Origin of the sequence: Dactylosporangium siamense (genome assembly GCF_016862795.1) — a bacterium.
Classification (GTDB): domain Bacteria; phylum Actinomycetota; class Actinomycetes; order Mycobacteriales; family Micromonosporaceae; genus Dactylosporangium; species Dactylosporangium siamense.
In genome coordinates this window covers 1-56,829 of record NZ_BONQ01000161.1, presented here as the reverse complement: position 1 = coordinate 56,829, position 56,829 = coordinate 1, and the positions used below count along the sequence as shown (strand labels likewise).

Genomic DNA, 56,829 nt, shown 5'->3' with positions numbered 1-56,829 from the left:
GCCTGGTTGACCAGGGCCGGGGCGACCACGCCGCCGCCGGCCGCGCCGGGACCGGCGGGCAGCCCGAGGGCGACCTGGTCGGGCCGCAGCCCGTTCTCCAGCTGAATGCAGGCCAGGGCGGTCATGAAGTTGACGGTGCCCTGCGAGTACGCGGCCATCTGGTCGCAGCCGAGCATGCTGCCGGAGTTGTAGAACTGGGTGTAGACGACGGTCAGGATGTCCTTGATGGACAGTGCCAGGGCGAAGTAGCTGCCGCCGGTGGACTGCATGTCGATCGTCTGCGGCGCCATCGTGATGATGAGGTTCGCGCCGGCCTTGGCCCGCAGTGAGCGCAGCGCCTGCGCCATGTAGGTCGGGTTGAGGCCGTTCTCCAGGTCGATGTCGATGCCGTCGAAGCCGTACTGCTGCATCAGCGACCAGGCGCTGTTGGCGAAGTTCGTCGCGGCGGTCGAGTCGCCGACGCTGACCCGGCCGGCCTCGCCGCCGACGGACAGGATGACCTTCTTGCCGCGGGCGTGCAGGGTGGCGATGTCGGACTTGAACTCCGCGTCGGTGTAGCCGCCCAGCGCCGAGGCGAGCTGCGGGTCGACCGCGAACGTGAGCTGGCCCGGCTGCGAGCCGGTCTCGGCGAACGCGACGTCGATCAGGTCGTACTCGCTGGGCGTGTCCCGCAGCTTCAGCTTCGCCGCGTTGTTGACGAAGTCCTGCCAGTAGCCGGTCAGGAAGTGCTTCGGCAGCGGGCTCGGCGGTGTCGACGTGGACGGCGACGGTGAGGTCGACGGCGACTTCGACGGGGAGGCGGAGGGAGACGCGGACGGCGACGTCGAGCGCGACGGGGATGCCGAAGGCGTGGTCGGTTCGAGCGTGGTCGGTGGGGTACCACCGGGCCCGCTCAGCGAGAAGTCGTCCGCGGTGTACGCCGGCTGGCCGTACCAACCGTGGACGTAGACGACCGCGGAGGTCTGCGCCGCCGCGGTCGTGAACGTGACCGACAGCTGCTGGTAGCCGCTGGTGCCGGGCGTCCAGGTGCTGGCGTCGACGCCGCCGGTGGCGCCGATGAAGACGTAGGAGCCGTTGACGTAGCCGGAGAACGTGTACTTCGTGTTCGGCTGGACCGACACCGTCTGCTGGCATCGGGCGGTGGCGCCGCCGGGGGTGCCGGTGAGCTTCCAGTTGCCGGACCGGGCCGCGCCGGACGTGACGGCGGCGGACGGCTCGCAGCTCCAGCTGTTGGCGTTGCCGGTCTCGAAGCCTGGGTTGGTGAGCAGCTCGGCGGCCGAGGCGGGCAGCGCGATGACGACCCCGGCGAGGGTCAGCGCGGCCGCTCCGGTGCCCGAGATCAGGGCGATAGTGCGTGGACGCATCGTGGCTCCAGGTGGGGGTGACGTCGATGGGCGTCGACGTTTGGTGTCACGAAACTCCAGCGGGGAATTAATGTCAAGGTTTCTTTACTATTCTTTATGGCAGCGGCGGAAACCCGGGTGACGGGAGCGGTATCCTGGGTGCACAGGCGTCGACCCGGCCATCACCGGCGAGCCTCCGGAAGAAAAGGCCGCGATCCGAGGAAAGCGGTCCGAGTAGAACCGGACGGGCACCGGCCCGTGACAGCCGGCCAACGAGCGGCCACCGAGAGGTGGCAAGCGGGGTGGTACCGCGGACCTGCGAGGGTTCGTCCCCGCGTGGAGTCGAGGAAACAGCGTGACCGCAGACCCGCGAAACAGCGGGACCGCAGACCCGCGAAACTGACAACACGCGAGGAGCGCGACCACCGATGGCCTACCCGATGCACAACGCCGCGCAGGGAGTGCCGGCCAGCCCGAACCTGCCCGAGGTCGAGCGGGGCGTCCTGGACCACTGGGCCACCGACAAGACCTTCGAGGCCTCCGTCGACCAGCGCGACGCCGGCGCCGACGGCACCGGCGAGTTCGTGTTCTACGACGGCCCACCGTTCGCCAACGGCCTGCCGCACTACGGCCACCTGCTGACCGGGTACGTGAAGGACGTCGTGCCGCGGTACAAGACGATGCGCGGCTTCCGGGTCGAGCGGCGGTTCGGGTGGGACTGTCACGGCCTGCCCGCCGAGGTGGAGGCGGAGAAGCAGCTCGGGATCACGACCAAGGCGGAGATCCTGCAGCTGGGCGTCGACAAGTTCAACGCGGCGACCAGGGAGTCGGTGCTGCGCTACACCAACGAGTGGGAGCGCTACGTCACCCGCCAGGCGCGCTGGGTCGACTTCGACAACGACTACAAGACGCTCGACCTGGACTACATGGAAAGCGTCATGTGGGCCTTCAGGACGCTGCACGACAAGGGCCTGGTCTACGAGGGGTTCCGGGTCCTCGCGTACTGCTGGCGCTGCGAGACGCCGCTGTCCAACACCGAGCTGCGGATGGACGACGACGTCTACCGGGACCGGCAGGACCCGGCGCTGACCGTGGCGTTCCAGCTGGAGACCGGGGAGAAGATCCTCGCCTGGACGACCACGCCGTGGACGCTGCCGTCGAACCTGGCCCTGGCGGTCGGCCCGGACATCGACTATGCCGTCTATCTCGAAAGTGGACAGGAGCTCATCCTCGCCGAGTCCCGGGTCGCGGCGTATGAGAAGGAGCTGGCGAACGCGACCTTCCAAAGGACGGTCAAGGGCGCCGCGCTGGTCGGTCGCCGGTACACGCCGCTGTTCGACTTCCTGGCCGAGACGCCGAACGCGTTCCAGGTCATCGGCGCGGACTTCGTCACCACCGAGGACGGCACCGGCGTCGTGCACATGGCGCCCGCCTTCGGCGAGGACGACCAGACCGCCTGCGCCTCCGTCGGCATCCCCACCGTCGTCACCGTCGACGAGCACACCCGGTTCACCTCGGTCGTCCCCACGTATCAGGGGCTGCAGGTCTTCGAGGCCAACAAGCCGGTCATCCGCGACCTGAAGGCCGCGGGCGTCGTCGTGCGCCACGACTCCTACACGCACTCCTACCCGCACTGCTGGCGCTGCGACACGCCGCTGGTCTACAAGGCGGTGTCCTCGTGGTTCGTGGCGGTGTCCACGTTCCGCGACCGGATGGTGCAGCTCAACCAGCAGATCACCTGGACGCCGGAGCACATCAAGGAGGGCTCGTTCGGCAAGTGGCTGGCCAACGCCCGCGACTGGTCGATCAGCCGGAACCGGTTCTGGGGTTCGCCGATCCCGGTGTGGAAGTCCGACGACCCGCAGTATCCGCGCGTCGACGTGTACGGCTCGCTCGACGAGCTCGAGCGCGACTTCGGGGTGCGCCCCGGCGACCTGCACCGCCCGGAGATCGACAGCCTGACCCGGCCCAACCCGGACGACCCGACCGGGCAGTCGGTGATGCGCCGGGTCCCGGAGGTCCTGGACTGCTGGTTCGAGTCGGGGTCGATGCCGTTCGCCCAGGTGCACTACCCGTTCGAGAACCGGGACTGGTTCGAGCACCACTACCCGGGCGACTTCATCGTCGAGTACATCGGCCAGACCCGCGGCTGGTTCTACACCATGCACGTGCTGGCCACGGCGTTGTTCGACCGGCCGGCGTTCACCAACTGCGTCAGTCACGGCATCCTGCTCGGCGAGGACGGCCGCAAGATGTCCAAGAGCCTGCGCAACTATCCCGACGTGTACCGGGTGTTCGACGAGTACGGCTCCGACGCGATGCGCTGGTTCCTGGTGGCCTCCCCGGTGCTGCGCGGCGGTGACATGCCGGTCACCGAGGTCGGTATCCGCGACGCGGTCCGGCAGGTGCTGCTGCCCCTGTGGAACGTGTGGTACTTCTTCTCGCTCTACGCCAACGCGGACGGGTACACCGCCCAGCGCCGGGTCGACAGCACGCACCTGCTCGACCGGTACGTCCTGGCGAAGACCGGCGAGCTGGTCGCGGGAGTGCAGCAGCAGCTGGACGCCTACGACCTGTCGGGCGCCTGCGCGACCGTGCGGTCCTTCCTCGACGCGCTGACCAACTGGTACGTGCGCCGCTCCCGCGACCGGTTCTGGTCCGGCGACCGCGACGCGTTCGACACGCTGTTCACCGTGCTGTCGACGCTCACGCAGGTCGTCGCGCCGCTGTTGCCGCTGACCGCGGAGGAGATCTACCGCGGCCTGACCGGCGAGCGGTCGGTGCACCTCACGGACTGGCCGTCGGCGGCGCAGTTCCCGTCCGACCACGCCCTGGTCGCGGACATGGACGCGGTCCGGGACGTGTGCTCGGCGGCGCTGTCGCTGCGCAAGGCCCGCGGCCTGCGGGTCCGGCTGCCGCTGCCGACGCTGACGGTGGCGACCCCGCGGGCGGAGGCGCTGCGCCCGTTCGCCGCGCTCGTCGCCGACGAGGTCAACGTCAAGGAGGTGGTGTTCACCGGCGACGTCGCCGCGCACTGCACGCCGGTGCTGACGCTGGTCCCGCGCGCGCTCGGCCCCCGCCTCGGCAAGGACGTGCAGCGGGTGATCAAGGCGGTCAAGGCCGGCGACTGGCGCTCGGCCGACGGTGAGGTGGTGGCCGGCGGGGTGGCGCTGCAGGACGGCGAGTACGACCTGAAGCTGGTCGCGGCGGACCCGACCCGGTCGGCGCCGCTGCCGGGCGGCGAGGGCGTGGTGGTGCTGGACAGCACGGTCACCCCCGAGCTGGCGGCGGAGGGGCTGGCCCGTGACCTGGTCCGGGTCGTGCAGCAGGCCCGCCGCGAGGCGGACCTGAACGTGTCGGACCGGATCGACCTGAGCGTGCAGGCGCCCGCCGAGGTGCTCGGCGCCGTCGAGCCGCACCGGGAGTTCATCGCCGGCGAGACCCTCGCGGACCGGCTGGCGACGGTCCCGGCGAGCGAGGCCAGCGGCCAGGGCTTCGCCGGTGAGGTCGGCGACGGCGTGCCCGTCCGGGTGATCGTGACGAAGATCTAGGACGAAGAGCTAGGGCGAAGATCCAACCGGGGTTCAGGCGCGCCGGTCACGCTCGCCCTGGGGCATCACGACCACCATCGTGAGGACCGCCTCCACGTCCGCCGCGTTGCGGTAGGTGTGGGGGCGGTCGGCCCGGAAGTCGATCGTCTCGCCGGCGCGGACCGCGTGCTCGGCGCCGTCCACCGTCACCACGATCGATCCCTGTTGCAGGTGGATGAGCTCCCGCGTACCGACGGCATGATCACCGGAATCGTGCGACTCGCCGGGTGGCATCCGCCACTGCCAGACCTCGACGAACGCCGGGTCGTTGACGCCGCGCAGCAGCCGGCCGGTCCCGCCCGCGCCGCCGCGCCACAGCACCGGCGGCTCGTCCGCGCCGACGATCTTCACGACCGGCTCCGGCTCGGACTCCAGGAGCCGGCCGATGTTCACCCCGAACGACTCCGCGATCCGGCAGAGCGTCCCGATGCTCGGGTTGGTCCTGGCGCCCTCGATCTGCACGAGCATGCCCTTGCTGACCCCGGACCGGCTGGCCAGCTCGTCGAGGGACCAGCGCCGGCCCTGCCGCAGCGACTTCACGTGCCTGGCGATCGCCGCCTGGGCGACCTGGGCCACATCGTCGGTCAAAATATTTTCCTTCACAGTCAATATTGTGATACGACATGGGGCATGTTCGCCATCGCCGATGAGGTGCTCGACCTGTGCCGGTCCGTGGGCCATGAGGCTACCGTCCTGGCCGTCCTCGCCGACGGGTTGCGCAACGGTCCGAGCGATGGCGCCGTGCTGCACCAGGCGATCCGCGACGCCGGCGGCGACCTCGGCCTGCCCCTGGAGCCGTGGCGCGCCGTGTACCGGGCGTTCGGTGCCAAGCCGCAGCGCACCCCGTGCTCGGCGGAGGCGCTGCGCAAGCGGGCCGCCCGCGGCGACGTGCCGGTGGTCGACCGGCTCGTCGACGCGTACAACGCCGTGAGCATCCGCTTCGCCGTGCCGATCGGCGGCGAGGACCGCCGGGCGCTCACCGGCACCGAGCGCCTGGTCCGGGCCGCCGGCGACGAGCCGTTCGACACGGTGAAGGAGGGCGTCCCGGTCGTGGAGACCCCGGAGCCCGGCGAGGTGATCTGGCGCGACGACCTCGGGGTGACCTGCCGTCGCTGGAACTGGCGCCAGGGTCGCCGCACCGCCATCACCGCCGCGACGACGTCGGCGGTGTTCCTGCTCGAGGGCCTGGACACCGACCTGGCCCCGGCCGCCGCGATGCTCGCCGAGCTGCTCGACGCCGACACCGTGACGATCGAGAAGCTCGCATGATCGGCATCGTGCTCGCCGCGCTGTCCGGACTGGTCTGGGGCGTGGGCGACTTCGCCGGTGGCAAGGCCAGCCAGCGGATCGACGCGGTGACCGTCGTGGTGCTGTCGAAGGCGGCGAGCATCCCGCTGCTGCTGGTGTACCTCGTGCTCATGCCCGCCTCGCCGCAGGCCGGCGTGGTCGGGTGGGGCGCCGCGGCCGGGGTGTTCGGGGTCCTCGGCATGATGGTGTTCTACAAGGCGATGGCCGGCGGCGCGATGACGATCGTGGCCCCCGTCAGTGCCGTCACCACCGCGCTGCTGCCGCTCGCCGCCGGCCTGCTGCAGGGCGAGCGCCCGGGCGCGCTCGCGCTGACCGGCGCCGGCTGCGCGATCGCGGCCATCGGCCTGGTGAGCCTCGCGCCCGGCGACGGCAGCGTCAGGGTCTCCGGTGGGCTCATCGGCCTCGCTCTCGCCGCCGGGGTCGCGTTCGGCCTGTTCTTCATCTGCCTGTCGGCCGCCGGCGACGCGGCCGGTGCCGCGGGCGGCGACGCCGGCATGTGGCCGATCCTCGGCGCACAGCTCGCCGCCGTCGGGCTCGGCGCGCCGCTGCTGCTGCGCCGCCGGGGCGCGCCGCGACCGTCCGGCACGCCGCTGCGCTGGCTGCTCGGCGCCGGGATGCTCGACATGAGCGCCAACGCGCTCTACATCGTGGCCGTCCAGAACGGCGACCTGAGCATCATCGCGCCGGTCGCCTCGCTGTATCCGGTGACCACGGTGCTGCTGGCGATGTTCGTCGACCGCGAGCGGCTGCGCCCCGTGCAACTGGCCGGCCTGGGGCTGGCCGCGACCGCCCTCGTGCTCGTCGCGTCCTGAACGATCGGTTGGGGCGGCGGGTGGTGTTGCCCACGGTGTGAGCTCTCCGGCTGACCGGACGACCCTTGCCGTCTACAGTGGGCGGCATCGTCTGTTGAGCCTGGTGGAGGGCATTTGTCCGCGCTGTATGCGGTCGGCAAGTTCGCGATCTCACCACTGTCCCGCCTGCTCTGGCGGCCCAAGGTCAGCGGACTGGACAACGTGCCGACCACCGGCCCGGCGATCCTCGCCAGCAACCACCAGTCCGTCATCGACTCGGTGCTGATGGGTGCGCTCATGCCGCGCAACGTCTACTTCCTCGCCAAGGACGAATACTTCGTCGGCCCCGGCGTCAAGGGCGCGGTCATGCGCAACGTCATGTTCGGGCTGAACCAGATCCCCGTCGACCGCTCCGGCGGCCGGGCCAGCCTGATGGCGCTCGACGCCGCGCTGCCGGTCCTGCGCGACGGTCACGTCCTGGGCATCTTCCCCGAGGGCACCCGCTCACCCGACGGCCGGCTCTACCGGGGCCGTCCCGGTGTGGCGAAGCTCGCCCTCGACGCGCCCGCCCCGATCATCCCGATCGGCATCCTCAACACCGAGAAGATCCAGCCGATCGGCGCCTCGGTGCCCCGGCTCGGTCCGACCGTCGAGGTCCGCGTCGGTGAGCCCCTCGACCTGAGCCAATGGCAGGGCGGCGAGATCGACAGCCGCGGCCTGCGCGAGCTGACACTCAAGCTGATGAACGCGATCCAGCAGCTCACCGGGCAGGAGTACGTCACCCGGTACGCGCCGAAGCGCCCCGATCAGATCGCCGCCACCAACGGCACCGCAACCCCGGCAGAATGAAAGCCGAACCCGCGGCAATTTGAAAGTGACTGGCACGGCAGTTTGAAAGCGAAGCGCTACGCTGATCGCATGCGCAGAGCCGCTGAACTGCTGCCCAGGCATGCTTCCGAGCTGATCGCGGCGGCGCTTGACGACACGCGTGTCGTGGTTGTCAACGGTGCCCGTCAGGTCGGCAAGAGCACCCTGGCGGAGGCCGTGCTCCGGCAGCATCCAGGGGGCGTGGCGAGATTCCTGGACAATCCCGGCACCCGCACCGCTGCGATCGAGGACCCGGTCCGCTTCGTGCAGCACGACGGGCTGATGCTGATCGACGAGGTGCAGCGGGTGCCGGACCTTTGGCTCGCGATCAAGCACGTCGTCGATCGGGACCCCCGTCCCGGACGGCTCCTGCTGACGGGCTCGGCGCGGCTGCTGGCCCTGCAGAGTCTGCCGGATACGCTGCCGGGACGGTCGGAGACCATCGAGTTGTGGCCGCTGTCGCAGGGCGAGATCGACGGTGCGCCGGACGGCTTCGTCGACGCGGCCTTCCGGCAGGGCGCTGACCTGCGCGCCGAGGCGGAGGGGTTCAGCCGCCGGGAGTGCCTGAGCCGGGCCACCCGCGGCGGCTTCCCTGAGGCGGTCCGCCGGGACTCGCCACGACGTCGGGAGCGGTTCTTCGACGGGTACCTCGACGACGTCATCACCCGCGACGTGCGGCAGGTCGCCGACATCGAGAAGGCGGCCGACATGCGGCGTCTCGTGTCACTCCTCGCTGCGCAGACGGCCGGCCTGCTCAACGTCAACCGGCTGGCGAGCGAGCTGGCGCTGTCCGCGCCGACCGTCCGGCGGTACATCGAGATCCTGGAGACCATCTACCTCGTCCGGACCGTCCCGGCCTGGTCGACCAACGCGACCACGCGGGCGGTCGGCACCCCGAAGATCATGTTCGTGGATTCCGGACTCGCCGGCTTTCTGGCCACCGGTGCGGTCGGTGGTATGCCCGAGGGCGGCCTCATCGAGAACTTCGTCCTCAGCGAGCTGGCCCGGCAGCTCACCTGGGCGGCGAGCTCGATCCGGCTGTATCACTACCGGGACCGGGACCAGCACGAGGTCGACGCGATCCTCGAGGACAACGCCGGCAACATCGTCGGCGTCGAGGTGAAGGCCGCCGAGACCGTCCGCACCGACGACTTCCGTGGGTTGCGGCTGTTGCAGCGGCGGCTCGGCGACCGGTTCCGTGCCGGGTTCGTCCTCTACTGCGGCACGGAGTCGCTGAGCTTCGGCGACGGGCTCACCTGCCTGCCCATCCCAGCACTGTGGACCGTCGGCGACTGATGGCGGGAGTCGGTCGCGGCGGACGGCCGAAACGCCCCCGACCTGCTCGCCGCCACCCACGACACCGCACCCACGGCCGGGCAGTAGACGGCCGCCGATGCCGTCTACCGTCACAGGGGTTACTTCACTGCGGCCTTGAGCTGGTCAAGGGTGACCTTGATCAGGGTGCTGCCCACCATGACCGGGGAGACGCTGCCGTCGCCGAACAGCAGTGTCCCGTCCGCGAGCACCTCGGCGATCCCGAGCGGGTGAGCCAGCGGGTACTCGCCGGTGGAGAGCTTCATGGAGCTCTTGTTCGCAGTCAGCATGACCACGAACGTCCGGCCGGCGAACTCGGACGGTGACCGCAGGCTCGAGTCGGGCCGCTGCAGCCGGCTGAGTCCGGCGTGCAGGTTGCCGATCCGCTTCTTCGGGTCGCTCGCGTCGCGTTTGCCGCTCTCGTACCAGACCTTCACGGTCGACGGCTTCGCCGGCGCCTTCACCACCGAGGTGACGGTGAAGGTGAGCGCGCCGTACAGGTCGGGGCCCTCGCCAGGGGCGACGCCCTCCTCCGACGGGTCGACGGCGACCTCCTTCGCCACGTCCTGCGCCGCGGTGAGCGTCCCGACCACGATCACCGACGCGATGGCCGCGAACTCCTCGACGGTGCTGTAGGCGCGGATGCTGGCGTTGACCGGAATCGCGTACACCGTCTCGTCGCCGATGTGCGCCGCCGGGTACGCCGGCCGGTGGTCCACGGGTGCCGCCGGGGTGGAGCATCCGGCCAGCAGCGCCGCGACGGCGCCGGTCGCCGCGAGCGCGGCGAGTTTGTGCTTGTGCATGGCAGATCCCCGTTCTCGGCGATGATCAGTAGTAGGCATTGATGTGGTCGATCATGTGTCCGCTGAGCGTGCCGTCCGCCGGCGGGGACTGCGGGTTGGCCGAGCCGGCCATGCAGTCGCCGTTGCCGTAGTCCTCGAATCCGTAGGCATGCCCGAACTCGTGGCAGACGAGGAACCAGCCCATCCGGTCCGGGACGGCGCGGGTCATCGTCTCGTCGAACCGGATCCGCGCCCGGTCGCAGACGCCCGAGGACAGGACCACCCGGCAGCTCTCGTCGCCGTTGATGCCGGGCAGCGAGGCGGCGAACCAGACGATGTCGGTGTTGTTGGTCCACGCGCCCGACGTCAGCTCCGAGACGCTGAGGTCGGTCCGGGCGCCGTACTGGTCGTACTGCTCGAAGTGCACGAAATGGTTCCAGTACAGCCGGTGGTCGAGGTTGTCCTCGTCGGAGGCGAACGTGACGTTCTGCCCGCCCTCGTCGACCTTCAGGAGGCCGAACCAGTCCGCTTCCGCCGGTTGCGCCGTGAACAGCAGCGCCACCATGGTCATCAGGGTTGCCCAAGCCGCGACGAGCCTGCCGCGGCGCCAGCCGTGCTGGTGTTTCGAGTCTGACACGTGTTTCTCCGCCTCCCGTGTTTGCCGACGCGATGGCGCGGGCGTCGGCTCCGGGACAGCAGCCATGGATCGATCGGCACCGAACCCCCGCGCGGTGTACGGGCATTCTGACGGTTCACGCGGCAGTCATGCCATCGATGCCATGAAATAGTTATGAACGTCGTGCTTCGATCGTGGGGTCAGTCGCGGCGGACGATGGAGCCGCGGATGTTGTGGGTCAGGATGCCGGCCTGTTCCAGGGACTTGCCGGGAAACACGGCCAGGGCGATGACGCCGTGGTCGGCCCAGCCGCAGACGGTGGCCGAGCGGTTGTCGTAGCGGGCCGCGGCACAGCGCTGCTCGCCGCCGAACGGGCCGGGGTCGATGTCGCGCACGTCGCTGACCTGCATCGCGGCGGGGAGCTTGTGGATGCTCGCCTCCAGGTCCCGGGCCGGGTCGGTGATGAACCTGGTCGCGCCGGCGACGAGGACCCGCAACTGCTTGTTCGCGGCGTCGGTGTAGGTCACCGTGAAGCCCGACTCGTCGAGGTGGTCCGAGGTCAGCGCCTTCTGGACGTCGGTGGCCGCCTTCTTGGCGTTGGTGTCGGTGGTGCGCGTCAGCCCCGGAACGGTCGCCTCCACCTGCACCGATGCCGGGTACTGCACCCAGTAGGGGCGCGCCCACGCGTAGGAGCCGCCGCAGCAGCCGGCGCACAGGGTGAACAGCAACAGCAGCACCCATGGCCAGCGCCGCTTCCGCCGGCGGTACTGCGGTGGCGGCGGGGCGTAGCCGGGCGGTGGCTGCCGGTATCCGGGCGGCGGGCGGTATCCGGGCGGCGGTGGGCCGTACTGGGGGACCGGCACGTAGCGGATCTCCGGCTCCGGTGGCAGCGGGACGGTCCGGGGCGCCGCGGGCAGGTCGAGCGTGTCCTCCCACTGCCGGCGCCGGCGTGACCCGCCCGGCGGCACCGACGCGGAACCCACCCACGTCGGCGCGGCGGGCTGTCGTTCGGTCGGCGATTCATCCGGGAGTGTCACACCTCGAAGGCTAGCCACCCCGCGCACGGACCGCCGTTCACCGCCGGCAGGTTTGGTGGATACCCGGCGCGGATACCGTTGCGGTGTGCTCGGGCTACCGGAACGTGTGACCGCCTGCCTGTTCGACCTCGACGGGGTGCTCACCCCGACCGCGGTCATCCACAACAAGGCCTGGACCGCGACGTTCGACGACTTCCTCAAGGGGCGTGACGGGCAGCGCCCGTTCGACCCGGTCGCCGACTACAACGACTACGTCGACGGCAAGCCGCGCGAGGCCGGGGTCCGCGACTTCCTCGCCTCCCGCGGCATCACCCTGCCGGAGGGGACCCCGGACGATCCGCCGTCCTCGCCGACCGTCAGCGGCCTGGGCAATCGCAAGAACGAGATGCTGCTCACCCTGATCAAGGAGGGCCTGGAGCCCTACCCGGGCAGCGTGCGCTACCTGAAGGCGGCGGCCGCGGCGGGGCTGCGCCGGGCGGTGGTCAGCTCCAGCGCCAACACCCTGCAGGTCATCACGTCGACGGGGCTCGACGCGTACCTCGAGGCGCGCGTCGACGGCACGACCATCCGGGAACGCGGGCTGCGCGGCAAGCCGGCCCCCGACACGTTCCTGGCGGCGGCGAAGGAGCTCGGCGTCGCGCCGGAGCAGGCCGCCGTGTTCGAGGACGCCCTGGCCGGAGTGGCCGCGGGGAAGGCCGGCGGGTTCGGCTGCGTCGTCGGGGTGGACCGGATCGGCGGCGAGCACGCCCAGGATCTCCGCGACGCCGGCGCCGATGTGGTCGTGACCGATCTCGACGCACTGCTGGAGGCCTGAATGGCGATGTTCCCGGTCGAGCCGTGGGTGGTCCGCGAGACCCGGCTCGACCTCGACGACCTGGGGCAGACGGAGTCGCTGTTCGCCCTGTCCAACGGGCACATGGGGCTGCGCGGCAACCTCGACGAGGGTGAGCCGTACGGACTGCCCGGCACCTACCTCAACTCGTTCTACGAGGAGCGCCCGCTGCCCTACGCGGAGGCCGGCTACGGCTTCCCGGAGGAGGGCCAGTCGATCCTCAACGTCACCAACGGCAAGGTGTTCCGCCTGCTGGTCGACGACGAGCCGTTCGACGTGCGGTACGGCAACCTGATCAGCCACGAGCGGGTCCTGGACCTGCGGGCCGGGACCCTCACCCGGGACGTCGAGTGGGTCTCGCCGGCGGAGCAGCGGATCAAGGTCCGCACAACCCGTCTGGTGTCGCTCGAGCAGCGGTCGATCGCGGCGTTCCTGTACGAGGTCGAGCCCGTCGACGGCCCGGCGCGGGTGATCGTGCAGTCGGAGCTGGTCGCCAACGAGGACACGCCGGATCCGAGCAAGGACCCCAGGGTCGCCGCGGCGCTCGGCCACGCCCTCCTGCCGGAGGAGCACTCGGGCCACGGGCTCAACGCCCAGCTGCTACACCGCACGAACGCCAGCTGGCTGCGGCTCGGCGCGGAGATGGACCACGAGGTCGAGGCGCCCGTGCCGGTGCGCTCGCACACCGAGGCGACGGAGGACTGGGCCAGGACCACGTTCGCCTGCGAGCTGCAGCCCGGCCAGCGGCTGCGGATCGTCAAGTACCTCGCCTACGGCTGGTCGAGCCAGCGCTCCCGCCAGGCGATCCGGGACCAGGTGCACGGCGCGATCGCCGGGGCCCGGCTGGGCGGCTGGGACGGGCTCGTCGCCGCGCAGCGGCGCTTCCTCGACGGCTTCTGGGCGCAGGCGGACGTCGAGGTCGACGGCGACGCGGAGATCCAGCAGGCGGTGCGCTTCGCGCTGTTCCACCTGATGCAGGCCGGCGCGCGGGCCGAGGCCCGGCCGATCGCGGCGAAGGGCCTGACCGGCCGAGGCTACGACGGGCACGTCTTCTGGGACACCGAGAGCTTCGTGCTGCCGGTGCTGACCTACACCCACCCGCAGGCGGCCCGCGACGGGCTGCGATGGCGCCACGACACGCTGCAGCTGGCCCGGGACCGCGCCGCGCAGCTGAACCTCGCCGGGGCGGCGTTCCCGTGGCGGACGATCCGCGGTCAGGAGTGCTCCGCGTACTGGCCGGCCGGCACCGCCGGCTTCCACGTCAACGCCGATATCGCCGCGGCCGTCGAACGGTACGTGCGGGCCACCGGCGACACCGAGTTCGAGCTGGAGTTCGGCCTGGAGCTGCTGGTCGAGACGGCCCGGCTGTGGCGGTCCCTGGGCCACCACGACCGGCACGGCGTCTTCCACATCGACGGCGTGACCGGGCCGGACGAGTACAGCGCGATCGCCGACGACAACATCTACACCAACCTCATGGCCCAGCAGAACCTGCTCGCCGCGGCGGGCGCCGTCGAACGGCACCCGGTCGCCGCGCACGGGCTCGGCGTCGACGACGAGGAGATCGCGTCGTGGCGGGACGCGGCCGCCCGGGTCCACCTGCCCTACAACGCCGAGCTCCGGGTGCACGAGCAGTCCGCCGGCTTCACCCGGCACCAGGACTGGGACTTCGCCCGGACACCGGAGGAGCAGTACCCGCTGCTGCTGCACTACCCGTACTTCGACCTGTACCGCAAGCAGGTCGTGAAGCAGGCCGACCTGGTCCTCGCCATGCACTGGCGGGGGGACGCCTTCACCGCGGAGGAGAAGGCCCGCAACTTCGCCTACTACGACGAGCGCACGGTCCGTGACTCCTCGCTGTCGGCGTGCACGCAGGCGGTGATGGCGGCCGAGGTCGGGCACACCGAGCTGGCGTACGACTACCTCGGCGAGGCGGCGTTCGTCGACCTGTACAACCTCCAGCGCAACGTCGGTGACGGGTTGCACATGGCCTCCCTCGCCGGGACCTGGCTGGCGCTGGTCGCGGGCCTCGGCGGCATGCGCGACCACGGCGGGAAGCTGGCGTTCATGCCGCGGCTGCCGGACCGGCTGGACCGGTTGTCGTTCGCGATCACCTGCCACGGCAGCATCCTGCGGGTCGACGTGAACCACCAGGAGGCCACGTACACGCTGGACTCCTCGGAGATGGTGCTGCATCACCACGGTGAGCGGTTCATCGTCAGCAAGGACAAGCCCGTCACGAAGCGCATCCCACCGCCGCGACCGGCGACTCCGGCGCCGCAGCAGCCCGCCGGGCGGGAGCCGCGGCGGCGCCACCGGGAGTCGTGACGGGCGGGCGCGTACCCTGGTAGCTCGTGAGCGTCACAAGCGTCTTCCCGCAACTCGAGCGTCTGCTGCCCAGGATCAGCAAGCCGATCCAATACGTGGGCGGTGAGCTCGGTGCGGTCATCAAGGACTGGGACTCCGTCACCGTGCGGTGGGCCCTGTCCTATCCCGACGCCTACGAGGTCGGGCTGCCCAACCAGGGCGTCCAGATCCTCTACGAGGTGCTCAACGAGCAGCCCGACGTGCTCGCCGAGCGCACCTACGCGGTGTGGCCCGACCTGGAGGCGCTCATGCGCGCCGAGGGTGTGCCGCAGTTCACCGTGGAGGCGCACCGCCCGGTGACCGCGTTCGACCTGTTCGGCATCTCGTTCGCCACCGAGCTCGGCTACACCAACATGCTCACGATGCTCGACCTGGCCGGCATCCCGCTGGAGTCCCGCGACCGGGACGACCGGCACCCGATCGTCGTGGCCGGCGGGCACGCCGCGTTCAACCCCGAGCCGATCGCCGACTTCATCGACGCCGCCGTCCTCGGCGACGGCGAGGAGGCGGTGCTCGAGATCACCGCGATCGTGCGCGAGTGGAAGGGCGAGGGCTCGCCCGGCGGCCGCGACGAGCTGCTGCTGCGCCTGGCCCGGACCGAGTCGGTCTACGTGCCGCGCTTCTACGACGTCGACTACCTGCCCGACGGGCGCATCCAGCGGGTCGTGCCGAACCGTGCGGACGTGCCGTTCCGGGTGCACAAGCGCACCACGATGGACCTGGACGCGTGGCCGTATCCGAAGCGCCCGCTGGTGCCCCTCGCCGAGACGGTGCACGAGCGCTACGCCGTGGAGATCTTCCGCGGCTGCACGCGGGGCTGCCGGTTCTGCCAGGCCGGGATGATCACCCGCCCGGTGCGGGAGCGTTCGATCACCACGGTCGGGCAGATGGTCAAGGAGGGGCTCGAGTTCTCCGGCTTCCACGAGGTCGGCCTGCTCTCGCTGTCCTCCGCGGACCACTCCGAGATCGGTGACATGTGCTCCGGGCTCGCCCAGCAGTACGAGGGGACCAACGTCTCCCTGTCGCTGCCCTCGACCCGGGTCGACGCGTTCAACGTGACGCTCGCCCAGGAGCTGGCCCGCAACGGGCGGCGCACCGGCCTGACGTTCGCGCCGGAGGGCGGCTCGGAGCGGATCCGCAAGGTGATCAACAAGATGGTCACCGAGGAGGACCTGATCCGCACGGTCGTCACGGCGTACAGCAACGGCTGGCGGGCGGTGAAGCTGTACTTCATGTGCGGGCTGCCGACCGAGACCGACGAGGACGTGCTGCAGATCGCCAAGCTGGCGCACGAGGTGATCCGGGCCGGCCGCGAGGCCACCGGCTCGCGCGACATCCGCTGCACGGTGTCGATCGGCGGGTTCGTCCCGAAGCCGCACACGCCGTTCCAGTGGGCGAAGATGGAGACCCCGGAGGTCATCGACCACCGCCTCCGGGCGCTGAAGAACGCGATCAACAGCGACCGCAACCTCGGCAAGGCGATCGGCTACCGGTATCACGACGGCCAGCCCTCGCTGATCGAGGGCCTGCTCAGCCGGGGTGACCGGCGGGTCGGCGCGGTCATCCGGCGGGTCTGGGAGCAGGGCGGCCGCTTCGACGGCTGGTCCGAGCACTTCTCCTACCAGCGCTGGGTCGACGCCGCCAGTGCGGTGCTGCCGGGCTACGGCGTGGACCTGGACTGGTTCACCGTCCGCGAGCGCGACCAGAACGAGGTCCTGCCGTGGGACCACCTCGACTCCGGCCTGGACAAGGACTGGCTCTGGCAGGACTGGCAGGACTCGGTGACCGGGTTCGAGCAGGACGACTGCCGGTGGACGCCGTGCTTCGACTGTGGCGTGTGCCCGAGCCAGGACACCGAGATCCAGATCGGGCCGACGGGCAAGAAGCTGCTCCCGCTGACCCCGGTCGGCTCAGGACTGCGGGTGCCTCAGACGGTGCATCAGCATGGCTAAGCGGCAGCCCGAGGGTGGGCAGGACCCTGTCGTCCAGCGGATCCGGCTGCGGTACGCCAAGCGGGGCCCGATGCGCTTCACCTCGCACCGCGACTTCGCCCGTGCGTTCGAGCGGGCGCTGTTGCGCGCCAACGTGCCGATCGCCTACTCGCAGGGCTTCACCCCGCACCCCAAGGTCTCCTACGCCTCGGCGGCGCCGACCGGTGTCGCCAGCGAGGCGGAGTACCTGGAGATCGGCCTGCGGGCCGTCGTGGACCCGGACGACCTGCGGGCCGCCCTCGACGCGGCGCTGTCACCCGGCCTCGACGTGATCGAGGCCGTCCAGTCGCCGCTCAACGGCGGCGGCAGCCTGGCCGACCGGATCGACGCGTCGGCCTGGCACCTCGAGCTGCCCGGCATCACCCCGGCCTCGGCGGAGGCGGCCGTCCGGGCCTTCCTGGCCGCCGGCGAGGTGCTGGTCGAGCGGCTCACCAAGCAGGGCAAGCGGGTCTTCGACACCCGGGCCGCCGTCGTCAGGCTGGAGCTGCTGGAGGCCTCTTCGGCCCTCGGTGACGTACCTTCCGGGGTCGCCGAGGCACCGTGTGCGATACTCGACCTTGTCGTGCGGCAGGGAACCCCGACCGTTCGACCCGATGATGTGCTGTCCGGTCTGCGTGTAGTAGCCGACCTGGAGCCTCCGGTCCCGCCTCGTGCGACCCGACTGGCTCAGGGCGTGCTGACCGCGCAGGGGGAGTTCGTCGATCCGCTCGCTGCGGATCGGCCGGCGGCTGTCGTCGGGGCTTCGTCACTGGTGTAGTCGGCGAGGTTGGCAGACTTTCGACGGATCGTCCGTGTGAGCGGATACCTCCGCCGGCACAACATATAGGTGCCCCCGTGTGGCTGCGTTTGTACGCGCCCGGGAGCGCCAGAACTGGAGAACGTCCGCATGTTCGACAACGAGTCGGCAAGCGGCGAGGCTACCGGCGATGAGCCGGTGGCAGACGCCGCAACCACCGAAGAGACCACTCCCGTCCGCCGCACGCGGCGCCGGGCAACCAAGGCGACCGCCGCGCCGGTAGAGCCGGCGGCCGCGGATGACGCGGCACCCGCCGCGGCCGAGGCGGATGCCGAGCCGGCACCCGTCCGCCGGACCCGCCGCAGGGCGGTGAAGGCGACAGCGAGCGACGAAACGGGCGAATTGGGAGAGTCCGGGCAGCAGGCGCTGCCATTGGACACCGAGGAGCCCGCCGTCACGCCGGTCAAGGCCACCCGGACCCGCCGCCGGGCCGTGAAGGCCGCGCCGGTGGAGGAGCCCGAGCCGCTGCCGGTCGCAGCCGCCGAACCCGAACCCGAACCTGAACCCGAGCCCGACGCCGTCGTCGTCGACGAAGCGGTTGAGGCCGTCGAAGAGGTCGTCGAGGTCGTCGAGGAGCCCCCGGCCCGTCGGGGGCGCCGGGCCGCGCCGATCCAGGTCCTCTTCATGCCGCCGAGCGAGGAGGTCGAGCCGGTCCGCCCGGCCCCCGCGGTCTCCGGTGCCGCGTCGGGCATCGACCCGTTCGCCGCGCCCGCGCCGGCCGTCGCCGCCGCGGGTGACTACGACGACCTGGGCGAGGACGTCGCCGAGGAGCCCGTCGGCCGAAGCCGCCGGCGCCGGGGCCGTCGCTCCGCCGAGGAGGCCCCCGCCGTCTCGGCGCACGCCGAGGTGCCGGTGGAGACCGACGAGGTCGACGCCGAGGCCGAGGACGACGAGGACGACGACGAGTTCGAGCCCGGCACCCGCCGCCGCCGGCGGCGCGGCCGCCGTGGCCGTGGCCGTGGCCGGGGCACGCTCGGCGAGGACGTCGACGACATCGACGGTGAGGGCGACGCCGAGGCCGAGGCCGAGGGCGAGGAGGCCGCGGCCGACGAGGACGCCGAGGCCGGCGACGACGGCGACGAGGACGGCGAGGGCCTGACCCGCCGGCGGCGCCGCCGGCGGCGCAAGGGCTCGGCCGACACCGAGCCCGCCGACGACCCGCACGTGGTCGTGAAGATCCGTGAGCCCCGCCCGGCCGCCCGTGAGCGCGACCGCGACGAGGTCCAGGGCATCTCCGGCTCGACCCGCCTGGAGGCCAAGCGCCAGCGCCGCCGGGACGGTCGCGAGCAGCGCCGCACCCGCCCGCCGATCCTGTCGGAGTCGGAGTTCCTGGCCCGCCGCGAGGCGGTCGACCGCACGATGGTCATCCGCCAGAAGAACGACCGCACCCAGATCGCGGTCCTGGAGGACAAGGTGCTCGTCGAGCACTACGTCACCCGGGCCTCGTCCAGCTCGATGGTGGGCAACGTCTACCTCGGCCGGGTGCAGAACGTGCTGCCCAGCATGGAGGCGGCGTTCGTCGACATCGGCCGGGGCCGCAACGCGGTGCTCTACGCCGGCGAGGTCAACTGGGACGCGACCGGCATGGAGGGCCGCTCCCGCTCCATCGAGCAGGCCCTCAAGTCGGGCGACTCGGTGCTGGTGCAGGTGACCAAGGACCCGATCGGCACCAAGGGCGCCCGGCTGACCAGCCACATCGCGCTGTCCGGCCGGCACCTGGTCTACGTGCCGCACGGCAACGCCTCCGGCATCAGCCGCAAGCTCTCCGACATCGAGCGCAAGCGCCTCCGCGACGTGCTGAAGAACCTGGTGCCCGACGGCGCCGGGGTCATCGTGCGGACCGCGGCCGAGGGGGCCAGCGAGGACGACCTGGCTCGCGACGTGAAGCGGCTGCAGGCGCAGTGGGAGGCGATCCAGGAGAAGTCCGGCAGCAGCAGTGCGCCGGCCCTGCTCTACGAGGAGCCCGAGCTGGTCGTGCGGGTCGTCCGGGACCTGTTCAACGAGGACTTCCACGAGCTGGTCATCCAGGGCAACGACGCCTACGAGTCGGTCGAGCCCTACCTGTCGCACGTGTCGCCGGACCTGGTCGACCGGGTGCGCCGGTACACCGGCATCAACGACGTCTTCGCCGACCTGCGCATCGACGAGCAGCTGATCAAGGCCCTCGACCGGCGGGTGTTCCTGCCCTCCGGCGGCAGCCTCGTCATCGACCGCACCGAGGCGATGACCGTCATCGACGTCAACACCGGCAAGTACACCGGTGCCGGCGGCAACCTCGAGGAGACGGTCACCCGCAACAACCTCGAGGCGGCCGAGGAGATCGTTCACCAGCTGCGCCTGCGTGACCTGGGCGGCATCATCGTCATCGACTTCATCGACATGGTCCTGGAGTCCAACCGCGACCTGGTGCTGCGCCGGCTGACCGAATGCCTGGGCCGGGACCGGACCAAGCACCAGGTCACCGAGATCACCTCGCTGGGCCTGGTCCAGATGACCCGCAAGCGGGTCGGTCAGGGCCTTCTCGAGGCGTTCAGCGAGACCTGTGAGGTGTGCAAGGGCCGCGGCCTGATCATCCACACCGAGCCGATCCCGGAGAAGCGTGGCGGCGGCAGCGGTGGCGGTGGCACCGCCGGCAGCAACGGGCACAACGCGCCCGCGAAGGCCGCGGCGACCGTCACCAGCGGCGTGGACGAGTCCGACGTGCAGCCCGCGCGCAGCAGCCGCCGGCGGGGCCGCCGGGGCGGCGCGGCGGTCGTCGAGGAGGAGACCACCTCCGAGGCCGAGACCGACACCGTGGACGTGCCGCACACCGTGGAGGACGTCGAGGAGGAGTCGGAGTTCACCCCGATCGCCTCCGAGGACGACCCCGACAACGTCGACGAGGACGAGGACGAGTCGGCCGGCAACGGTGCCCGCCGCCGGACCCGCCGGGGTGGTCTGCGCAGGCGGACCCGCCCCTGATTTGGGGGGTGCGCCACCGATGGCGTACCCTCTTAAAGGCGCACCTTCGTGCGTCGGGTCTTTGTGTGCTCTTCACAGCAGCGACGCAGATGACCAACCGCCAGTAGCTACGACAGGAGTCCGCGTCCGATGTACGCGATCGTCAAGACCGGCGGCAAGCAGTACAAGGTCGCCGAGGGCGATGTGATCGAGGTCGAGAAGCTCGCGGGCCAGCCTGGCGACTCCCTGTCGCTTGTCGCTCTGCTGCTTGTCGACGGCGAAGATCTCATCACCGACGCGGCGAAGCTTGCCAGTGCCGCGGTGACCGCTGAGGTCGTCGCGCACACCAAGGGTCCGAAGATCCGGATCCACAAGTTCAAGAACAAGACCGGTTACCACAAGCGTCAGGGTCACCGGCAGCCGCTGACCCAGGTGAAGGTCACCGGCATCTCCACCGGGAAGTAGAGGCAGCGCGATGGCACATAAAAAAGGTGCGTCCAGTTCGCGGAACGGGCGCGACTCCGCTGCCCAGCGGCTCGGCGTGAAGCGGTTCGGTGGCCAGCTGGTCAACTCCGGCGAGATCCTGATCCGGCAGCGCGGCACCAAGTTCCACCCGGGTGACCTGGTGGGTCGCGGTGGCGACGACACGCTGTTCGCGCTCGCCGCGGGCCACGTGCTCTTCGGCACCAAGCGTGGCCGCAAGACCGTCAGCATCACCCCGGTCGCGGGCTGAAGTTCTTTCTTTTCCGGACGGCGGGCCGGGGGCATATACGCTCCCTGCCCGCCGTTCGTGTGTTTGTGGGTTCGTGTTCGTAGTGAGGGGATCGGGTCGTGACCACGTTCGTTGACCGAGCCGTGCTGCACGTGAAGGCCGGCGACGGTGGCCATGGCTGCGTGTCCATCCACCGTGAGAAGTTCAAGCCGTTCGGTGGGCCCGACGGCGGTGACGGCGGCCACGGCGGCAGCGTCAAGCTCGTCGTCGACCCGGGCGTGCACACGCTGCTGGACTTCCACTTCCACCCGCACCAGAAGGGTGGCAACGGCGCCGGTGGCGCGGGCAACGACCGCGACGGCGCCAACGGCTCCACGCTGACCCTGCGGGTGCCGGACGGCACCGTGGTGCACAGCGTGGACGGGGAGGTCATCGCCGACCTGATCGGCGAGGGCACGGAGTTCGAGCTGGCCCGCGGCGGCCGGGGCGGCCGCGGCAACGCGGCCCTCGCCAACACCCGCCGCAAGGCGCCCGGCTTCGCCGAGCTCGGCGAGCCCGGCGAGGAGATCGACGTCGTCCTGGAGCTCAAGAGCGTCGCCGACGTGGGCCTGGTCGGCTTCCCGTCGGCCGGCAAGTCGTCGCTGATCTCGGTCATCTCCGCGGCCCGGCCGAAGATCGCCGACTACCCGTTCACCACCCTGGTGCCCAACCTGGGCGTCGTGCAGGCCGGCGACAACACCTTCACCGTCGCCGACGTGCCCGGACTCATCCCGGGCGCGGCCACCGGCAAGGGCTTGGGCATGCAGTTCCTGCGCCACATCGAGCGCACCGCGGTGCTGGTCCACGTGGTCGACACCGCCGCGCTGGAGACCGAGCGTGACCCCGTGTCCGACATCGACGCGATCGAGGCCGAGCTGTCCGCGTACGGCGGCCTCGAGGACCGGCCGCGCATCGTCGCGCTCAACAAGATCGACGTGCCCGACGGCCGCGACCTCGCCGACATCATGCGCGCCGAGCTGGAGGAGCGCGGCTACGCGGTCTACGCGGTGAGCGCGGCCACCCACGAGGGGCTGCGCGAGCTGATCTTCGCCATGTCCGAGTTGGTGCTGCAGCAGCGCAAGCTGGCGCCGCCGCCGGAGCGCACCCGCATCGTCATCCGCCCGGTCGCCGTCGACGACAGCGGCTTCAGGATCGCGCAGGACGCCGACGGCGTCTTCGTGGTCAGCGGCGGCGCGCCCGAGCGGTGGGTCCGGCAGACCAACTTCGACAACGACGAGGCCGTCGGCTATCTTGCCGACCGGCTCGCCCGGCTCGGCGTCGAGGACGCGCTCAAGAAGGCCGGCGCGGTGTCCGGCTCGCCGGTTCGCATTGGCGCCCGTGAATTCGATTGGCAGCCCAACACCTATACCGCGGACGACTACGTGCCCGGCAACCGGGGCACCGACCACCGCATCGAGGAGCCCAACAAGCGCGTCCGCGCCTCGGAGCGCAAGGCCATGCGCGGGGCGCGCCGCCAGCCCTACGAGACGCTGGAACTTTCACCCGCGGACGAGGACGACGCGGAGGACTTTTAACCCGCCGCGCAACGAAATTCGCTGGTCAGGTGAAACATCCGGGAAATCCGGGTTGCGTACCGTCGTTCCATGTTGATCGAGCAACGTCCATCGGACGACTCGGAAGTGATCGCGCTTGTGGTCGATCAGCAGGTCGAGCTGCGGGCGCGGGACGGTGGCCGCGACGGCCACGTCTACGCGGTCGACCCGGCGGCGAGGTATCTCGTCGCGGTCATGGGTGGTGACGCGGTCGCCTGCGGTGCCCTGCTGGCCACCGACATGGACGTCGCCGAGGTCACCCGGCTCTACGTGCGCCCGGCGTACCGCGGCCGGGGTCTGGCCCGGCGGATGCTCGCCGCGCTGGAGGACTTCGCCGCCTCGCGGGGGCACCGCGTGCTGCGGCTGGAGTCCGGCGTGACCTCATCCGACGCCATCGCCCTGTTCCTCGCCTCGGGCTACCGGCCGATCCCGCGGTTCGGGCCGTACGTGCGGCACGAGGGCAGCCGCTGCTTCGAGAAGCGGTTCGACGACGCCGACCGCGAGGTCCGGGTGACCCGCCGCACCGCCGGCGACCCCGCCGTGGTGGAGCTGCTCGCCGCCGCCGCCGACGAGATGGCCCACCGCTACAGCGGACCCGACGCGCGCCGCTTCCCGATCAACCCGGCGGCCCGCTTCGTGATCGCCACGGTCGACGGGGTCGGTGCCGGCTGCGGCGCGATCCAGCCGATCGACGACCAGACCGTGGAGCTCAAGCGGATGTACGTGCGACCCGCGCACCGCGGCACCGGCATCGCCAGGCGGGTCCTCGCCGCCCTCGAAGACCTCGCGGTCGGCTCGCACTACCCGCTGATCCGGCTGGAGACGGGTTCCCGACAGCCGGAAGCGATCCGTTTGTACGAATCGGCCGGTTACCGACCGATACCACCCTATGGGCCGTACGTACACAGTCCGCTCAGCCTGTGCTACGAAAAACTCGTTATTGCCACGGAGGCCATCGCGTCCGAGCTCGCGTGAGGCTAATGTTCGGTCGGTGGGCATCCTCGAACGGCTGACCCGACCGGCGCGTTCTCCTCGTGAGCGTTTCGCCGACCAGGTGCTGACAGAGTTGCGCAGACTCGGTGTCCGGGACGCCGAGTTCCGCCCGACCCAGTTCGCGATCGTGTGTGAGTGCGGCCAGGACGCGTACAGCTGGCTGTTCCTGGCCAAGGCATTCAGCCAGTACCAACGCCGGCCCGGTGACCGCAAGCGGTTCGTGCGTGACTTCGTCGCCAGCAGCCTGGCGCCGCCGGCCCAGCCGGAGACGTTCGCCGAGGCGCTGCCCAAGCTCCGCCTCGCGCTGCGACACGCCGCGCGCGGCACCCGCACGCTGCGCCGCCCCGCGCTGCCGCACCTCGACGAGGTGGTGCTGGTCGAGGACGTCCCGGTCGACCTGGACAGCCCGGCCCGCTGGGGCGTCAGCGTCGAGGAGATCTTCACGGCCGCGCACGACCACACCCTTGCCCGCGCCGAGCTGCCGGCCAGCGCCGCGCTCTTCGGGCCGTCGGTGCTGCACGTGCCCGACTACTCCGGCGAGCACCTGGTCTCGTGGGTGCTGCTGGACGGCTGGCTCGCCGAGCTCGACGAGCAGGTCGGCGGGCGGGCCGTCGCGTTCCTGCCGAGCACCCTCATGCTGCTGGTCTGTGCCGACGAGCCGCGCCTGGTGGAGCAGCTGTTCGACCTGGCCGCCGACGAGTACGCGCGCACCCCCAGGCCGCTGTCGCCGATGGCGTACACCACCGACGACGACGGGCACGTCGTGCCCTTCGACCCGGAGCCGGGTCACCCCGCCTTCCACGCCGCGGCCAAGGCCCGCCGCCGGCTCGCCACCGACGTGGCCGAGCACCAGCGGCGGACCCTCGCCGATCCCCGGCTCGTGGACTGCACCCTGACCGCGCGGCCCGACGGTTCCACGTTCACCGCCGCCATCTGGGCCGTCGGCTCGCCGGCGCTGCTGCCGGTCGTCGACTTCGTCGGGGTGTCGCTGCCGGGGGACCGGGTCTACTACGTGCCGTGGGCCCTGATGATCGAGGCTGACCTGCTGATCGAGGAGATCGACTTCCGGCCGGCCCGCTTCAGTGCGGTCGACCGGCCGTCGCCGGCGTCGCTGGGCTACCTGCGGGAGCGCGCCGTCCACCTGTGAGGCCGAGCGCGGTTCTCGCCCGGCGGACCGTCTGGTCGGCGTGCCCGGCGGCCCGCTCGGCACCTTCCGCCAGCACCGACTCGATGTCTTCGTCGGTCAGCGCCTGGTAGCGCCGCCGGATCGGCTCGAGCGTGTCGATCACGGCGTCGGCGACGGTTGCTTTCAGCTGGCCGTATCCGTCGAATCCGCCGGCAAGGACGTGCGGGTCGCGGTCGCTCAGCGCCCCCAGGATGTCGAGGAGATTCGCCACCCCGGGGTGCCGGTCCGGGTCGTAGACCACCTCCGTGCCGGCGTCGGTCACCGCCCGCATCACCTTGCGCCGTAGGACGTCCGGCGGGTCGAGCAGGAACAGCACACCGGCGGTCGACGCGTTGGTCTTGCCCATCTTGCGGGCCGGCTCGGCCAGGTCCGCGATCCGCGCGGCGACGGCCGGGTGGACCGCGCGCGGCACGGTGAACGTCGGGCCGTAACGCTCGTTGAACCGCTCCGCGAGGTCGCGGGTCAGCTCGACGTGCTGGCGCTGGTCGTGGCCCACCGGCACCTCCTCGATGTCGTGCAGCAGGATGTCGGCGGCCATCAGCACCGGGTAGGTCAGCAGGGACAGCCGGGAACCACCGCCGCCGCCCTTCTCCTTGAACTGGATCATGCGGTGCGCCTCGCCGTAGCTCGCCACGCATTCGAGCAGGTAGTGCAGCTCCAGGTGGGCGGCGACGTCCGACTGCCGGTACAGCACGGTCGTCCCGGGGTCGATGCCGGCGGCCAGCAGGAGCCCGGCCACCTCGCGGGAGCGGGCCTGGACGAGGGCCGGGTCGTGCTGCACGGTCAGGGCGTGCAGGTCGGCGATGAACGCGACGGTGGGCTGCTCGTGCTGGCCGCGGACGACGGGTCTGATCGCGCCGACGTAGTTGCCGAGCTGGAGCGGACCGGTGGGCTTGAAACCGGAGATGCGACGGGACATTTCGGATTCCTCCGTGCTTTTGCCCGCCCGGTTCCGCAAAAAGGCCGCCCGGAACGGGCGGCCTGAAAGGGGATGTGTCTGCGTGCAGGAAGTGGCCGCCCCTAGAGGGCGCGCCAGCTCAGCAGTCGTTGCAGCACGTATTCACCTTAGCAGGGTTCTTAGGGGTTCTTCAGGGTCGTAATGTCCAAAAATGTCGGTCGGCGAGTGGCCCCCTCTCTGGCCCCTCCCAAACGGCGGATCCAGGTGTTGGCTGGATGTGGAGATCCGATCGGGGAGGGCATGGCATGGACGAGATGGTGGGGGCCGGCGTCGACGTGGAGGGGGACCGGCACTGGTTGCGCCTGAGCTGCCCCGGCTGCCGGGGCTGGCTGGGGGTGCCGGGCGAGGTGCCGCCCGGGCCGGCGGCGCAGCTGGTCGCGCGGCGGATCGACGCGTTCACGCAGCGGCACCTGAGGTGCGGGCGATGACGATGCTCCGCCAATTCCGCTTGATCGTCGCCGGTCCGCTGGACGACGAGCGGGCCGACCTGTTGTTCGACCGGGCCGGCGATCTGAGCGTGGAGGCGGTGCCCGCCGAGGGGGTGGCCTGGGTGGCGTTCGACCGGGTCGCGCCGACGCTGGTCGACGCGGTGGTGTCCGGGGTGCGTGACCTGGACGCGGCGGGCGTCGGCATCGACCGGGCCGTCGACGACGACCCCCTGGTCACCCTCGAGGTGATCGCGGCGCGGATCGGGCGGCCGGTGGAGGTCGTGCGCGGATGGGCCGGGCTTCCCGTCCCGGTCCGGGAGCATCCACGGCGGCCGGTCTACCACTGGCCGGAGGTGTCGGCGTGGCTCGACCGGCACCGGTCACCCGTGTCGCCGGCCGGCGGGGCCGACGTTGCCCTGGAGGCGGTGACGCTCGCGCTGCGGCTGCGTGCGTTGGCGCCGCGGCTCGAGCGGATGCCGCCGATCCGGTCGTTGCTGTATCCGTGAGCCTTTTGTGGTGTGGCCGCCGCCTTCAGGTGGCGGCCACACCCGCTCACACGTCGAACTCGCCGTCCTTGGCGCCGGCGACGAAGGCGTCCCACTCGTCCTGGGTGAAGACGAGCACCGGACTGTGCGGGTCGGCGCCGTTGCGCAGCCCGATCAGGTCGTCGACGAACGCCACCTCGACCCGGCTGCCGTGGCTCTCGCCGGGCGCTGAGCGCCATACGGCGCGGGAGCTGTCAAAGGCACCCTTTGGGTGCGCAAACGTCATGAACCCTGAGGCTACACGTAGGGCCTCAGGGTCCGGCACCGGAGGCACCCGTCCGAGGGACGTTCTGATCATTACGATGCCAGGATGCGCGTGGGCATCATGGGTGGGACGTTCGACCCGATCCACCACGGCCACCTGGTCGCCGCGAGCGAGGTGGCCGACCGGTTCGGGCTCGACCAGGTGGTGTTCGTGCCCACCGGTGACCCGTGGCAGAAGACCGGGTCGGCGGTCAGCTCACCGGAGGACCGCTACCTGATGACGGTCATCGCGACCGCGTCGAACCCGCGGTTCATGGTCAGCCGGGTCGACGTCGACCGCGACGGCCCGACCTACACGGTCGACACGCTACGTGACCTGCGCGACATGTACGGGGCGTCGGCGGAGCTGTTCTTCATCACCGGCGCGGACGCGCTCAACAAGATCCTGTCCTGGAAGGACGCCCAGGACCTCTTCGACCTCGCGCATTTCGTCGGCGTCACCCGGCCGGGATTCGAGCTCGACGCCTCCCACCTGCCCGAGGACTCCGTCAGCCTGGTGCAGGTGCCGGCCATGGCGATCTCCTCCACCGACTGCCGGCGGCGGGTCGAGGACGGCAAGCCGGTCTGGTACCTCGTCCCCGACGGAGTGGTGCAATACATCGCTAAGAGGGGTTTGTACCGAAAAGTCGACAACATCTGAGAGGCAGACTGTCGTACGGGCGTGAGAGGCTAGAACCAGCCCGGCACAGCAGGCCGGGGCAGACCGACGAAGGGAGCCCGGTGCCCGCGACTGAGCGTGCCATCGAGCTGGCGCTCACCGCTGCGCAGGCGGCCGCCGACAAGAAGGCTGAAGACATCGTCATCCTGGACGTCGCCGACCAACTGGTCATCACCGACGCGTTCCTGGTCTCCTCGGCGCCCAACGAGCGGCAGGTCCTGTCGATCGTCGACGCCATCGAGGAGCGGCTGTCGCAGCTGCCCGAGAAGGCCAAGCCGGTGCGCCGCGAGGGCGAGCGGGGTGGACGCTGGGTCCTCCTGGACTACGTCGACATCGTCGTGCACGTCTTCCACACCGAGGAGCGCGAGTTCTACTCGCTCGACCGGCTCTGGAAGGACTGCCCGGTCATCGAGTTCGTCGACCGCGACCTGCCCGCTCCGGCGTGATCCGCACCGACGTGCGTGTGCTTCGCGGCATCGTGACCTGGGCGCCGGCGTGACGCGGCTGATGCTCTGGCGGCACGGGCAGACGGCCTGGAACGCCGGTGGGCGGGTGCAGGGACAGATCGACACGCCGCTGTCGGAGACCGGGCTGGCGCAGGCCGCCGCCGCGGCGCCGCGGCTGGCCGCCCTGGAGCCGGCCGTCCTCGTCGCCAGTGACCTGCGCCGCGCCAGCGTCACGATGGCCGCGCTCGCCGCGCTGGTCGACGTCCCGGTCACCTATGACCCGCGGCTGCGGGAGCGCAGCTTCGGCGAGTGGGAGGGCCTGACGCATCAGGAGATCCGCGCCACCTGGCCCGAGGCGTTCGAGCGCTGGCGGCGCGGAGAGCCGGTCGACGACGCCGACGTCGAGGCGATCGACGCGCTGAGCAAGCGCATGACCGACGCGCTGGAGGAGATCGTGTCCACGGCACCGCCCGGCGCGACGATCGTCGTCGCGACCCACGGCGCCGCCGCCCGGCACGCCACCTGCGCGCTGCTCGGCTGGCCGCAGTCGCTCTCCTCGACCCTCGGCGCGCTGTTCAACTGCCACTCCACCGACCTGCGGCTCGACGAGTCCCGCGGCTGGCAGCTGGCGGGCCACAACCTGCCATGAGCATCGGGAACCGGGCGTTCGGCGGTACCGTCGAAAAGGTCATGGCACTTCGCTCTTTCCTGGTCCTGGCCGTCGTCGCCACCGCGCTCGGCGGCTGTGCCGCGTCCTCCGACGAGTCGGCGGGCGCTCCGTCGGTCGCGCCGGCGTCGCCCTCGTTGCAGGCGACGCCCGCTCCTTCCCGGCCGGCGGCGGCGCCGAGCGGCACGAGCATCTCCGGTGAGGTCGTCGAAGGGGTCGAGGCCGGCTGCCTGTTGCTGCAGACCCCCGGCACGCTGTATCTGCTCATCGGTGGTGACCGGGCCGCGCTGCAGGTCGGCAAGCGGATCACCGTCGTCGGCACCCCGCAGCCCGGCCTGATGAGCACCTGCCAGCAGGGCACCCCGTTCCAGGTGGTATCGGTCCGGAGCGGCTGATCGGCTACGGTGCCGTCATGACCGGCCCACACCCCGCCGTCGCCGTAGTCACCGACTCGACCGCCTGCCTGCCGGCCGACCTGGCCGACGACCCGGTCCGGCGGCTCACCGTCGTGCCGCTCGCCGTCGTCGTCAACGGGGTCCCCGGCCTCGAGACCATCGACGTCGACTCCGCCACCGTCGCGGAGGCCCTCAACGCCCGCCGCGTCTCCGTCACCACCTCCAGACCGTCCCCTGAGGCCTTCGCCGAGGTGTACCGGCGACTGCTCGCCGCGGGCGCGCCCGCCGTCCTGTCGGTGCACCTGTCGGCGAAGCTGTCCGGCACGTACGACGCCGCCACCCTCGCCGCGGCCTCGTTTGACGGGGCCGTGTCCGTGGTCGACACCCAGTCGACCGGCATGGGCCTGGGCTTCCCCGCCCTGGCCGCCGCGGCCAGCGCGGCCGCCGGCGCCGAGCTGCCGCAGGTGCGACAGGCGGCACTGGACGCCGTCGACCGGACCTCGACGCTGTTCTACGTCGACACCCTCGAGTTCCTGCGCCGCGGTGGGCGGATCGGGGCGGCCGCGGCGCTGCTCGGCACCGCCCTGTCGGTGAAGCCGATCCTGCACACCACCGACCAGGGTGTCGTCGTGAGGGAGAAGGTCCGCACGGCGAGCCGGGCCCTCGCCCGTCTGGTCGACATGGCCGACGAGGCGGCGGGATCGTCGGTGGTGGACGTCGCCGTGCACCACCTGGCGGCGCCGGAGCGCGCGGACGCGCTGCTCACGACGTTGAAGGAGCGGCTCGGGGAGCGGTTGCGGGGGGCGTATCAGACGGAGGTCGGCGCGGTCGTCGGTGCCCACGTCGGGCCCGGGATGGTGGCCGTGGTGGTGCACCGGCCGTAGGGGTTTTCCACAAGCGCCCGGTTGTCCACAGGTTGGCGTTCGCGGGTGGGTGGGTGCCTCATGCCTGGTCTTAGCGTGACCGGGCATGAGGCGCAGCGCTGCAGACAGAGAGACCGAGCCTGCGGGGCGGCTGGCCAGAGTGGTCGGCCTGCCCCCTTCCCCTGACTCGTATCCGTGGGACGAGTCGTTTCGTGCTGATTCCGCTGGTGGCTCCGACTCGTCTGATGCGGGTCGTGAGCGGCCCTGGCTGGCGGCGGTCGACCCCGGGCGGCGGGGGGTCCGGGTCCTGGCGGTCGTCGCCGTGCTCGTGGTCTGCGTCGCGGCGTTCCTCGCCTGGCGGGCCCGGCCGCAGGTCACCCCGGCGCCGCCCACCGCCGCCGTCTCCGCCGTCCCGTCCGCGGCGCCGAGCGGCGCCGCCGCCCGGCTCGTCGTCTCGGTCAACGGCAAGGTCCACCGGCCCGGCCTGGTCGAGCTGCCGGCCGGCGCCCGGGTCGCCGACGCCATCACGGCGGCCGGAGGTGCGCTGCCCGGCACCGACCTGACCGGCCTCAACCTGGCCCGCAAGGTGGTCGACGGCGAGATGATCTCGGTCGGTGTCCCGGCGCCGCCGGGTGGCGCGCCGGCCGTCCCCGGCGGCGGTGGCGGCGGTGGGCCGGTCAACCTCAACACCGCCACGGTCACGGAGCTCCAGACGTTGCCGGGCATCGGCGAGGTCCTCGCCCAGCGCATCGTCGAATACCGCGACCGGCACGGCGGCTTCCGCGCCGTCACCGACCTGCGCCAGGTCGAAGGCATCGGCGACGCCAAGTTTCAGCAGCTCAAGGACAAGGTGACGGTGTGAGCACCGACCTGCGCCTGGCCGGGGCCGCGACCGGCTGCTGGCTGACGGCCCTGGCGTGCCTGTTCTGCCCCGCCCGCGCCGGCTGGGCGGTCGGCCTCGGCGCGCTCGTCCTCGCCGCGTGCTGGGCCCGGATTCCCGTGCGGGCACTGCGACCGACCCGGTGGGTGGTCGTCGCGGCGCTGATCGGCGTCGCCTGCGGTGCGGTCGCGACGGCCGCCCGGGTCGGTGAGCGCGACAGCGAGCCCCTCGCCGGCCTGGCCGCCGCGCACAGGACGGTGCGCCTCGGCCTGCAGATCGCCGACGACCCGCGGCTGGGCCGCCCGACGGCCGGGCGGTCACCCACGATCATCGTGCCGGCCCGGCTGACCTGGCTGCACGCACCCGACGGCACCCAGGTCGAGCTTGGCGCACGGGTGCTGATCCTCGCGAGCGACCGCGGGTGGCTGGGCCTGCTGCCCGGGCAGCGGGTCGAGACGACCGGCCGGCTGTCCCCGCCCGACGGCGGCGACCTGCGCGCCGCGATCGTCTCCGTCACCGACGCGCCCGCCCGGGTGGGCGCGGCGCCGCTGGTGCAGCGGGCGGCCGGGACGCTGCGGGCCGGCCTCCAGCGCGCCTGCCGGCCGCTGCCCGCCGAGCCGGGAGGGCTGCTGCCGGGGCTCGTCGTCGGCGACACCAGCCGGCTCGACCAGCAGCTCGCCGACGACTTCCGCGCCACCGGCCTCACACACCTCACCGCCGTCTCCGGCGCGAACCTGGCGATCGTGATCGGGCTGGTCCTGGTGCTCGCCCGATGGTGCCGGGCCACGCCGAAGGTCGCCGCGCTCGTCTGTGTGCTGGCGCTCATCGGGTTCGTGATCCTGGTCCGCCCGTCGCCGAGCGTGCTGCGGGCCGCCGCGATGGGTGGGCTCGCCCTCGTCGCGCTCGCCCTCGGCCGGCCCCGGGCCGTGCTGCCGTCGCTTGCCACCGGGGTGCTCGTCCTCGTCGTCACCGACCCCGAGCTGGCGGTCGATGCCGGGTTCGCCCTGTCCGTGCTCGCCACCGGCGGTCTGGTCCTGCTGGCGCCGCGCTGGTCCGAGGCGCTGCAGGCCCGGGGCTGGCCGGCGTTCGCGGCGGACGCCGTCTGCGTGCCCGCCGCCGCACAGGCGGCCTGCGCGCCGGTGATCGCCGCCATCTCCGGCGGCGTCAGCCTCACCACCGTGCCCGCCAACCTGCTCGCCGGCCCGGCCGTCGCACCAGCCACCGTCCTGGGCATCCTCGCCGCGGTGCTGTCGCCGCTGCTGCCGGGCGTCGCCGGGTTCACCGCCTGGGTGGCCGCGTGGCCGGCCCGATGGCTGGTCATGATCGCCCACCACGGCGCCGCCGTCCCCGACGGCGTCCTCCCGTGGCCGGGTGGCACGTTCGGCGGGCTGCTGCTCGGCGGGCTCCTCGCGGTGCTGGTCGTCGCGTTCCAGCGGCCGGTCGTGCGCCGGCTCGTCCTCGTCGGCGCCGTCGCCGGCGTGCTCGGCGCCGTCCCCGTCCGGCTGCTCGCCGGCGGCTGGCCGCCACCGGGATGGATCGTGGTGGCCTGCGACGTCGGGCAGGGCGACGCGCTCGTCGTGGCCGCCGGCGGGCACGACGCCGTGGTCGTGGACACCGGGCCGCAGGCCGACCCCGTCGACCGCTGCCTGCGGGACCTCGGCGTGCGGCGGGTGCCGCTGCTGATCATCAGCCACTTCCACGTCGACCACATCGGCGGCCTCGACGGCGTCCTGCGCCGGCGGCGCGTCGACCGGCTGCTCGCGCCACCGTTCGCCGAGCCGGCCGGCGGCCGCCGGGCCGTCCTCGACCGGGGGATCGCCACCCTCGACGCGCCGGCCGGGACGGCCCTGACCGTCGGCGCGGTCGGGTTGACCGTCCTCGGCCCGGCCCGGGCGGTGACCGGCACCCGGTCCGACGTCAACAACAACTCGCTGGTCGTGGCGGTCACCGTCGCCGGGGTCCGGCTGCTGCTCACCGGCGACGCCGAGACCGAGGAGCAGGAGAGCCTGCTCACCGCGCCCCTGCGCGCCGACGTGCTCAAGGTCGCCCACCACGGCTCCGCCTATCAGGACCCGGCGTTCCTGGACGCGGTCGCGCCGAGGATCGCGCTGGTCAGCGTCGGCGCCGGCAACGACTACGGTCATCCGAGCCCGGTTGTGCTGGCCCGCCTGGCCCGGGGCGGCGCGCGGGTCGTGCGCACCGACGAGCAGGGTGACGTCGCCGTCGTCCGCGACGCCGCCGGGCATCTCGCGGTGGTGGCCGCACGCTGAGTTCCCGGCCGGGTTTTGTCGGAGGGTCGTGACACGATGGCTCGTGTGTCTGGTTCTGGTCTGCCCCGCCTCCGCCTGGTGATCGGTGACGAGGAGCTGCTCGTCTCCCGCGCCGTCACCGACACCATCGCCGCCGCCCGCGCCGAGGACCCCGGCACCGAGGTGCATCGCCGCCCCGGTGGTGAGCTGCTCGCCGGTGAGCTCGCGGAGCTGCTGAGCCCTTCGCTGTTCGGCGGCCGGCGGGTGCTCGTCGTCGACAACGGCCAGGACGCGAAGAAGGACATCAGCGCCGCGCTGCTCGCCTATGCCGCCGACCCCGAGGACGACGTCGTGCTCGTCGTCACCCACCCCGGCGGCGCCAAGGGCAAGGCCCTCGCCGACGGGCTCAAGGCCGCCGGCGCCGACGTCGTGCCCGCCGCGAAGATCAGCAAGCACCGCGAGCGGGTCGACTTCGTGCGCAACGAGATCCGCCGCCAGGGCGGCAAGATCGGCGAGGACGCCGCCGAGGCCCTGCTCGGCGCGGTCGGCAACGACCTGCGTGAGCTGGTCGCCGCCTGCTCGCAGCTCGTCGCCGACACCGGCGGCCGGATCGATGTGGGCACCGTCGCGCAGTACTACCGCGGCCGTGCCGAGGTCTCCGGGTTCACCGTCGCCGACGCCGTCATGGTCGGCGACACGGCCGCCGCGCTGGAGGCCCTGCGGTGGGCGATGCACGTCGGCGTGGACCCCGTGCCGATCGCCGACGCCATCGCCGACGGGGTCCGGACCGTCGCCCGGGTGGCCGCCGCGGGCAAGGGCAACGCATATCAACTCGCCGGAAATTTGGGAATGCCTCCGTGGAAGGTTGAACGCGCGCAGCGCCAAGCCCGTGGCTGGACGGCCGAGGCGCTCGTTGATGCCATGCGAGTGGCGGCAGAGTGCAATGCCGCCGTCAAGGGTGGCTCGGACGACCGCGGCTATGCGCTCGAGCGGGCTGTGTTCGCAGTGGTCGCAGCGCGTGCTGGAGGAATAGGACGATGACGACGAGCAACGGGTTCGCCCCACAGGCGCCGCTGTATGTGCGTGCGCTGCGGCTTCGCCATCTGCACATCGGCGGATTCGTCAGTTTCATGCTGTTTGAGTGCATGATCGCGGCCGGCGTGCTGCTGGCACTCGCCGAGTTGGTCAGCTGGTGGGCGGTCCCCGTCCTGCCGGCGGTCGTCGCGGTCATGGTCAAGGTCAACGACATGGCCATCGGCGGTTCGAAGCGGGTCCGCGCCCAGGCGCGTTCCGCCGCCCGTGGTTCATCCGAACGGGCGTCATCCACCCGGGTGGATTCCCCCGACCACGACGACGACCCGACCTCCGCCACCCGGCGGACCACGACCGCGCTGGACCGGGCGGAGATGGCCCGAGGCTCGGGCACCTCCACCGGGACCGGTGCCGGCGCCGCGGCCCGTGCCGCCGGTGGCCGCGACTCGTCTGGGATCGGGATCTCGGTCGCCGGCTCGGGCCGTGCGGGTGTGGGCAGCGTCGCCAGGTCCGGCTTCGCGGGCGCCGCCGTCTCCGGTGGCCCCTCGGGCTCGTCCAGCGGCGCCGGGTCGTCCGGTGGGGCGGGCTCGTCCGGTGGCGTGGGTTCGTCCGGTGGTGCCGGCTTCTCCGGGGGTGCCGGCTCGTCCGGTGGTTCCGGTGACGCGGCTGCCACGGGCGGCGCCGGTGGCGGCGTGCGGCAGGCCAGCGGCACCGGGGCGGGGGCCACGCGCACCGCGACGCGGCAGGCGGCCAGCGAGCCGCCCGCGCAGCGCAAGAAGGTCGGCGTCATCCGGATCTCGGTCCCGGCCCGCGACGGCGGCCCGCGCGGCGCCAGCCGCCAGACCGAGGCCCCGCCGAGCAACGAATACGGGATCTCGCCCGCCAGCGACGTCCCACCCGCCCAGCCCACCGCGGACACCATGGGCCGCCGCGCCGTCCGCGACGGCGACACCGGCGCGCACGCGGCGTTCCCCGACGCCGAGACCGCCCCGGGCCGCGCCTACCGTGACGGTGATACGGGTTCGGGTCGGGCGTTCCGTGACGGTGACACGGGTTCGGGTCGGGCGTTCCGTGACGGTGACACGGGTTCCGGTCGGGCGTTCCGTGACGGTGACTCCGGTCAGCAGCCCGTGTTCCGTGACGGGGACACCGGGGTGCACCCGGCGTTCCGCGCGGGCGAGGCCGGTGCGCGGTCGGCGTTCCACGACGGCGGCGACGCCCACCGGTCGGACGTCTACGACGGGGACACCGGCGTCCACCCTGGGCACGGCGACGCGGACACCCGCGGGGTCCACTTCCGCGACCACGAGGCCGGCGCTGACGGCCGCCACGGCCGGACCGGCGAGCACGAGGGCTGGGACCGGCCGGCCGACGGCGGCACCTGGCCGACCCGCACCGGCTGGGACGAGTCGACCCGGTCCGCGCAGGCGGGGCAGCACTGGGACCACTCCGGCGAGATCAGCGAGGGCCGGGACCAGGCGACGGAGGCGTGGGACCGCGAGGCCCAGGCCGCAGGCGGCTGGGACCGCGACGCCCGGCCCGTGCAGGGGTGGGACCGCGACGGCCAGCCGGTGCACGGGTGGGATCAGAACGGTCAGCCGGTGCATGGCTGGGACGAAAACGGTCAGCCGGTGCACGGTTGGGACGAAAACGGCCAGCCGGTGCACGGTTGGGACCAGGACGGCCGGCCCGTGCACGGCTGGGATCAGGACGTTGCGGGTCGGCAGGGTGGTTCCGCCGGTCAGGGTGCGCAGGGCGGCGGTGGTCAGACCTGGCGCCAGGAGGACGAGGGGCAGAGCTGGGACCGTGCCATGCCCGCGGGCTGGGAGCAGGGTGCCGGGCAGGAGCCGGGCGTCGGGTACGAGCCGGGTGCCGGGCACGAGCCGGGTGCCGGTTACGTGCCGGGTGCCGGCCGGGGTGGCAACGTGCCGGACGGGCACGGCCGCAACCCCGAGGAGACCACCGACGGTCGTGGGCGGGGCATCCGCCAGAACGACGGATCGTGGAGCGGTCACCCGGCGCGGGTCGAGCACGGGCCGACCGGTGAGAGCCGGCAGGCGTGGGGCGAGGACACCGGGGCAGGCTGGGGCAACGAGACCGCTTGGGGCGGTCCGGGCGGCGCCGGCGACGGCCGGGCCAACTGGGGTGACGAGACCGTCTGGGGTGACCGCGCCGCATGGACCGGCCGCGGAAGCGGTCGCGCCGACGCGACGTCCACCGGCCAGCCGGGCGGCTACCCCGCCGCGGACGGGCAGACCGGTCAGCGCGGCTACTCCGGCGATGAGCAGACCGGCCAGCGTGGCTACTCCGGCGACGGACAGGGCGCCCAGCGTGGCTATTCCAGCGACGGGCAGAGCGCCCAGCCTGGCTACTCCGGTGGCGATGAGCAGGGCAGCCAGCGTGGCTACTCCGGTGGCGATGAGCAGACCGGTCAGCGTGGCTATTCCAGCGACGGGCAGGTCGGTCAGCGTGGGTACTCCGGCGAGGACGGACAGGCCGGGTATGGCACGGGGCACGGGCAGGCGCCGCACGGCGAGCCGGTCGACCCGTGGGCGGACTGGGACGACGAGACCGGTTGGGCTGACCAGGCGCAGTGGGGCGCAACGCCGAACCGGGGCGGTCAGACCGGCTGGGCTGCGGGGCAGGCGGCGTGGAGCGGATACGACGCCGCCGACGAACCCGACCCCAACGAGCCGACCCGCCCGGTCGACAACGGTCGCGCGGGCAACCGGGACACCAGCGGTGGCCGGCACGCACAGCGCCAGCCGGGCGGGCGGCGCAGGGCCGACGACACTGGGCACTTCTCGTCGGGGCAGCTCCAGTCGGGCCGGCACGCCGAGCGGCCGTGGCGCACCGACGAGGACCTGACCCGGCAGCGGACCGGCGGCTTCAACCAGGGCCGGTTCGCCTGAGGCGGCGGCACGGTGATCTCGGTGCCTGCGTCGAGCTCTTGGCAGGTGGGCGTGATCGCTGTGCCGACTCCGGGCGCATTCGTCGCGCTGGGGCTTGTTTGCCTGAGGGCGGCGCGGCGACCTTGGTGCCTGCGTCGAGCTTTTGGCAGGTGCGCGTGAGCGCTGTGCCGACCCGGCGTAATCGTCGCGCTGGGGCTTGTTAGCCCGAGGGGGCGGCGCGGCGACCTCGGTGCCTGCCGTCGAGCTTCCGGTAGGCGGGCGTGATCCGCAGTGCCGACCCGGGCGCATTCCTCGCGCTGTCGCTTGATCGAAGGACGGATCTGGTCACCACGACCGGATCCGCCCTTCGATCACCGCGATGGGCCGCGGCAGAGGCCGCGTGGCGAGGTTGAGGGATCGGACGGGCGGGCCTTCAGACAGACCGGTTTGGCCTTGTTGCCGCGGTCGAAGAGTGAGGTCTGGGTGCCCTGAGCGCCCCGTCACCGCCGTTCCGGGCGCTGCCGCGGTTCCGCTTAGTTCTCTTTGAGGGATTTGTCCCCGACGCGAACCCGATCACCAGGAAGATCCACTCCGGGAGCGGAGTAATCGCGCAAAGAGAATTCTCCGGACATCTGGGAGCGCTGAGTCGGCCCGGAACGCCGCGACGGAATGCCCCGACCTGACGGCCGGTGGGCATAAGCGGGCCGAGCGGGCCGAGCGGGCCGAGCGGGCCGAGCGGGCCGAGCGGGCCGAGCGGGCCGAGCGGGCGGAGTGGGCGGAGCGGTCCGGGAGCGGCTCGGAGCGTCCGGTTTCAGCAAACCCGGAAGCACAGCGAAAGCGCCGCCCGTCAGGGCGGCGCTTTCCGCGGAACGCAGTGCTGGTGGACCGCTCAGGCGGCCAGCGAGCCCAGCTTCTTGGTGATCGCCGACTTGCGGTTGGCGGCCTGGTTCTTGTGGATGACGCCCTTGCTGGCAGCCTGGTCCAGCTTGCGCGTGGCGGCACGGAGCAGCGTCGCAGCCGTCTCGTTGTCGCCGGCGGCGGTCGCCTCGTGGAACTTGCGGATCGCCGTCTTCAGCGAAGACTTGACCGACTTGTTGCGCAGGCGGCGCTTCTCGTTCTGCCGGTTGCGCTTGATCTGGGACTTGATGTTCGCCACGCGACAGACCTCGTCTTGTTAGCTCGGGTTGGAAACGTTGAGGCGCAAGCAACATGGACGCGTCACCGTGCGCGATGAATCAGGTTACCAGGTCCCCACCCGGCCAGCCAAAACGGCCGGCCGCGTCAGAGGGCGCTGCCCTTCTGGTACTCCTCCCAGGACAGCTCCCAGTCGGTCCAGCCGTCGCCGTACTTCACGCGCTCCTCGGTGCCCTTCACGATGACGGGGTCGCCGATGTGGGTCACGCCGTAGAGCCACTTCGCCAGCTCCAGGGAGATGTTGACGCAGCCGTGGGAGACGTTGCGTTTGCCCTGGTCCTTGACGGACCAGGGGGCGGCGTGGATGTACTGGCCGCTCCAGGTGATCCGCTGCGGGTACTCGACCTTGGTGCGGTAGCCGTCGGGGGAGTCGACCGGGACGCCGTAGGTGGAGGAGTCGAACCACTCCCACTCGTTCTTCACCATGACGATGAAGTTGCCGCTGTCGGAGGGGTTGCTGGGCTTGCCCAGGGAGACGGGCATCGTCTTCAGGACCGTGCCGTCCTCGGTGACGGTCATCTGCTTGGTGGCGTTGTCGACCTCCATGATGAGCTTCTTGCCCACGGTGGCGTCGACGGTGAGGTCCTTCTCGCCGTAGGACTTTCCGCCGTAGGAGACTCCGCCGACCGCGGCGCGCAGGGAGAGCTTGGTGCCGGCCTGCCAGTACTCCTTCGGGCGGTAGTGGATCTCCTTGGAGGTGTACCAGTTCCAGCTGCCCACCTGCGGCGGGTCGGAGGTCATGAAGAGGCGCTTCTCGATGCCGGCGCGCTTGTCCTTCGGGATCTCGGTGCCGAAGGACAGGATCATCATCATGCCGACGCCGACGACCTGGCCGTCGCCGATCTGGCTGCTGGTGCGGACGAGGCTGGACGGCTTCGCCATGGTGGTGAACTTCACGGTGGACTTAGCTTTGCCCGAGGTGACCGTCGCCGTGTATTCGGTGGCGTACTTCAGCTGCTTGGCGGGCATCCACTCGACGCCACCCGGAGCGGGCGAGGCGGGCGAGGCGGACGACGACGGCGGCACCACGGCGCCTTCGATGGGGGTACCAGACGCATCCTGGAGCGAAACGGAGGCGTCGGAAGATGCCGCGAAGGTGATGGACGTGGCCGTCGACACGTCCGCGGCACCGTCCGCGGGCGCGGTCACCTTGACGGTGTCCGTGGCGGCGCTGGAGCCACCTCCGGGGTCCTTCCAGGACGGGGCGGAGTCACCACAGCCGGCGAGCACCAGGGCGCTCGCCACGAACAGCAGAGTCAGTCGTCGTAGTTGCATCAGCAACCATTGTGCCTTGGTCTACAGGGACGGCAACCGTACGAGGAACGTCGTGCCGGGTTTCTCGCCGTGGTCGGTGACCGTGATCGTGCCGCCGTGGCGTTCGATGACGGTACGGCTGATGGCCAGGCCGAGGCCGGTGCCGGGCAGGCCGAGGCTGCGGATGTTGGAGCCGCGGAAGAAGCGTTCGAACAGCCGGGAGCGCTCCTCCTCGGGAATGCCGACGCCGGTGTCGGTGACGCGCAGGTCGACCCCGGCCGCGTCGCGGAGCAGTTCGATCTCGACCCGGCCGCCGGCGGGGGTGAACTTCACCGCGTTGGTGACGAGGTGGTCGACGACCTTGCGCAACCGTGGCTGATCGCCGGCCACGGGAGCCGGCCCGTCCGGCAGCGTGACCCGGAAGTCGATGTCCTTCTCCTCGGCGGCGCGGGTGCCCGCGAGAGCGGAGGCGTCGACCACGGCGGCGAAGTCGAGGGGCCGTTCGACGAGGGAGACGTAGCCGCTCTCCAGGCCGGCGAGGTCCAGCAGGTCGTCGATGATCGCCCGGAGGTTCTCGGCGTTGCGGGCGATGACGGACAGGAACTGGGACCGGGTCGTCTCGTCGTCGTTGTCGTGCAGGAGCAGCTCGGTGTACGACGAGATCGACGTCAACGGCGTGCGCAGCTCGTGGCCGACGAGGGAGATGAACTCGTCCTTCGTGCGGGCCAGCTGCCGGGCCAGGTCCTCGGCGCGGCGGCGCTCCAGGAACTGCCCGACGTGCGCGGCGATCCCGGACAGCAGCGCGATGAGGGACTGCTCCGGCTCCTCGGCGGCGTCGCCGAAGAAGCTCAGCGTGCCGGTGACCCCGCCGCCGTCGCGGATCGGCACGGCGAGACCGACCCGTAGGCCGTGCCGGGCCAGCGACGGCACGTTGAGCCGGCTCGCGACCGCGGAGATGTCGGGGATCCAGGTGGGCTGGCCGGTTTCCCAGGCGACGCCGGACACGCCGACGCCGGGGGCGAGCGGGCCGGGTTCGGGGATGACGTAGCCGGGTTCGGTCCACATCGCCGCGTTGCGCAGGACGTTGCCGACCTTGTCGACCAGCCACAGTTCGCTGTGCGGCCACTGCAGCGTGCGGGCGACCGCGCCGAGCAGCTCCGGGCCGCCCTCCTCGATGGTGGGCGCGTTCTCCAGGATGCGGGCGACCGCGAGCTCGCACTCGATGAGCCGCTCCGCCCGGCGCCGGTCGGTGACCTCGTGCAGGGCGGCGACGGCGCCGAGCCGGTTGCCGTCGGTGTCGCGGATCGCCTGCGCGTTGGCGGTGAAGCTGCGGCGGGGGCGACCCGGCCGGTGGATGACGACCTCGGCCTCGCGGACGTGCTGGCCGTGGAACGCGCGGACGAGGGGCAGCTCCTCGGAGGAGGTGCCCTGCGCGCGGAGGTGCTCGACCCAGGTCTCGGCGGTCGAGTGGTCGGCGTCGCTGCCGGCGATCTCCCGCATGGCGCGGTTGAACAGGATCAGCTTGCCCCGCTCGTCACAGGCGACCACGCCGGCGTCGAGGTTGTCGAGCAGGGCGCTGAGGAAGTGGCGCTCGCGGGCCAGCTGCCGTTCGGCGGCGACGCGTTCGCTGATGTCGTAGACGAAGGCGTGCGCGTGCCGGCCGGTCGGGCCGTCCACGACGTTGAGGGTGAGCTCGACCGGGAACTCGTCGCCGGCCCGGTTGATGGCGTAGAGCTGGAGCCGTTGCCCGATCAGCTTCGGTACGCCGCCGCGCGCCATCCGCGTCAGCCCGGCCCGGTGCGCGGCCCGGAAACGCTCCGGGATGATCAGCTCGTCGACCTGCTTGCCGAGCGCGTCCTGCGCGGACCAGCCGAAGGTGCGTTCGGCGGCCCGGTTCCAGCGGTTGATCTCCCCGCTGAGCTCGATGCCGACGAAGGCCTCGAGCGCGGTCTCCAGCACCGCGTCGGTCTCGGCCGCGGCGATCGCGATGTCCTGGCGGCTGGTCTCCGCGCCCAGCATGACCTCCAGCATCGCCGCGCACTCCGCCACCGCCGCGACGTCGTCGTCGGTCCAGTGCCGGGGCACGGAGTCGGTGACGCAGACCGCGCCCAGCGTGTGGCCGTGCAGGTCGTGGATCGGCTGGCCGAGGTACGCCGTGATCCCCTGGTCCTGCACCGCGCCGAGGTCCCGCAGCATGGGGTGGTCCCGGGCGTCGCTGACGACGAGCGGCGCGTTCTCGGTCACCACGTACTGGCAGAAGGAGCTGGTCGCCGGCAGGGCGTCGACGTGGTCGAGGTCCGGCGGCAGGCCGTGCCGGCCGACGATGTGCATCCGCTCGTCGTCGACGAGGGTCAGCAGGCCGACCGGCGCGACGACGGACCTGGCCGCGAGTCGCACCAGGCCGTCGACGGGCGCCGATGACGACGCGAGCAGCGTCCGGGCGCGCCGCAGTGCGGCGAGCCGTTCCGGCTGCGCGAGCACGCCAAGATCGAGTTGCGGCATGTCACACCCCCAACCCGCAAGCACGTCGCGTTGATCGTACCTGCGCAAAGGGGTTAAATCAGACTAAAGCCGTAGCTGCGTGGCGCGCGCGAGCGTCGAGGAGGGGTCCTCGCCGTCGGTCAGGTCGATGTCGTCGGTGAGCCGGCCGTCGGTCAGCCGGATCAGCCGGTCGCACCTGGCCGCGATGTGCTGCTCGTGCGTGGCGAGCAGCACCGTCATCCCGTGCTCCTCACGCAGGTCGAGCAGCAGGTCCAGGATCTGCGTGCCGTTGGCGGAGTCGAGGTTGCCGGTCGGCTCGTCGGCGAGCAGCAGCTTCGGCGACCCGATCAGGGCCCGGGCGATCGCGACCCGCTGCTGCTGGCCGCCGGACAGCTGCGCCGGCAGCGCCCGCTCCCGGCCGCCGAGGCCGACCGCCTCGAGGAGCCCGCGGGCGCGTTCCTGCTTGTCGAAGTCGACCCGGAACGGCAGCACCGGTGCGATCACGTTGTCCAGCGCGGTCAGGGCCGGCAGCAGGTGATACCGCTGGAACACGAAGCCGACCGTGCGCCGGTATTCGCTGAGCCGGCGCCGCCGCAGCGCGGTGACCTCGACGCCGTCGACCACGATCGTGCCGGCGTCGGCGGACTCGATCGCGCCGATCAGGTGCAGCAGCGTCGACTTGCCCGAGCCGCTCGGGCCGGTGACCGCGGTGAAGCTGCCCGCGCCGACCTGGAGGGTCAGCTCGTCGGCGGCGACGATGTCCTGTTCGCCGGTGTGGAACCGTTTCGTGAGCCCTTCGACCGACAGTGCGGCCCCCGTGGACGTAGCGGTCATGGCCCTACTCTGTCGCAATGCATTGCGACAATGCAAGAGGCAGGTAGTCTCTGAACATGCCGATCCATCACGCGGTGCTGTCGCTGCTGTCGCATGGACCCAGTTACGGGTACGAGCTGAAGGGCGCCTTCGAGACCGCGGTCGGCCCGCAGTGGGGCCCGCTGAACATCGGCCACCTGTATCAGATCCTGGACCGGCTCTCCCGCGACGGCATGGTCAGCTCCGAGCGGCACGCCCAGGCGGTGAAGCCGGACCGGGTGGTCTACGAGATCACCGACGCCGGTCGCGGCGAGCTGCGGCGCTGGCTGGACGAGGCGAGCCCGCGCAGCGGCGGCTTCCGCGACGACTTCTTCCTCAAGGTGACGGCCGCGGCCCGCTCCGGCGACCCGGAGGTCGTGCGGACCGTGCTCGGCCAGCAGCGCACGTACCTGATGCGCGAGCTGCGCAACCTCGACGGCCTGCGGCGCAAGGCGGCCGACCCGGTCGTCGGGCTGCTGCTGTCGGCGGCGACCCGGCACGTCGAGGCCGACCTGGCGTTCGTCGACGACGCGGAGCAGGCGCTGCTGCGCGACCCGGCGACGATCGCCGGCCTGGCCGGCGTCCAGCGCGCCGCGCCGCAGCCCGAAGGCCTGCAACGACCGGCCTGAAGGCGCTACACGCGCGGATGCAGGGCCCCGCGCCGCAACCCCGGGATCTCGAACGGCTCGCCGAGCAGCTCGGCCGCGCCCAGCCGGGCGAGCGCCGGCGCCGTCTGGATGCCGAAGCCACCCTGCCCCGCGAACCAGTAGAAGCCGTCCTGCGCCGGGTCGGGCCCGACGACCGGGTTGCGGTCCGGCGCGAACGTGCGCAGCCCCGCCCAGCTGGTGCGGACCCGGCGCAGCTCCAGGGTCGTCGCCGCGGCGACCCGCTCCACCGCCAGGGCCACGTCCTCGGGCGCGGCCACCGCGTCGACCGGCGGCGACGGCGTCTCGTCGCAGGGCGACACCAGCAGGCCGCCGCTCTCCGGCCGGAAGTAGAACTCGTCGCCCACGTCGAGCACGAGGGGCCAGTTCGGCGCCACGCCGTCGATGGACACGATCGCCACGGTACGGCGCATCGGCGTGAGCCCCGCCGTAGGAACTCCGAGCCGTCCGGCCACGGCGTCCGCCCACGCGCCGGCCGCGTTGACGACCCGCCCCGCCTCGAGGTCGCCGCGGTCCGTGGTGAGCCGCCAGCCGGTGCCGGTCCACTCGCCCGCCTCCAGGCCGATCGCGGTGCGCAGCACCACCCCCGCCGCGGCGGCGCGTTTGCGGTACAGCTGATGCAACGCGTCCACGTCGATGTCCTGCGCGGTCCGTTCGACCGCCGCCCGCGCGATCGCCGACGGGCGCAACGCCGGGCACAGCGTCTGCGCGCCCTCCACGTCCGTGCCCCGCAGCGACGGGTTGGCGGTCAGCAGCGCGTTCATCGCCGGTAGCTGGTCCTCGCGGGCCACCCAGACCAGCGGCCGGGCCCGCAGCAGCGGCGTGCCCGACTCGGCGCCGAGCGCGTCGAGGATCGTCCGTGACGCGCGGGTCAGCGCGCGCACCTCGGGCGAGCCGTAGCTCTCCAGGAACGCGGCCACGGACCGTCCGGTCGTGTGATACCCGAACTGGTTCTCGCGTTCGAGCACCACGATCCGCAACGGCTCACGGTGGCCGCCCGCGGCCTCCGCCTGTTCGACCAGCCGGCCATCAAGCTCGGCGAGCTCGGCGGCGAGGGACAGGCCGGCCATGCCCCCACCGATCATCGCCACGTCTGCGCGTTCGATGCTGTGATTGTCGCAGGCGATGTTGCCAAGTCGCAGAATGTTCCCCCTCGAGCCGGGTATCCACGGCGCGTGAAATTCGCCGAGCTCGCCGCCCGCTGGCAGGACCGTCCCGTGCTCGTCGTCGGAGACGCCGTGCTCGACTGCTGGTTGAGCGGCACCCCGACCCGGATGAGCCGGGAGGCCCCCGTCCCCGTCGTCACGCTCGACACGACCCGCGAGGTCGGCGGTGGCGCCGCCGCCATCGCCGCCGCCTTCACCGCCCTGGGCGCCCGGACCACCGTCGTCGGCGCGACCGGTGACGACGACGCCGGTGCCACGCTGCGGTCCAAGGTCTGGGACAGCGGCGCCGCGGACCGCATGGTCGTCGCGGTCGGCCGGCGTACGCTCACGAAGCGCCGCGTCGTCGCCGCCGGCCAGGTCGTGGCGCGGTTCGACGACGGTGACACCGCGCCCCTCGGCGGGGCGGCCGCCGACACGCTGCTGCAGCGGCTGGCGGAGTCCCTCGCCGAGGCCCCGGCCGCGGTCGTCATGTGCGACCTGGGCGCCGGCACGCTCGGGCGGGCCGTCCGCTCGATGCTCGCCGCCCGCCGGCTCGACGTGCCGCTGCTCGCCATCGACGCCCTCGACGTCTTCCCGTGGGCGCACCTGGGCCCCGACCTGCTCACCGTCGCCCTCGACACGGTGAGCGGCGTGGTCGAAGGCACCAACGGCGCCGCCGTCGCCGCGGCCCGCGGCATGCTGCTGCGCTCGACCGCGGCCGCGGTCGTGTCCGTCACGATCGACGCGGAGGGGGCGGTCGTGCTCAGCCAGGACGCCGACACCGTCCACACGTCCGCCGCGCCGGGGCCGCGCAACCAGCCCGCCTACGTCGCCGGCCTCGTCCTCGCCAAGCTCGCCGGCGCCACCGTCGCGGAGGCCGCGGCCACGGCGCAACGCTGCGCCGCCGCCCGGCCCAGCGACCTCGCCCCGGCCGTCGCGAAAATTGGTGTACTGGAAGCGACCCCGGCCTGATCCTGGTATGCATGTCTCCCGTCGATCCCTTCGCCGCGCTGCCGGTCGCGGCCGCCGTGGACGACGCGGACAGCGTCATCGACGTCCTCGACCTTCTGGCGTTGTCGGCGTTCGTCGCCGGCACCCAGCCGTTCGCCCGCACCCGCCACCTGTCGAACCTGCGCCGCGAGGCCACCCTGCTCCCCGACGGCGCCACCGTCCTGCGTGAGGCGCGTGACGACGACGACCTGTGCACCCTCGCCTCCGGCGACGGCTGGACCCTGCGCGCCACCCGCTGGAAGCAGGGCCGCCGGGCAAACGTCACGGTCACCGCCGTCTCCGCGGACCTCGCCGACAGCGTCCTCGCCGGCGCCGTCGACGGTGCCACCGAGCCGCCGCCGCCCGCCGACGAGTCGGTGGCGATCGGCTTCTGGCACAGCGGCAAGCACGGCCCGCAGCGCACCCCGCGCCGGATCACGGCCGAGCCGTGGGCGGACATCCGCACCAACTACGCCACGAAGACCGCCGAGGCCCTGGACCGCTTGATGGCCACGACCGCCGAGCAGGTCAGCGGCCGGATGATCCTGCTGCACGGGCCGCCCGGGACCGGCAAGACCACCCTGCTGCGCACCCTGGCCAAGCAGTGGCGGGACTGGTGCCAGGTCGACTGCGTGCTCGACCCCGAGCGGCTCTTCGCCGACCCCGCGTACCTCATGGACACCGCCCTCGGCGAGGACGACGGCGGCACGCCGAAGTGGCGCCTGCTGCTGCTCGAGGACTGCGACGAGCTGATCCGCGGCGAGGCCAAGCAGGCCACCGGGCAGGCCCTGTCCCGCCTGCTCAACCTCACCGACGGCCTGCTCGGCCAGGGGCGTGACGTGCTGGTCGCGATCACCACCAACGAGGACGTCGCCCAGCTGCACCCCGCCGTGGTGCGCCCGGGCCGCTGCCTGGCCCAGCTGCACGTGGCGCCGCTGCCGTTCGCCGAGGCCGCGACGTGGCTCGGCACCCCGGCCGGGATCGGCCCGGACGGCGCCACCCTCGCCGAGCTCTACGCCCTGCGCGACGGCGCCCCACGCCTGACCGTCACCGACGACCAGCCCCGCGTCGGCCTGTACCTCTGAGTCGGCCTGTACCTCTGAGTCGGCCGGTACCGCTGATCCGGCCGGCTTCTCTGGGCTGTCCCGGTCGCGGTCAGCCCAGGGTGATCTCGGCCTGCGGGGTGAGGTCGGTGCAGCGGATCACGACGCGGACCTCCTGGCCGTCGGTCTTGAAGGTCACCCGGTAGTCCTTGGCCGGGCCCTGCTGGGCGCCCTCGACATGGAAGCCGAGCGCGGGGCTCAGGGCGTCGGCCCAGGTGAGGCCAGCATCACAGCGGGCGACGATATTGCCGCCGGGGGTGCGCAGGACCCTCGGTGCGCCCGGCGAGGGCGACGGTGACGCGACGGGTGAGGCCGCGGGCGTGACCGGGGTCGTCGCGGCCAGCACCGCCGACCGCACCGCCTCGACCCTGCCGATGCCGAACGCGCTGATCGCCGCCGTGCACATGGTCCAGGCCCCGATCGCGAAAACCCACCGTCCACCTCGCATACCGGGCGCCCTGCCCAAAGCGGGGGAAAGCACACCGGGTGGCGGGGGAGGGCGGGGACGAGATCGCGGGCGAGCCGGGTTTGGGACGGCGACGACCTTGTTGGTGACTTCCTCGCCCGTGTGTCCGTATCATGCCCGAGACGCGCCACCCCCCTTGTCGACGCGACCCACGAGGATCACATGAAGTCCCGCACGTGGAGAATCCGCACGTGGTCGATCCGCGCCAAGATCGTCACCCTGCTGCTGCCGCCGTTGCTGTCGCTCGTCGTGCTGTGGGTCTTCGCGACCAGCCTGACGTCGGGTGCGGTGGTCGAGCTGTTCGACGCCCAGACCTACTACACCCTCGCGGCCGAGCCGGCCGAGTCGGTGATCGTCGAGCTGCAGCGCGAGCGGAAGCTGTCCCAGGTGTACCTCGGGGCCGGCCGGCCCGAGGGGAAGCCGGAGGCGGCGCTGCTGGCCGAGCAGCGGCGCAAGACCGACGCGGCGATCAGCAACTTCCGGACCCTCGCCGCGAAGGACGACCTCAAGGAAGCGATGCCGGCGGGGGCGACCGGGCGGCTCGCCGAGATCATGGTGGCGCTGGACGGGATCGTGTCGGGGCGGTCGGGGATCTCGCTCGGGCAGGTCGACCGGTCCGGCGCGATGGAGATCTACAACGGGCCGGTCGACGCGATCTACCGCTGGTACAACGCGCTGCCCGGGGTCAGTGACGCACAGCTGAGCAAGGACGCCAGCACGAACATCGCGATGAGCCGGGCGCGGGAGCTGCTCGCGCGGGAGGACGCGCTGGTCAACGGCGCCGCCGCGGCGGGCAAGTTCATCCGCACCGAGGCCGCCGACCTGATCGCGATGATCGGCGCGAAGCGCAACGCCTACGCGGAGCAGTCGGCGGAGCTGCCGGACGCGGTGCAGCAGACGTACCGGAACATCCAGGCCGGCGAGCCGCACAAGAAACTGACCGCCTTCGAGGACAAGATCCTCGCCGAGGCCAAGCCGAACGCCGCCATCCCGGTCGACATCACCGTGTGGCGGGACGCCTACGACAAGCTCGCCGACCAGCTGCGGCAGCTGGACCTGCAGTACGGCGACACGATCCTCGAGCGGGCCGAACCGGTCGGCGTCGACATCGTGGTGCGGCTGGTGCTCGCCGCCGTGCTGGGGCTGCTCGCCATCGCGGTCTCGGTCATCCTGTCGATCCGGATCGGCCGGTCGCTGATCAACCGGCTGACTGGCCTGCGGCAGGACGCGCAGTCCCTCGCCGACCAGCGGCTGCCGGAGCTGGTCGGCCGGCTGCGGCGCGGCGAGGAGCTCGACCTGGCCGAAGCGGCGCCACCACTGGAGTACGGCACCGACGAGATCGGCAAGGTGGGCAACGCGTTCAGCGCCGTGCAGCGCACCGCGATCGAGTCCGCGGCGCACGAGGCGCAGCTGCGGCGCGGGCTCAACGAGGTCTTCCTCAACATCGCCCGGCGCAGCCAGACGCTGCTGCACCGCCAGCTGGCGCTGCTGGACCGGATGGAGCGGCGCACCGGCGACCCCGAGGAGCTGGAGGACCTGTTCCGGGTCGACCACCTCGCGACCCGCATGCGCCGCCACGCCGAGGACCTGGTCATCCTGGCCGGCGCGACGCCCGGCCGGGGCTGGCGCAACCCGGTGCCGATGGTCGACGTGGTCCGCGGCGCGGTGTCCGAGGTCGAGGACTACGCCCGGGTGGGCTTCCTGACGCTGCCGGAGGCGGCGCTGGTCGGCCGGGCCGTCGCCGACGTCATCCACCTGCTCGCCGAGGTGATCGAGAACGCCACGTCCTACTCGCCGCCGCACACCCGGGTGCAGATCAGCGGGCAGCTGGTGCCGAACGGGTTCGCGGTCGAGATCGAGGACCGCGGCCTGGGCATGGCGCCGGAGGCGATCGAGGAGGCCAACCAGCGCCTCCTGCACCCGCCGGACTTCGACCCCGCCAACAGCGCCCGGCTGGGCCTGTTCGTGGTCGCGCTGCTCGCCGCCCGCCACGGGGTGCGGGTCACGCTGCGCTCCTCGCCGTACGGCGGGGTGACCGCGGTCGTGCTGATCCCGCCGCACCTGATCAGCGGCGCACCCCCGGAGCTGACCGCCTCGACCGCGGCCGAGCTGGCCGCGGAGCAGGCCGGGCCGGCCGCCGAACTGATCACCGAGTCGGCGCCGGACCTGACGACCGTCCCGGCGTCCGCGAAGGTCCCCACCGCCGGGATCTCCGCGTGGGCTCCCGAGCCGCTCGCCGGGCAGTCCGGACCCGCCGCCGACGGGCTGCCGGTGCGGCCGGCGGAGCTTGCCCGGCCGTCGCTCGTCGAGCTCGTCCCGCCGGCGGCCCGCCGCACGCACGACGTCGACGCCGAGGTGCTGCCGGAGCGGCCGGAGGTGCCACGGGCGGACGCTTCACCCGTGCCGACGCAGCGGCCGGAACCAGACCAGGCCATCGACCTGACCGACGACGGGCTGCCGAAGCGGCGCAGGCAGGCCAGCCTCGCTCCCCAGCTGCGGGAGCGACCCGAGGACGAGCACACGGTGGACGGGATCCCGGCGTCGCAGTTCGCGGCCGCCGCGGCCGGCAGGTCACCGGAGCAGACCCGCGCGATGATGACGTCGCTGCAGGCAGGGTTCACCCGGGGGCGCCGGGAGGCGGCGCTCACCGACGATCAGTCCACATCGGAAAGGGACGCATAGGTGGCACAATCGACGAGTCGCACCGGCAAGCTCGACTGGCTCCTCGACGATCTCGTCGAACGGGTCGAGTCGGCGCAGCACGCCGTGGTGCTCTCCGCCGACGGGCTGCTCATGGGGGCGTCCCAGGGGCTCGGGCGCGACGATGCTGAGCATCTGTCGGCGGTGGCGTCCGGGTTTCAGAGCCTGGCCCGCAGCGCCGGCCGGCACTTCAACGGCGGTGGCGTCCGCCAGACGATCGTGGAGATGGACGACGCCTTCCTGTTCGTCACCGCCGCTGGACAGGGCGCCTGCCTGGCCGTGCTGAGCGCCGCGGACTCCGACATCGGCGTGATCGCCTACGAGATGGCGATGCTGGTGACCCGGGTCGGGCAGTACCTCACCGCACCGTCACGAACGGGCGCTCCGTCCGATGCCGCCGGGTGATCACAGCTGGCTCGACTCCGACGCCGGGCCGGTGGTGCGCCCTTACGCGGTGACCGGTGGACGGGCCAGACCCGTCGTCGGCGGTTTCGACCTGGTGGCGTTCGTCGTGAACGCGGCCGACGGCAAGGGGCCCCGGCACCTGCAGCCGGAGCACTATGCGATCCTGGCCCGCACCCGCGAGCCGGTCACGGTCGCGGAGCTTGCCTCACACCTCGATCTCGCGCTCGGCGTGGTGCGCGTGCTGCTGGGCGACCTGCTCCAGCAGGGACTGATCGAGATGCACGAACCGGTGTATGACCAATCCGTCGGGCCGCAGCGGCCCGACGATCGCATCCTCAAGGCGGTTGTCAATGGTCTCCGATCGCTCTGACGGGCACATCCCGCTGGCGGTGAAGATCCTCATCGCCGGGGGATTCGGCGTCGGCAAGACCACGCTGGTCAGCGCGGTCAGCGAGATCCGCCCCCTGCAGACGGAGGAGGTGCTCACCAACGCGGGTGTCGGCATCGACGACGTCAACGGGGTCGAGGGCAAGACCACCACGACGGTGGCGATGGACTTCGGCCGGATCAGCATCAACGACGACATCGTGCTGTACCTCTTCGGCACCCCCGGACAGGACCGGTTCTGGTTCCTGTGGGACGAGCTCGCGCTGGGCGCGCTGGGCGCGGTCGTGCTCGCCGACACCCGGCGGCTCACCGACTGCTTCCCGTCGGTGGACTACTTCGAGGAGCGCAGCACGCCGTTCCTGGTCGCGGTCAACTGCTTCGACGGGGTGCAGAAGCACAGCGCCGAGGCGGTCCGCAAGGCCCTGGACCTCGACCCGGACGTGCCGGTGGTGCTCTGCGACGCCCGGGACCGGCGCTCGATCAAGGACGTGCTCATCGCCCTCGTCGAGCACGTGATGACGATCAAGCAGCCACCGGCACTCGAGCCAGCGCGGCGGCCTGGGTTCTGATCTCCGGCACGGCCGTCGTCTCCCACCAGGCGCCCCGCCGGGTCGGCCCGATCGCGACGACGCGGTCCGACGCCCCGCCGTCCCGGTCGACCAGCCGGCCGTGCCCGTCGACGTCGAGGCCGGTCCCGGTCGGGTCGCGGCGGGCCAGGCCGTCGTCGAGCAGCGCCCGGCCGAGGGTGCTGGTGGCCGCGCCGCCGGGGCCGGTGCAGTTGACGATCGCGCCGACCGGCCAGCTCTCGTCCTTGTTCCTGAACCTGAGTGTCACCACGAAGCCTCGCTCGCCGCGCCGGATCGAGTGGATCGCGGCCGCGTGCGTGAACAGCGCGCCGCTGTCGCGCAGGGCGGTCACCCGGTTGGCGACCGTCGGGGCCATCCGGTGCCGATGGACCTCCCAGTACGCCGCGACGTGCTGCAGGAACCGGCGCCGCGCGTCGACGGACAGCTGCCACCACAGCTGGTCGAGCTGGGGCCGCAGCGTGTCGACGGCGCAGCGCCAGTCGGGCTCGGTCGCCGCATAGCGCCGGACCGCCCGCAGCAGGCCGCCCGCGTCGGTGCCGTCGTGGGCGAAGCCCCCGGTCGCCTTCGGTTGGATCTCCAGATGCGGCTGGGGGAGCAGCCCGCGCCGGGACACCGCGTGCAGCGGCGCCCGCCGGCCCCGGTTGCTCAGCGACATCGCGACGTCCAGGGCGGTGAGCCCGGTGCCGATCAGCAGGACCGGCACGTCGCCCGGGACCCGGTCCAGCGCGCCCGGAGTCCACGGGTTTCCCACATAGTAGGGGTGGGTCCGCACGGCCGAGGTGATCGACAGGGGGCCGGCCGGGGCGCCGTGGCCGAGGGCGAGCACCACCCGGTCGCCCGCGACGGTCTGGCCGCCGCGCAGGATCACGCTCGGCCGTTCCTGGTTGTCCTCCAGGCGGATGGCGACACCACGGACATGCTCGAACCCGACCTCTGACAGCCGGTCGTGCAGGTAGTCGCCGAACACGGCGCGCGGGGCGAAGTCGGTCGGTCCGATGGGGAGTCCCTGGTCCCGGCACCAGTCGACGAAGTCGGTGGGCGCGTCGGCGAGGGCGCTCATCGCCGCGGCCCGCGAGTTGAGCAGGTGCGTGGGGTCGGTGGTCCGGTACGCCGCGCCCCGTCCGAGCGCGTCCGGCGCGGCCGGGTCGACGAGCACGATCCGCTCGCCGGCCTTGCTGAGGTGGATCGCCGTCAAGGCGCCGCTACAGCCTCCACCCACTACCACTGTGGTATTCATGCCCGCACCTAATTTCTATCTAACCGGTAGGTTTTAATGGTACTAGGTACGGCCGGTCGGGTGTAGAACCCAGATCCTCCGGGCATGTCGGGTTTGAACCCCTGGAGGTGTACCGATGTCGATCTTTCGGACCAAGTCGATCGAACAGTCCCTGCGCGACACGGACGAACCGGGCAGAGGACTGCGCAAAAACCTGTCGGCGTTCCACCTGACGGTCTTCGGCGTAGGTGTGATCATCGGCACGGGCATCTTCGTGCTGACCGGCCAGCAGGCCGCCCGCAACGCGGGACCGGCGATCGTGCTGTCCTTCGCCCTGGCCGGCGTCGTGTGCGCCCTCGCCGCCCTCTGCTACGCCGAGTTCGCGTCCAGCGTGCCGGTCGCGGGATCCGCGTACACCTTCTCCTACGCCACCCTCGGGCAGTTCGTCGCCTGGGTCATCGGCTGGGACCTGTGCCTGGAACTCGCCCTCGGCGCCGCCGTGGTGTCCCGCGGCTGGTCGGCCTACCTCCAGGAACTGCTCAACCTGCCCACCTGGCTGGCCGGCGACAAGGCGATCCCCGACTTCGGGGCCGCGTTCATCGTCGCCGCCCTGACCGTCGTGGCCGTCATGGGCGCGAAACTGTCCGGACGGGTCACCGGCGTGCTGGTCGTCGTCAAGGTCGCCGTCGTCGTGTTCGTCATCGGCCTCGGCCTGTTCTTCATCAAGGCCGCCAACTACACGCCGTTCATCCCCGCGGCCACCCCGTCGACGAAGGCCAGCGGCGGTGAGGCACCGTTGCTGCAGGTCCTCGCCGGGATCACACCGCAACACTTCGGCTGGTTCGGCATCGTCGCGGCCGCCTCCATCGTGTTCTTCGCCTACATCGGCTTCGACGTCGTCGCCACCACCGCCGAGGAGACCCGCAACCCGCAGCGGGACGTCCCATGGGGCATCATCGGCTCGCTCGTCATCTGCGGCGTGCTGTACATGGCGACCGCCTTCGTGGTCACCGGCATGGTCCCCTTCGACCAGCTCGACACCGCCGCGCCGCTCGCCAGGGCCTTCGACCTCGTCGGGCAGGGCTGGGCGGCCGACCTCATCTCCCTCGGCGCCGTGTGCGGCATCACGTCCGTGATCCTCGTCCTGCTGCTCGGGCAGGCCCGGGTCACGTTCGCGATGGCCCGCGACGGCATGCTGCCGCCGGTCCTGGCGCGCGTCCACCCGCGATACGGCACGCCGTGGGTCATGTCGACGATCACCGGCGTCGTGGTCGCCGTCCTCGCCGCGTTCGTGCCGCTGTCGGAACTGTCCGAGCTGACCAGCATCGGCACGCTGTTCGCGTTCGTGGTCGTGTCGATCGGCGTGATCATCCTGCGCCGCACCCGGCCCGACCTGCCCCGGGCCTTCCGGGTGCCGGGGGTGCCGTGGCTGCCGGCGTTGAGCGTCCTGGCCAGCCTGTACCTGATGCTCAACCTGCCGGTCGTCACCTGGGTGCGGTTCCTGATCTGGATGGCCGTGGGTCTCGTGCTGTTCTTCGCGTACGGGATGCGGCGCGCTGACGCGGCCATCTCGGCCGGCGCTGCTTCCGAGGGTGGCGCTGCTTCCGAGGGTGGCGCTGCTTCCGAGGGTGGCGCTGCTTCCGAAGGTGGCGCTGCTTCTGGGGGTGGCGGCCGCTCGGACGGCCGGTCAGGGTCGGTGGACCGGCCGTAGCCGGCCTCGGCCGGCGACCCGCGCTGTCGAGCAGGGGCCTGCCGCCGGCGCTCCCGGGATTCTCACACCCACGGGCACGTGTCCCGGGTGGCGCCGGGTTCGCCGGTGCTGGAAAGGTGACAGGCATGACTGACTTCGGCCTGCAGTCCGACGGGTTCGACTTCGACCCGGACGTGTTCGACTCGGACGACTTCGCCGATCCGCACGCCGTGTTCGGCACCGACGACGGACACGGTGTGGCGGCCGGGCTGAGCCCAGCCGCTTCCACCGATACCGCTGATCCCGTCACGGGCGCCGCCACCGACGGGCAGCCGCCGTCGACCGACGGGCTGCAGACCGTCGGCTACGACAGCGACGGCGACGGCACCGTCGACGTCCTGCTCGCCGACGAGAACCAGGACGGCGTCACCGACATCGCGATGTGGGACACCAACGACGACGGCCTCATCGACCAGGTCGCCTACGACCAGGACCACGACGGCAAAATCGACCTGATCTACCACGACGACAACTTCGACGGCACGACCGACCGCGTCGAGACCGCGGACGGCACCCAGGAGATCCCCGGCTACACCAGCAACTGAGGCCGGATCCGCGCCGGGTCGTCACGGGGTCAGGGCACCGCGGACCTTGCGCATCTGCTTGGCGTACTGGCGGCGGCCGACCGTGTGCCACAGCAGCCGGGCCGGCACGGGCAGGTTGGACAGGAACCGGGCGGACTCCTGCGGGGTGGCCTCCTCCAGCAGCGCACCGAGCATGAAGAGCAGCTTGTCCTTCGGCGTGTGCGAACGGGCCACCTCGCCGAGCTCGTTCCACTCCGCGACGGTGATGTGCTCCGAGATCAGCGGCAGCACCGAACGCTCCTCCTCGTCGAGGTGCACGAGCAGGTCGCGGCGGTGCTGGTCCATCGCCTCGGCGAGGCTGTCCCGGGCCTCGGCCGAAGCGTCCCGCTCCCAGGTGGCGAGGTGGCCCATCATCACGTGCAGGCCCTCGGCGACGACCTCGTGCTGCTGCTCCATCCGCAACACCAGATCGGCGTCGAGGTCGACCCGGGCGAGCAGCTTCGGCCACAGCAGGGCATCCTCGGATGTGTGGTGTGAGTGCAGGCCCTTGTCGTATTCGCGGACCAGCGCGGCCAGGGCGCGGGCGCGGTCGACGTCGCCGGGGCGCACCCCGCGGACCAGCTCGGCCATCAGCCGCGACTCGCGCCGGAACACTCGGTGCACGACGACCATCTCCTGGACCCACGGGCGTTCGACGGTGGTGGTCATATCGGTCTCCTCATACAGTTCGGTCTGGTCCCATCAAGGTGCGAGGACTGTCTTGTAGCGGTCTTGGAGACCGCTTGTGGGCGGCTACGATGGCGCGCGTCATGCTGATGCGGGTGCTCGGACCGTTCACGGTCGACGTCGACGGCGGTGCGGCCGACCTGGGCGGCCCCCGCCAGCGAGCCGTGCTCGCGTTGCTGCTGTCCGCCGGCGGTGAGGTCGTCTCCGTCGACCGGATGATCGACGACCTGTGGCGCGGCGAGGCGCCGCCGAGGGCGATCGCGTCCCTGCAGGCGTACGTGTCCAACCTCCGCCGCACCCTCGAACCCGGCCGGGAACGCCGCGCGCCGGCCCGGCTCCTGATCAGCGCCCCACCCGGCTACGCGATCCGGGTCGCACCCGACGCCGTCGACGCGTGGCGCTTCGAGTCGCTGCTCGCCGACGCCCGCGCGATCCACGCGGCCGAGCCCGGACGGGCGCGGCTGCTGCTGCGCGCGGCGCTGGAGCTGTGGCACGGCGGCGCCTACGCCGAGTTCGCCGGGGAGTCGTGGGCGCAGCCGGAGGCCGCCCGGCTCGAAGAGCTCCGCCTGGTCGCCCGGGAGCTGCTGCTCGACGTCGCGCTGCGCACCGGCGGCGCCGCGGAGGCGGTCCCGGAGGCCGAGCTGCTGACCCGGCACGCCCCGCTGCGTGAGGAGGGGTGGCGGCTGCTCGCCCTGGCCCTGTGGAGCACCGGCCGGCAGGCCGACGCGCTCGCCGCGCTGCGCCGGGCCCGCGGCATCCTCGCCGACGAACTGGGCCTGGACCCGGGACCGGCGCTGGTCGAGCTGGAGGGCGCGATCCTCGGGCAGCGGGTCGAGATCCTCGACCGCCTGCGCCGGCCCGCCGGCGGCGAGCTGGGCAACGACCTGCGCCAGCCGGTGGGCCGCGACGACCTGCGCCGGCCGGCTGATCCCAGCGGCCAGCGTCAGCCGGCGGACCTCGACGGCCAGCGCCAGCTCGACGACCAGCGCCAGCTCGACGACCAGCGCCAGCTCGACGACCAGCGCCAGCTCGACGACCAGCGCCAGCTCGA

Annotated in this window: 51 protein-coding genes (1 of these 51 only partly in view); 36 read left to right on the top strand and 15 right to left on the bottom strand. The window is 72.0% G+C overall.

Annotation, left to right across the window (positions count from 1 at the left end; all coding sequences use genetic code 11):
- On the bottom strand, positions 1–1,364 hold the 5' portion of the coding sequence (locus Dsi01nite_RS49030; RefSeq protein WP_203853368.1) for a chitinase. It extends 160 nt beyond the left edge of the window; the window shows 1,364 of its 1,524 coding nt (coding positions 1–1,364); its start codon is at positions 1,362–1,364; the stop codon falls past the left edge of the window.
- 407 nt (positions 1,365–1,771) lie between these two features.
- Here Dsi01nite_RS49030 and ileS point away from each other — a divergent pair, with 407 nt between their 5' ends.
- Positions 1,772–4,894, top strand: a complete 3,123-nt coding sequence (ileS, locus tag Dsi01nite_RS49025) for an isoleucine--tRNA ligase (protein ID WP_203853367.1) — start codon at positions 1,772–1,774, stop codon at positions 4,892–4,894.
- A 33-nt stretch (positions 4,895–4,927) separates the two neighbouring features.
- On the opposite strand, the gene Dsi01nite_RS49020 is transcribed toward ileS, so the two are convergent.
- Entirely contained in the window at positions 4,928–5,521 is a 594-nt protein-coding gene (locus tag Dsi01nite_RS49020; protein WP_239136898.1) for a helix-turn-helix domain-containing protein, read from the bottom strand.
- A gap of 42 nt (positions 5,522–5,563) precedes the next feature.
- Here Dsi01nite_RS49020 and Dsi01nite_RS49015 point away from each other — a divergent pair, with 42 nt between their 5' ends.
- The 4 genes from Dsi01nite_RS49015 (at position 5,564) to Dsi01nite_RS49000 (ending at position 9,195) form a co-directional block, all read left to right on the top strand.
- Positions 5,564–6,202: a B3/B4 domain-containing protein gene (locus Dsi01nite_RS49015; protein ID WP_203853365.1), complete on the top strand. Its 639-nt coding sequence runs from the start codon at positions 5,564–5,566 to the stop codon at positions 6,200–6,202.
- Positions 6,199–7,053, top strand: a complete 855-nt coding sequence (locus tag Dsi01nite_RS49010) for an EamA family transporter (RefSeq protein WP_203853364.1) — start codon at positions 6,199–6,201, stop codon at positions 7,051–7,053. Before Dsi01nite_RS49015 ends, Dsi01nite_RS49010 begins: the two co-directional genes overlap by 4 nt.
- A 114-nt stretch (positions 7,054–7,167) precedes the next feature.
- Positions 7,168–7,881, top strand: a complete 714-nt coding sequence (locus Dsi01nite_RS49005; RefSeq protein ID WP_203853363.1) for a lysophospholipid acyltransferase family protein — start codon at positions 7,168–7,170, stop codon at positions 7,879–7,881.
- A gap of 69 nt (positions 7,882–7,950) precedes the next feature.
- Positions 7,951–9,195, top strand: coding sequence for an ATP-binding protein (locus tag Dsi01nite_RS49000; protein ID WP_203853362.1), 1,245 nt, complete (start codon positions 7,951–7,953; stop codon positions 9,193–9,195).
- Between the two features lie 119 nt (positions 9,196–9,314).
- Here Dsi01nite_RS49000 and Dsi01nite_RS48995 read toward each other — a convergent pair whose 3' ends face one another.
- From Dsi01nite_RS48995 to Dsi01nite_RS48985, 3 genes are all read right to left on the bottom strand, one after another.
- On the bottom strand, positions 9,315–10,016 hold the full coding sequence (locus tag Dsi01nite_RS48995) for a hypothetical protein (protein WP_203853361.1): 702 nt from the start codon (positions 10,014–10,016) through the stop codon (positions 9,315–9,317).
- Between the two features lie 25 nt (positions 10,017–10,041).
- Entirely contained in the window at positions 10,042–10,632 is a 591-nt protein-coding gene (locus Dsi01nite_RS48990; protein WP_203853360.1) for a hypothetical protein, read from the bottom strand.
- Between the two features lie 179 nt (positions 10,633–10,811).
- The gene (locus Dsi01nite_RS48985; RefSeq protein WP_203853359.1) at positions 10,812–11,648 is read right to left on the bottom strand and encodes a hypothetical protein; all 837 of its coding nucleotides are present in this window, start codon (positions 11,646–11,648) and stop codon (positions 10,812–10,814) included.
- An 85-nt stretch (positions 11,649–11,733) separates the two neighbouring features.
- Here Dsi01nite_RS48985 and Dsi01nite_RS48980 point away from each other — a divergent pair, with 85 nt between their 5' ends.
- From Dsi01nite_RS48980 to Dsi01nite_RS48930, 10 genes are all read left to right on the top strand, one after another.
- Positions 11,734–12,462: a beta-phosphoglucomutase family hydrolase gene (locus Dsi01nite_RS48980; RefSeq protein WP_203853358.1), complete on the top strand. Its 729-nt coding sequence runs from the start codon at positions 11,734–11,736 to the stop codon at positions 12,460–12,462.
- Positions 12,463–14,808, top strand: coding sequence for a glycoside hydrolase family 65 protein (locus Dsi01nite_RS48975; RefSeq protein WP_203853357.1), 2,346 nt, complete (start codon positions 12,463–12,465; stop codon positions 14,806–14,808).
- A 26-nt stretch (positions 14,809–14,834) separates the two neighbouring features.
- Positions 14,835–16,799, top strand: coding sequence for a TIGR03960 family B12-binding radical SAM protein (locus tag Dsi01nite_RS48970; protein ID WP_203853356.1), 1,965 nt, complete (start codon positions 14,835–14,837; stop codon positions 16,797–16,799).
- Positions 16,792–17,595 carry a TIGR03936 family radical SAM-associated protein gene (locus Dsi01nite_RS48965; protein ID WP_203853355.1) on the top strand — a complete coding sequence of 268 codons (804 nt, stop codon included), beginning with the start codon at positions 16,792–16,794 and terminating at the stop codon, positions 17,593–17,595. The genes Dsi01nite_RS48970 and Dsi01nite_RS48965 overlap by 8 nt, the downstream gene beginning before the upstream one ends.
- Positions 17,596–17,724: 129 nt before the next feature.
- Positions 17,725–20,595: an Rne/Rng family ribonuclease gene (locus Dsi01nite_RS48960; protein ID WP_203853354.1), complete on the top strand. Its 2,871-nt coding sequence runs from the start codon at positions 17,725–17,727 to the stop codon at positions 20,593–20,595.
- Between the two features lie 129 nt (positions 20,596–20,724).
- On the top strand, positions 20,725–21,039 hold the full coding sequence (rplU, locus tag Dsi01nite_RS48955) for a 50S ribosomal protein L21 (protein WP_203853353.1): 315 nt from the start codon (positions 20,725–20,727) through the stop codon (positions 21,037–21,039).
- A gap of 10 nt (positions 21,040–21,049) precedes the next feature.
- A complete protein-coding gene (gene rpmA, locus Dsi01nite_RS48950) occupies positions 21,050–21,307 on the top strand; it encodes a 50S ribosomal protein L27 (RefSeq protein WP_203853352.1) in 258 nt (85 codons plus the stop codon).
- Between the two features lie 98 nt (positions 21,308–21,405).
- Complete coding sequence (gene obgE, locus Dsi01nite_RS48945) at positions 21,406–22,860, top strand: GTPase ObgE (RefSeq protein WP_203853351.1); 1,455 nt, start codon at positions 21,406–21,408, stop codon at positions 22,858–22,860.
- 69 nt (positions 22,861–22,929) lie between these two features.
- Complete coding sequence (locus tag Dsi01nite_RS57965; RefSeq protein ID WP_239136896.1) at positions 22,930–23,853, top strand: GNAT family N-acetyltransferase; 924 nt, start codon at positions 22,930–22,932, stop codon at positions 23,851–23,853.
- Between the two features lie 91 nt (positions 23,854–23,944).
- Positions 23,945–25,018, top strand: a complete 1,074-nt coding sequence (locus Dsi01nite_RS48930; protein ID WP_203853350.1) for a hypothetical protein — start codon at positions 23,945–23,947, stop codon at positions 25,016–25,018.
- Here the strand turns inward: Dsi01nite_RS48930 and trpS are convergent.
- Positions 24,951–25,976, bottom strand: a complete 1,026-nt coding sequence (gene trpS, locus Dsi01nite_RS48925; RefSeq protein WP_203853349.1) for a tryptophan--tRNA ligase — start codon at positions 25,974–25,976, stop codon at positions 24,951–24,953. The two genes, Dsi01nite_RS48930 and trpS, sit on opposite strands and share 68 nt — an antisense overlap.
- Positions 25,977–26,260: 284 nt before the next feature.
- On the opposite strand from trpS, the gene Dsi01nite_RS48920 reads away from it, so the two are divergent.
- Positions 26,261–26,443, top strand: coding sequence for a hypothetical protein (locus Dsi01nite_RS48920; RefSeq protein ID WP_203853348.1), 183 nt, complete (start codon positions 26,261–26,263; stop codon positions 26,441–26,443).
- Positions 26,440–26,949 (top strand): hypothetical protein, encoded by a 510-nt coding sequence (locus tag Dsi01nite_RS48915; protein ID WP_203853347.1) that lies wholly within the window; start codon positions 26,440–26,442, stop codon positions 26,947–26,949. Before Dsi01nite_RS48920 ends, Dsi01nite_RS48915 begins: the two co-directional genes overlap by 4 nt.
- 46 nt (positions 26,950–26,995) lie before the next feature.
- Here Dsi01nite_RS48915 and Dsi01nite_RS48910 read toward each other — a convergent pair whose 3' ends face one another.
- Complete coding sequence (locus Dsi01nite_RS48910) at positions 26,996–27,214, bottom strand: DUF397 domain-containing protein (RefSeq protein ID WP_203853346.1); 219 nt, start codon at positions 27,212–27,214, stop codon at positions 26,996–26,998.
- Positions 27,215–27,298: 84 nt separating this feature from the next.
- Between Dsi01nite_RS48910 and nadD the strand changes: the two genes are divergently transcribed.
- From nadD to Dsi01nite_RS48865, 9 genes are all read left to right on the top strand, one after another.
- Positions 27,299–27,892, top strand: a complete 594-nt coding sequence (nadD, locus tag Dsi01nite_RS48905; RefSeq protein ID WP_203853345.1) for a nicotinate-nucleotide adenylyltransferase — start codon at positions 27,299–27,301, stop codon at positions 27,890–27,892.
- An 80-nt stretch (positions 27,893–27,972) separates the two neighbouring features.
- Positions 27,973–28,356, top strand: coding sequence for a ribosome silencing factor (gene rsfS / locus Dsi01nite_RS48900; protein ID WP_203853344.1), 384 nt, complete (start codon positions 27,973–27,975; stop codon positions 28,354–28,356).
- 49 nt (positions 28,357–28,405) lie between these two features.
- On the top strand, positions 28,406–29,005 hold the full coding sequence (locus Dsi01nite_RS48895; protein ID WP_203853343.1) for a histidine phosphatase family protein: 600 nt from the start codon (positions 28,406–28,408) through the stop codon (positions 29,003–29,005).
- Positions 29,006–29,046: 41 nt separating this feature from the next.
- Positions 29,047–29,418 carry a hypothetical protein gene (locus Dsi01nite_RS48890; RefSeq protein ID WP_203853342.1) on the top strand — a complete coding sequence of 124 codons (372 nt, stop codon included), beginning with the start codon at positions 29,047–29,049 and terminating at the stop codon, positions 29,416–29,418.
- Between the two features lie 17 nt (positions 29,419–29,435).
- Positions 29,436–30,302, top strand: a complete 867-nt coding sequence (locus tag Dsi01nite_RS48885) for a DegV family protein (protein ID WP_203853341.1) — start codon at positions 29,436–29,438, stop codon at positions 30,300–30,302.
- A gap of 85 nt (positions 30,303–30,387) precedes the next feature.
- On the top strand, positions 30,388–31,143 hold the full coding sequence (locus Dsi01nite_RS48880; RefSeq protein ID WP_203853340.1) for a ComEA family DNA-binding protein: 756 nt from the start codon (positions 30,388–30,390) through the stop codon (positions 31,141–31,143).
- Positions 31,140–33,431, top strand: coding sequence for a ComEC/Rec2 family competence protein (locus tag Dsi01nite_RS48875; protein WP_203853339.1), 2,292 nt, complete (start codon positions 31,140–31,142; stop codon positions 33,429–33,431). Before Dsi01nite_RS48880 ends, Dsi01nite_RS48875 begins: the two co-directional genes overlap by 4 nt.
- A 36-nt stretch (positions 33,432–33,467) precedes the next feature.
- Complete coding sequence (holA, locus tag Dsi01nite_RS48870; protein ID WP_203853338.1) at positions 33,468–34,451, top strand: DNA polymerase III subunit delta; 984 nt, start codon at positions 33,468–33,470, stop codon at positions 34,449–34,451.
- Complete coding sequence (locus Dsi01nite_RS48865) at positions 34,448–37,354, top strand: hypothetical protein (RefSeq protein ID WP_203853337.1); 2,907 nt, start codon at positions 34,448–34,450, stop codon at positions 37,352–37,354. The genes holA and Dsi01nite_RS48865 overlap by 4 nt, the downstream gene beginning before the upstream one ends.
- Before the next feature lie 868 nt (positions 37,355–38,222).
- Here Dsi01nite_RS48865 and rpsT read toward each other — a convergent pair.
- From rpsT to Dsi01nite_RS48845, 4 genes are all read right to left on the bottom strand, one after another.
- The gene (gene rpsT, locus Dsi01nite_RS48860) at positions 38,223–38,489 is read right to left on the bottom strand and encodes a 30S ribosomal protein S20 (protein WP_203853336.1); all 267 of its coding nucleotides are present in this window, start codon (positions 38,487–38,489) and stop codon (positions 38,223–38,225) included.
- A gap of 125 nt (positions 38,490–38,614) precedes the next feature.
- Positions 38,615–39,802 carry a L,D-transpeptidase gene (locus Dsi01nite_RS48855; protein ID WP_203853335.1) on the bottom strand — a complete coding sequence of 396 codons (1,188 nt, stop codon included), beginning with the start codon at positions 39,800–39,802 and terminating at the stop codon, positions 38,615–38,617.
- A 21-nt stretch (positions 39,803–39,823) separates the two neighbouring features.
- Positions 39,824–42,283, bottom strand: coding sequence for a sensor histidine kinase (locus tag Dsi01nite_RS48850; protein WP_203853334.1), 2,460 nt, complete (start codon positions 42,281–42,283; stop codon positions 39,824–39,826).
- Positions 42,284–42,346: 63 nt separating this feature from the next.
- Entirely contained in the window at positions 42,347–43,096 is a 750-nt protein-coding gene (locus Dsi01nite_RS48845) for an ABC transporter ATP-binding protein (RefSeq protein WP_203853333.1), read from the bottom strand.
- A gap of 56 nt (positions 43,097–43,152) precedes the next feature.
- Here Dsi01nite_RS48845 and Dsi01nite_RS48840 point away from each other — a divergent pair, with 56 nt between their 5' ends.
- The gene (locus Dsi01nite_RS48840; protein ID WP_203853332.1) at positions 43,153–43,743 is read left to right on the top strand and encodes a PadR family transcriptional regulator; all 591 of its coding nucleotides are present in this window, start codon (positions 43,153–43,155) and stop codon (positions 43,741–43,743) included.
- Between the two features lie 5 nt (positions 43,744–43,748).
- Here the strand turns inward: Dsi01nite_RS48840 and Dsi01nite_RS48835 are convergent, their stop codons facing one another.
- The gene (locus Dsi01nite_RS48835; protein ID WP_275423483.1) at positions 43,749–44,864 is read right to left on the bottom strand and encodes an NAD(P)/FAD-dependent oxidoreductase; all 1,116 of its coding nucleotides are present in this window, start codon (positions 44,862–44,864) and stop codon (positions 43,749–43,751) included.
- 90 nt (positions 44,865–44,954) lie between these two features.
- On the opposite strand from Dsi01nite_RS48835, the gene Dsi01nite_RS48830 reads away from it, so the two are divergent.
- A complete protein-coding gene (locus Dsi01nite_RS48830; protein WP_203853330.1) occupies positions 44,955–45,896 on the top strand; it encodes a PfkB family carbohydrate kinase in 942 nt (313 codons plus the stop codon).
- Between the two features lie 11 nt (positions 45,897–45,907).
- The gene (locus tag Dsi01nite_RS48825) at positions 45,908–46,999 is read left to right on the top strand and encodes a DUF5925 domain-containing protein (RefSeq protein ID WP_203853329.1); all 1,092 of its coding nucleotides are present in this window, start codon (positions 45,908–45,910) and stop codon (positions 46,997–46,999) included.
- A gap of 70 nt (positions 47,000–47,069) precedes the next feature.
- Here the strand turns inward: Dsi01nite_RS48825 and Dsi01nite_RS48820 are convergent, their stop codons facing one another.
- Complete coding sequence (locus tag Dsi01nite_RS48820) at positions 47,070–47,465, bottom strand: hypothetical protein (protein ID WP_203853328.1); 396 nt, start codon at positions 47,463–47,465, stop codon at positions 47,070–47,072.
- A gap of 180 nt (positions 47,466–47,645) precedes the next feature.
- Here Dsi01nite_RS48820 and Dsi01nite_RS48815 point away from each other — a divergent pair, with 180 nt between their 5' ends.
- Genes Dsi01nite_RS48815 through Dsi01nite_RS48800 form a run of 4 tightly spaced genes read left to right on the top strand, consistent with a single transcriptional unit; the run spans position 47,646 to position 51,544 of the window.
- Positions 47,646–50,165 carry a sensor histidine kinase gene (locus Dsi01nite_RS48815; protein ID WP_203853327.1) on the top strand — a complete coding sequence of 840 codons (2,520 nt, stop codon included), beginning with the start codon at positions 47,646–47,648 and terminating at the stop codon, positions 50,163–50,165.
- A complete protein-coding gene (locus Dsi01nite_RS48810) occupies positions 50,166–50,588 on the top strand; it encodes a roadblock/LC7 domain-containing protein (protein WP_203853326.1) in 423 nt (140 codons plus the stop codon). It begins immediately after the preceding gene.
- Positions 50,575–50,958 (top strand): DUF742 domain-containing protein, encoded by a 384-nt coding sequence (locus Dsi01nite_RS48805; RefSeq protein WP_203853325.1) that lies wholly within the window; start codon positions 50,575–50,577, stop codon positions 50,956–50,958. Before Dsi01nite_RS48810 ends, Dsi01nite_RS48805 begins: the two co-directional genes overlap by 14 nt.
- Positions 50,939–51,544 (top strand): GTP-binding protein, encoded by a 606-nt coding sequence (locus tag Dsi01nite_RS48800; RefSeq protein ID WP_203853324.1) that lies wholly within the window; start codon positions 50,939–50,941, stop codon positions 51,542–51,544. The genes Dsi01nite_RS48805 and Dsi01nite_RS48800 overlap by 20 nt, the downstream gene beginning before the upstream one ends.
- Here the strand turns inward: Dsi01nite_RS48800 and Dsi01nite_RS48795 are convergent.
- Positions 51,498–52,799: an FAD/NAD(P)-binding protein gene (locus Dsi01nite_RS48795; protein WP_275423482.1), complete on the bottom strand. Its 1,302-nt coding sequence runs from the start codon at positions 52,797–52,799 to the stop codon at positions 51,498–51,500. The genes Dsi01nite_RS48800 and Dsi01nite_RS48795 overlap by 47 nt on opposite strands.
- A gap of 115 nt (positions 52,800–52,914) precedes the next feature.
- Here Dsi01nite_RS48795 and Dsi01nite_RS48790 point away from each other — a divergent pair, with 115 nt between their 5' ends.
- On the top strand, positions 52,915–54,489 hold the full coding sequence (locus Dsi01nite_RS48790; RefSeq protein WP_203853322.1) for an amino acid permease: 1,575 nt from the start codon (positions 52,915–52,917) through the stop codon (positions 54,487–54,489).
- A gap of 125 nt (positions 54,490–54,614) precedes the next feature.
- On the top strand, positions 54,615–55,073 hold the full coding sequence (locus Dsi01nite_RS48785; RefSeq protein WP_203853321.1) for a hypothetical protein: 459 nt from the start codon (positions 54,615–54,617) through the stop codon (positions 55,071–55,073).
- A 21-nt stretch (positions 55,074–55,094) separates the two neighbouring features.
- Here the strand turns inward: Dsi01nite_RS48785 and Dsi01nite_RS48780 are convergent, their stop codons facing one another.
- The gene (locus Dsi01nite_RS48780; RefSeq protein ID WP_239136894.1) at positions 55,095–55,760 is read right to left on the bottom strand and encodes a hemerythrin domain-containing protein; all 666 of its coding nucleotides are present in this window, start codon (positions 55,758–55,760) and stop codon (positions 55,095–55,097) included.
- A gap of 101 nt (positions 55,761–55,861) precedes the next feature.
- Here Dsi01nite_RS48780 and Dsi01nite_RS48775 point away from each other — a divergent pair.
- Positions 55,862–56,829: AfsR/SARP family transcriptional regulator (locus Dsi01nite_RS48775; RefSeq protein ID WP_203853320.1), on the top strand; the 968-nt coding region annotated here is incomplete at its 3' end.

Coding starts and splice junctions, on each gene's coding strand:
- ileS (WP_203853367.1), top strand. CDS start 1,772: ATGGCCTACCCGATGCACAACGCCGCGCAGGGAGTGCCGGCCAGCCCG.
- Dsi01nite_RS49015 (WP_203853365.1), top strand. CDS start 5,564: ATGTTCGCCATCGCCGATGAGGTGCTCGACCTGTGCCGGTCCGTGGGC.
- Dsi01nite_RS49010 (WP_203853364.1), top strand. CDS start 6,199: ATGATCGGCATCGTGCTCGCCGCGCTGTCCGGACTGGTCTGGGGCGTG.
- Dsi01nite_RS49000 (WP_203853362.1), top strand. CDS start 7,951: ATGCGCAGAGCCGCTGAACTGCTGCCCAGGCATGCTTCCGAGCTGATC.
- Dsi01nite_RS48995 (WP_203853361.1), bottom strand. CDS start 10,016: ATGCACAAGCACAAACTCGCCGCGCTCGCGGCGACCGGCGCCGTCGCG.
- Dsi01nite_RS48975 (WP_203853357.1), top strand. CDS start 12,463: ATGGCGATGTTCCCGGTCGAGCCGTGGGTGGTCCGCGAGACCCGGCTC.
- Dsi01nite_RS48965 (WP_203853355.1), top strand. CDS start 16,792: ATGGCTAAGCGGCAGCCCGAGGGTGGGCAGGACCCTGTCGTCCAGCGG.
- Dsi01nite_RS48960 (WP_203853354.1), top strand. CDS start 17,725: ATGTTCGACAACGAGTCGGCAAGCGGCGAGGCTACCGGCGATGAGCCG.
- rplU (WP_203853353.1), top strand. CDS start 20,725: ATGTACGCGATCGTCAAGACCGGCGGCAAGCAGTACAAGGTCGCCGAG.
- rpmA (WP_203853352.1), top strand. CDS start 21,050: ATGGCACATAAAAAAGGTGCGTCCAGTTCGCGGAACGGGCGCGACTCC.
- Dsi01nite_RS57965 (WP_239136896.1), top strand. CDS start 22,930: ATGTTGATCGAGCAACGTCCATCGGACGACTCGGAAGTGATCGCGCTT.
- trpS (WP_203853349.1), bottom strand. CDS start 25,976: ATGTCCCGTCGCATCTCCGGTTTCAAGCCCACCGGTCCGCTCCAGCTC.
- Dsi01nite_RS48920 (WP_203853348.1), top strand. CDS start 26,261: ATGGACGAGATGGTGGGGGCCGGCGTCGACGTGGAGGGGGACCGGCAC.
- Dsi01nite_RS48915 (WP_203853347.1), top strand. CDS start 26,440: ATGACGATGCTCCGCCAATTCCGCTTGATCGTCGCCGGTCCGCTGGAC.
- Dsi01nite_RS48910 (WP_203853346.1), bottom strand. CDS start 27,214: ATGACGTTTGCGCACCCAAAGGGTGCCTTTGACAGCTCCCGCGCCGTA.
- nadD (WP_203853345.1), top strand. CDS start 27,299: ATGCGCGTGGGCATCATGGGTGGGACGTTCGACCCGATCCACCACGGC.
- Dsi01nite_RS48890 (WP_203853342.1), top strand. CDS start 29,047: ATGGCACTTCGCTCTTTCCTGGTCCTGGCCGTCGTCGCCACCGCGCTC.
- Dsi01nite_RS48885 (WP_203853341.1), top strand. CDS start 29,436: ATGACCGGCCCACACCCCGCCGTCGCCGTAGTCACCGACTCGACCGCC.
- Dsi01nite_RS48880 (WP_203853340.1), top strand. CDS start 30,388: ATGAGGCGCAGCGCTGCAGACAGAGAGACCGAGCCTGCGGGGCGGCTG.
- holA (WP_203853338.1), top strand. CDS start 33,468: ATGGCTCGTGTGTCTGGTTCTGGTCTGCCCCGCCTCCGCCTGGTGATC.
- Dsi01nite_RS48865 (WP_203853337.1), top strand. CDS start 34,448: ATGACGACGAGCAACGGGTTCGCCCCACAGGCGCCGCTGTATGTGCGT.
- Dsi01nite_RS48855 (WP_203853335.1), bottom strand. CDS start 39,802: ATGCAACTACGACGACTGACTCTGCTGTTCGTGGCGAGCGCCCTGGTG.
- Dsi01nite_RS48850 (WP_203853334.1), bottom strand. CDS start 42,283: ATGCCGCAACTCGATCTTGGCGTGCTCGCGCAGCCGGAACGGCTCGCC.
- Dsi01nite_RS48845 (WP_203853333.1), bottom strand. CDS start 43,096: ATGACCGCTACGTCCACGGGGGCCGCACTGTCGGTCGAAGGGCTCACG.
- Dsi01nite_RS48840 (WP_203853332.1), top strand. CDS start 43,153: ATGCCGATCCATCACGCGGTGCTGTCGCTGCTGTCGCATGGACCCAGT.
- Dsi01nite_RS48835 (WP_275423483.1), bottom strand. CDS start 44,864: ATGATCGGTGGGGGCATGGCCGGCCTGTCCCTCGCCGCCGAGCTCGCC.
- Dsi01nite_RS48825 (WP_203853329.1), top strand. CDS start 45,908: ATGTCTCCCGTCGATCCCTTCGCCGCGCTGCCGGTCGCGGCCGCCGTG.
- Dsi01nite_RS48820 (WP_203853328.1), bottom strand. CDS start 47,465: ATGCGAGGTGGACGGTGGGTTTTCGCGATCGGGGCCTGGACCATGTGC.
- Dsi01nite_RS48815 (WP_203853327.1), top strand. CDS start 47,646: ATGAAGTCCCGCACGTGGAGAATCCGCACGTGGTCGATCCGCGCCAAG.
- Dsi01nite_RS48805 (WP_203853325.1), top strand. CDS start 50,575: ATGCCGCCGGGTGATCACAGCTGGCTCGACTCCGACGCCGGGCCGGTG.
- Dsi01nite_RS48800 (WP_203853324.1), top strand. CDS start 50,939: ATGGTCTCCGATCGCTCTGACGGGCACATCCCGCTGGCGGTGAAGATC.
- Dsi01nite_RS48795 (WP_275423482.1), bottom strand. CDS start 52,799: ATGAATACCACAGTGGTAGTGGGTGGAGGCTGTAGCGGCGCCTTGACG.
- Dsi01nite_RS48790 (WP_203853322.1), top strand. CDS start 52,915: ATGTCGATCTTTCGGACCAAGTCGATCGAACAGTCCCTGCGCGACACG.
- Dsi01nite_RS48785 (WP_203853321.1), top strand. CDS start 54,615: ATGACTGACTTCGGCCTGCAGTCCGACGGGTTCGACTTCGACCCGGAC.
- Dsi01nite_RS48780 (WP_239136894.1), bottom strand. CDS start 55,760: ATGACCACCACCGTCGAACGCCCGTGGGTCCAGGAGATGGTCGTCGTG.